Origin of the sequence: Streptomyces sp. R33, from assembly GCF_041200175.1 — a bacterium.
Lineage (GTDB): Bacteria > Actinomycetota > Actinomycetes > Streptomycetales > Streptomycetaceae > Streptomyces > Streptomyces katrae_B.
This window is the reverse complement of the sequence record NZ_CP165727.1, coordinates 6412994-6468274: the sequence shown is the minus strand read 5'-3', so window position 1 is coordinate 6468274 and position 55281 is coordinate 6412994. Positions and strand designations below refer to the sequence as shown.

53 protein-coding genes and 1 riboswitch (2 of these 54 only partly in view) are annotated in these 55281 nt (G+C 73.7%); of the genes, 27 read left to right on the top strand and 26 right to left on the bottom strand.

Going from position 1 to position 55281, the window contains the following annotated elements:
- Nucleotides 1-645 carry the 5' portion of an acetoacetate decarboxylase family protein gene (locus AB5J51_RS29770; RefSeq protein WP_053790250.1) on the bottom strand. It extends 153 nt beyond the left edge of the window, so the window shows 645 of its 798 coding nt (coding positions 1-645); its start codon is at nt 643-645; its stop codon lies beyond the left edge, outside the window.
- Nucleotides 646-765: 120 nt separating this feature from the next.
- On the opposite strand from AB5J51_RS29770, the gene AB5J51_RS29765 reads away from it, so the two are divergent.
- From AB5J51_RS29765 to AB5J51_RS29740, 6 genes are all read left to right on the top strand, one after another.
- On the top strand, nt 766-1401 hold the full coding sequence (locus AB5J51_RS29765) for a TetR/AcrR family transcriptional regulator (protein WP_369780336.1): 636 nt from the start codon (nt 766-768) through the stop codon (nt 1399-1401).
- 153 nt (nt 1402-1554) lie between these two features.
- A complete protein-coding gene (locus AB5J51_RS29760; RefSeq protein WP_369779064.1) occupies nt 1555-4143 on the top strand; it encodes an MXAN_6230/SCO0854 family RING domain-containing protein in 2589 nt (862 codons plus the stop codon).
- Between the two features lie 64 nt (nt 4144-4207).
- On the top strand, nt 4208-5185 hold the full coding sequence (locus tag AB5J51_RS29755; protein WP_053790248.1) for a DEDDh family exonuclease: 978 nt from the start codon (nt 4208-4210) through the stop codon (nt 5183-5185).
- A gap of 64 nt (nt 5186-5249) precedes the next feature.
- A complete protein-coding gene (locus tag AB5J51_RS29750) occupies nt 5250-5483 on the top strand; it encodes a hypothetical protein (protein ID WP_078613516.1) in 234 nt (77 codons plus the stop codon).
- Between the two features lie 104 nt (nt 5484-5587).
- A complete protein-coding gene (locus AB5J51_RS29745; RefSeq protein WP_369779063.1) occupies nt 5588-6382 on the top strand; it encodes an SURF1 family protein in 795 nt (264 codons plus the stop codon).
- 10 nt (nt 6383-6392) lie between these two features.
- On the top strand, nt 6393-7148 hold the full coding sequence (locus AB5J51_RS29740) for an SDR family oxidoreductase (RefSeq protein ID WP_053790258.1): 756 nt from the start codon (nt 6393-6395) through the stop codon (nt 7146-7148).
- Nucleotides 7149-7157: 9 nt separating this feature from the next.
- Here the strand turns inward: AB5J51_RS29740 and amaP are convergent, their stop codons facing one another.
- Genes amaP through AB5J51_RS29715 form a run of 5 tightly spaced genes read right to left on the bottom strand, consistent with a single transcriptional unit; the run spans nt 7158 to nt 9424 of the window.
- Entirely contained in the window at nt 7158-7733 is a 576-nt protein-coding gene (gene amaP, locus AB5J51_RS29735) for an alkaline shock response membrane anchor protein AmaP (RefSeq protein ID WP_369779062.1), read from the bottom strand.
- A 4-nt stretch (nt 7734-7737) separates the two neighbouring features.
- Entirely contained in the window at nt 7738-8364 is a 627-nt protein-coding gene (locus AB5J51_RS29730) for a DUF6286 domain-containing protein (protein ID WP_053790246.1), read from the bottom strand.
- Nucleotides 8361-8792 carry an Asp23/Gls24 family envelope stress response protein gene (locus AB5J51_RS29725; RefSeq protein ID WP_053790245.1) on the bottom strand — a complete coding sequence of 144 codons (432 nt, stop codon included), beginning with the start codon at nt 8790-8792 and terminating at the stop codon, nt 8361-8363. Before AB5J51_RS29725 ends, AB5J51_RS29730 begins: the two co-directional genes overlap by 4 nt.
- A gap of 7 nt (nt 8793-8799) precedes the next feature.
- On the bottom strand, nt 8800-8982 hold the full coding sequence (locus tag AB5J51_RS29720; RefSeq protein ID WP_053790244.1) for a hypothetical protein: 183 nt from the start codon (nt 8980-8982) through the stop codon (nt 8800-8802).
- A gap of 10 nt (nt 8983-8992) precedes the next feature.
- Nucleotides 8993-9424 (bottom strand): Asp23/Gls24 family envelope stress response protein, encoded by a 432-nt coding sequence (locus AB5J51_RS29715; RefSeq protein ID WP_078987965.1) that lies wholly within the window; start codon nt 9422-9424, stop codon nt 8993-8995.
- A gap of 221 nt (nt 9425-9645) precedes the next feature.
- Between AB5J51_RS29715 and AB5J51_RS29710 the strand changes: the two genes are divergently transcribed.
- A complete protein-coding gene (locus AB5J51_RS29710) occupies nt 9646-10599 on the top strand; it encodes a zinc-binding dehydrogenase (RefSeq protein ID WP_053790242.1) in 954 nt (317 codons plus the stop codon).
- 74 nt (nt 10600-10673) lie between these two features.
- On the opposite strand, the gene AB5J51_RS29705 is transcribed toward AB5J51_RS29710, so the two are convergent.
- The 3 genes from AB5J51_RS29705 to AB5J51_RS29695 form a co-directional block, all read right to left on the bottom strand.
- Nucleotides 10674-11453 carry an enoyl-CoA hydratase/isomerase family protein gene (locus AB5J51_RS29705; protein ID WP_136227105.1) on the bottom strand — a complete coding sequence of 260 codons (780 nt, stop codon included), beginning with the start codon at nt 11451-11453 and terminating at the stop codon, nt 10674-10676.
- Between the two features lie 162 nt (nt 11454-11615).
- Nucleotides 11616-11837, bottom strand: coding sequence for a helix-turn-helix domain-containing protein (locus AB5J51_RS29700; protein WP_005319113.1), 222 nt, complete (start codon nt 11835-11837; stop codon nt 11616-11618).
- A gap of 352 nt (nt 11838-12189) precedes the next feature.
- Nucleotides 12190-13788 carry an ABC-F family ATP-binding cassette domain-containing protein gene (locus tag AB5J51_RS29695; RefSeq protein WP_030300513.1) on the bottom strand — a complete coding sequence of 533 codons (1599 nt, stop codon included), beginning with the start codon at nt 13786-13788 and terminating at the stop codon, nt 12190-12192.
- 276 nt (nt 13789-14064) lie between these two features.
- Here AB5J51_RS29695 and AB5J51_RS29690 point away from each other — a divergent pair, with 276 nt between their 5' ends.
- Both AB5J51_RS29690 and AB5J51_RS29685 read left to right on the top strand, forming a co-directional pair.
- Complete coding sequence (locus AB5J51_RS29690) at nt 14065-14955, top strand: neutral zinc metallopeptidase (protein WP_136225986.1); 891 nt, start codon at nt 14065-14067, stop codon at nt 14953-14955.
- A gap of 60 nt (nt 14956-15015) precedes the next feature.
- On the top strand, nt 15016-15411 hold the full coding sequence (locus tag AB5J51_RS29685; protein ID WP_369779061.1) for a VOC family protein: 396 nt from the start codon (nt 15016-15018) through the stop codon (nt 15409-15411).
- A gap of 39 nt (nt 15412-15450) precedes the next feature.
- Here AB5J51_RS29685 and AB5J51_RS29680 read toward each other — a convergent pair whose 3' ends face one another.
- Nucleotides 15451-16980, bottom strand: a complete 1530-nt coding sequence (locus tag AB5J51_RS29680) for a hypothetical protein (RefSeq protein ID WP_078987963.1) — start codon at nt 16978-16980, stop codon at nt 15451-15453.
- A 117-nt stretch (nt 16981-17097) separates the two neighbouring features.
- Nucleotides 17098-18228, bottom strand: a complete 1131-nt coding sequence (locus AB5J51_RS29675; protein WP_136225984.1) for a S9 family peptidase — start codon at nt 18226-18228, stop codon at nt 17098-17100.
- A gap of 355 nt (nt 18229-18583) precedes the next feature.
- Here AB5J51_RS29675 and AB5J51_RS29670 point away from each other — a divergent pair, with 355 nt between their 5' ends.
- The 7 genes from AB5J51_RS29670 (at nt 18584) to AB5J51_RS29640 (ending at nt 27235) form a co-directional block, all read left to right on the top strand.
- Entirely contained in the window at nt 18584-19864 is a 1281-nt protein-coding gene (locus AB5J51_RS29670) for an inorganic phosphate transporter (protein WP_053790237.1), read from the top strand.
- A gap of 28 nt (nt 19865-19892) precedes the next feature.
- Nucleotides 19893-20114, top strand: a complete 222-nt coding sequence (locus tag AB5J51_RS29665; RefSeq protein ID WP_030300504.1) for a hypothetical protein — start codon at nt 19893-19895, stop codon at nt 20112-20114.
- A gap of 114 nt (nt 20115-20228) precedes the next feature.
- Nucleotides 20229-20380: riboswitch (cobalamin riboswitch) on the top strand.
- A gap of 38 nt (nt 20381-20418) precedes the next feature.
- A complete protein-coding gene (locus AB5J51_RS29660) occupies nt 20419-21378 on the top strand; it encodes a cobalamin biosynthesis protein (RefSeq protein WP_053790236.1) in 960 nt (319 codons plus the stop codon).
- An 11-nt stretch (nt 21379-21389) separates the two neighbouring features.
- Nucleotides 21390-22895: a cobyric acid synthase gene (locus AB5J51_RS29655; RefSeq protein ID WP_053790256.1), complete on the top strand. Its 1506-nt coding sequence runs from the start codon at nt 21390-21392 to the stop codon at nt 22893-22895.
- Between the two features lie 151 nt (nt 22896-23046).
- Nucleotides 23047-25164, top strand: a complete 2118-nt coding sequence (locus AB5J51_RS29650; RefSeq protein ID WP_369779060.1) for a putative cobaltochelatase — start codon at nt 23047-23049, stop codon at nt 25162-25164.
- Nucleotides 25164-25763: a cob(I)yrinic acid a,c-diamide adenosyltransferase gene (gene cobO, locus AB5J51_RS29645; RefSeq protein ID WP_030300494.1), complete on the top strand. Its 600-nt coding sequence runs from the start codon at nt 25164-25166 to the stop codon at nt 25761-25763. Before AB5J51_RS29650 ends, cobO begins: the two co-directional genes overlap by 1 nt.
- Nucleotides 25757-27235 carry a cobyrinate a,c-diamide synthase gene (locus AB5J51_RS29640; protein ID WP_369779059.1) on the top strand — a complete coding sequence of 493 codons (1479 nt, stop codon included), beginning with the start codon at nt 25757-25759 and terminating at the stop codon, nt 27233-27235. Before cobO ends, AB5J51_RS29640 begins: the two co-directional genes overlap by 7 nt.
- 2 nt (nt 27236-27237) lie before the next feature.
- On the opposite strand, the gene AB5J51_RS29635 is transcribed toward AB5J51_RS29640, so the two are convergent.
- Entirely contained in the window at nt 27238-27963 is a 726-nt protein-coding gene (locus AB5J51_RS29635) for a ZIP family metal transporter (protein ID WP_369779058.1), read from the bottom strand.
- Between the two features lie 86 nt (nt 27964-28049).
- On the opposite strand from AB5J51_RS29635, the gene cobC reads away from it, so the two are divergent.
- Both cobC and AB5J51_RS29625 read left to right on the top strand, forming a co-directional pair.
- Complete coding sequence (gene cobC, locus AB5J51_RS29630; protein ID WP_078987234.1) at nt 28050-29480, top strand: Rv2231c family pyridoxal phosphate-dependent protein CobC; 1431 nt, start codon at nt 28050-28052, stop codon at nt 29478-29480.
- Nucleotides 29481-29646: 166 nt separating this feature from the next.
- Entirely contained in the window at nt 29647-30903 is a 1257-nt protein-coding gene (locus AB5J51_RS29625; RefSeq protein WP_369779057.1) for a CapA family protein, read from the top strand.
- A 77-nt stretch (nt 30904-30980) separates the two neighbouring features.
- On the opposite strand, the gene AB5J51_RS29620 is transcribed toward AB5J51_RS29625, so the two are convergent.
- Both AB5J51_RS29620 and AB5J51_RS29615 read right to left on the bottom strand, forming a co-directional pair.
- Complete coding sequence (locus AB5J51_RS29620) at nt 30981-31901, bottom strand: SCO1860 family LAETG-anchored protein (RefSeq protein WP_369779056.1); 921 nt, start codon at nt 31899-31901, stop codon at nt 30981-30983.
- A gap of 294 nt (nt 31902-32195) precedes the next feature.
- Entirely contained in the window at nt 32196-33284 is a 1089-nt protein-coding gene (locus AB5J51_RS29615) for an amidohydrolase family protein (RefSeq protein WP_053785829.1), read from the bottom strand.
- 88 nt (nt 33285-33372) lie between these two features.
- Between AB5J51_RS29615 and AB5J51_RS29610 the strand changes: the two genes are divergently transcribed.
- A complete protein-coding gene (locus AB5J51_RS29610) occupies nt 33373-34455 on the top strand; it encodes an alanine--glyoxylate aminotransferase family protein (RefSeq protein ID WP_369779055.1) in 1083 nt (360 codons plus the stop codon).
- Between the two features lie 107 nt (nt 34456-34562).
- Here AB5J51_RS29610 and AB5J51_RS29605 read toward each other — a convergent pair whose 3' ends face one another.
- The 7 genes from AB5J51_RS29605 to AB5J51_RS29575 form a co-directional block, all read right to left on the bottom strand.
- A complete protein-coding gene (locus tag AB5J51_RS29605) occupies nt 34563-35270 on the bottom strand; it encodes a DsbA family oxidoreductase (protein WP_369779054.1) in 708 nt (235 codons plus the stop codon).
- A gap of 82 nt (nt 35271-35352) precedes the next feature.
- Nucleotides 35353-35853 (bottom strand): GNAT family N-acetyltransferase, encoded by a 501-nt coding sequence (locus tag AB5J51_RS29600; protein WP_053785826.1) that lies wholly within the window; start codon nt 35851-35853, stop codon nt 35353-35355.
- A gap of 62 nt (nt 35854-35915) precedes the next feature.
- Entirely contained in the window at nt 35916-37364 is a 1449-nt protein-coding gene (locus AB5J51_RS29595) for a penicillin-binding protein 2 (RefSeq protein WP_053785825.1), read from the bottom strand.
- 62 nt (nt 37365-37426) lie between these two features.
- Nucleotides 37427-38098 (bottom strand): response regulator, encoded by a 672-nt coding sequence (locus tag AB5J51_RS29590; RefSeq protein ID WP_369779053.1) that lies wholly within the window; start codon nt 38096-38098, stop codon nt 37427-37429.
- Nucleotides 38095-39390: a sensor histidine kinase gene (locus AB5J51_RS29585; RefSeq protein ID WP_369779052.1), complete on the bottom strand. Its 1296-nt coding sequence runs from the start codon at nt 39388-39390 to the stop codon at nt 38095-38097. The genes AB5J51_RS29590 and AB5J51_RS29585 overlap by 4 nt, the downstream gene beginning before the upstream one ends.
- A gap of 90 nt (nt 39391-39480) precedes the next feature.
- Nucleotides 39481-40473, bottom strand: coding sequence for a hypothetical protein (locus tag AB5J51_RS29580; protein WP_369779051.1), 993 nt, complete (start codon nt 40471-40473; stop codon nt 39481-39483).
- Nucleotides 40474-40566: 93 nt separating this feature from the next.
- Nucleotides 40567-41379, bottom strand: a complete 813-nt coding sequence (locus AB5J51_RS29575) for an IclR family transcriptional regulator (protein ID WP_369779050.1) — start codon at nt 41377-41379, stop codon at nt 40567-40569.
- 146 nt (nt 41380-41525) lie between these two features.
- On the opposite strand from AB5J51_RS29575, the gene AB5J51_RS29570 reads away from it, so the two are divergent.
- The 4 genes from AB5J51_RS29570 to AB5J51_RS29555 all read left to right on the top strand — a co-directional run bounded on the left by AB5J51_RS29570 (nt 41526) and on the right by AB5J51_RS29555 (nt 45005).
- Nucleotides 41526-43049, top strand: coding sequence for an aldehyde dehydrogenase (NADP(+)) (locus AB5J51_RS29570; RefSeq protein ID WP_136225976.1), 1524 nt, complete (start codon nt 41526-41528; stop codon nt 43047-43049).
- A 124-nt stretch (nt 43050-43173) separates the two neighbouring features.
- Entirely contained in the window at nt 43174-43395 is a 222-nt protein-coding gene (locus AB5J51_RS29565; protein ID WP_266630431.1) for a hypothetical protein, read from the top strand.
- Nucleotides 43396-43457: 62 nt separating this feature from the next.
- Nucleotides 43458-44714 (top strand): TerD family protein, encoded by a 1257-nt coding sequence (locus tag AB5J51_RS29560; protein WP_369779049.1) that lies wholly within the window; start codon nt 43458-43460, stop codon nt 44712-44714.
- Nucleotides 44715-44828: 114 nt separating this feature from the next.
- On the top strand, nt 44829-45005 hold the full coding sequence (locus tag AB5J51_RS29555; RefSeq protein WP_166663187.1) for a hypothetical protein: 177 nt from the start codon (nt 44829-44831) through the stop codon (nt 45003-45005).
- A 110-nt stretch (nt 45006-45115) separates the two neighbouring features.
- Here AB5J51_RS29555 and AB5J51_RS29550 read toward each other — a convergent pair whose 3' ends face one another.
- Nucleotides 45116-46555 carry an alkaline phosphatase PhoX gene (locus AB5J51_RS29550; RefSeq protein ID WP_133898381.1) on the bottom strand — a complete coding sequence of 480 codons (1440 nt, stop codon included), beginning with the start codon at nt 46553-46555 and terminating at the stop codon, nt 45116-45118.
- Between the two features lie 190 nt (nt 46556-46745).
- Nucleotides 46746-48221 carry a hypothetical protein gene (locus AB5J51_RS29545; protein ID WP_369779048.1) on the bottom strand — a complete coding sequence of 492 codons (1476 nt, stop codon included), beginning with the start codon at nt 48219-48221 and terminating at the stop codon, nt 46746-46748.
- 365 nt (nt 48222-48586) lie between these two features.
- Between AB5J51_RS29545 and AB5J51_RS29540 the strand changes: the two genes are divergently transcribed.
- The 3 genes from AB5J51_RS29540 (at nt 48587) to AB5J51_RS29530 (ending at nt 51384) form a co-directional block, all read left to right on the top strand.
- On the top strand, nt 48587-50428 hold the full coding sequence (locus tag AB5J51_RS29540; protein ID WP_369779047.1) for an endonuclease/exonuclease/phosphatase family protein: 1842 nt from the start codon (nt 48587-48589) through the stop codon (nt 50426-50428).
- Between the two features lie 71 nt (nt 50429-50499).
- Entirely contained in the window at nt 50500-50946 is a 447-nt protein-coding gene (locus tag AB5J51_RS29535) for a GNAT family N-acetyltransferase (RefSeq protein WP_133898379.1), read from the top strand.
- Between the two features lie 183 nt (nt 50947-51129).
- The gene (locus AB5J51_RS29530) at nt 51130-51384 is read left to right on the top strand and encodes a hypothetical protein (RefSeq protein ID WP_053785813.1); all 255 of its coding nucleotides are present in this window, start codon (nt 51130-51132) and stop codon (nt 51382-51384) included.
- Nucleotides 51385-51522: 138 nt separating this feature from the next.
- Here AB5J51_RS29530 and dapD read toward each other — a convergent pair whose 3' ends face one another.
- Nucleotides 51523-52503 (bottom strand): 2,3,4,5-tetrahydropyridine-2,6-dicarboxylate N-succinyltransferase, encoded by a 981-nt coding sequence (gene dapD / locus AB5J51_RS29525; RefSeq protein ID WP_030292261.1) that lies wholly within the window; start codon nt 52501-52503, stop codon nt 51523-51525.
- Between the two features lie 9 nt (nt 52504-52512).
- Nucleotides 52513-53742 (bottom strand): MFS transporter, encoded by a 1230-nt coding sequence (locus tag AB5J51_RS29520; protein ID WP_369780335.1) that lies wholly within the window; start codon nt 53740-53742, stop codon nt 52513-52515.
- A gap of 84 nt (nt 53743-53826) precedes the next feature.
- Between AB5J51_RS29520 and AB5J51_RS29515 the strand changes: the two genes are divergently transcribed.
- A complete protein-coding gene (locus AB5J51_RS29515) occupies nt 53827-54702 on the top strand; it encodes a winged helix-turn-helix transcriptional regulator (RefSeq protein WP_053785811.1) in 876 nt (291 codons plus the stop codon).
- Between the two features lie 123 nt (nt 54703-54825).
- On the opposite strand, the gene AB5J51_RS29510 is transcribed toward AB5J51_RS29515, so the two are convergent.
- Nucleotides 54826-55281, bottom strand: the 3' portion of a protein-coding gene (locus tag AB5J51_RS29510) for a TetR/AcrR family transcriptional regulator (protein ID WP_369779046.1). 99 nt of this gene lie beyond the right edge of the window; only the last 456 of its 555 coding nucleotides appear in the window; the start codon falls outside the window, past its right edge; the stop codon is at nt 54826-54828.

The following is a 55281-nucleotide window of genomic DNA, read 5'->3' as shown; positions in this document are numbered from 1 at the left end:
GCGTACGGGGAGATCGGCGACGGGGTCGAACATCGACTCGCGCAGGACCACGTCGCCGGTGATGTGCTCCAGCTTGCGGACCTTCTCGTTGCGGGTGACGTGGACGAGCACCGGCTCGGCGTCGAAGCCCGAACCGTCCACCGCCGGGAGGAACTTGAAGTAGAAGTCGGTCTTGGCGGCGGGCTCGGGCAGCGGCAGTTCGCGGTCCACCGCCCCGCGCACCTCCACGAAGGCGATCCCGTGCCGGGCCAGGGAGGCCCGTACGACGAGGCCCTCGCGCTCGACGTCGACCTCGCCCAGCTTCTTCGGCTCGCCGAAGACCTCGCGGCCGCCGATCAGCGCCCGCTCGTGGGTCATCGGCATGACCAGCGGGTACCAGCCCTCGACCCCGCCGTGCTGCGCGGCGACGGCCACCGAGCCGGCGCCGAGGGGGTAGCCGGGCAGGTCGACCTTGCTGATGTTGGCCCGTACGAGGGGCCGCTCGGCGGGCTTGAGGGGCGGGGGCAGGACCGCCGCCACCACGTCCGGGTCGCTCTCCCAGACCGCCACCACGCCGGTGGACCAGATGTCGGGGAGCCGGGAACTCTTCTCGCGCGACGCCGTGATCTCGGCCTCGGTGCGCGCTCCGTACCGTACGCGTGCCATCTCGCACCATCCCTCGTCTTGAGCGGATCGGTTCTGTAACACAGTTACACCGCCACCGATGAAGGGTAAAGACCCCTGCACGGACCAGAACTGACGATCCGACAGATTGGCGGGATGGCCATGGCCAGAACCACGCTCACCCGTGACGAGGTACTGGAGGCCGCCGCCTGCCTGGTCAAGCAGCACGGCCCGGGCGCCCTCACCATGCGCAAACTCGCCGCCGAGCTGGGTACCGCGGTCACCTCCATCTACTGGCACGTCGGCAACCGCGAATCACTGCTCGACGCCCTCGTGGAGCGGACCGTCCAGGACATGGGCGCGATCCGGCCGGCCGGCCGCACCCCCACCGAGCGGATCCTCTCCGTGGCCCGGACCCTGCGCCGCGAGCTGCGCGAGCGCCCGCACCTGATCGCGATGGTCCACGAACGCGGGCTCACCGAGCGGATGTTCCTGCCCGCCCAGCAGGCCCTGGTCCACGAGGTGCACGCGGCCGGACTGCGCGGCGCCCGGGCCGCCGACGCGGTGCGCGCGGTCCAGTTCCAGATCGTCGGCTACCTCCTCGTGGAGCGCAATCGTGAGCGCTCCCCCGCCCAGTCCCCCGCGGAGAGCGAACTCTGGGACCCTTCCGTGGCCCCCGACGACCCGGAGCTCGCCCGCGCCCTGGCCCGCCCGGCGGATCCGGAACGGCTGTTCCTGCTGTCCGTACGGGCCCTCGTCCGCTCCCTGCTGGCGTCCCCGGACCTGCCCCTGCGATAAACCGGTTTGCGGCCGCCCGGGCCCGTGGTTGTATCTGCTGCGCGGGGGCGGCTCCGCGACGTGCTTCCTTCTCATCCTTCTGACGACACCCGTAGCGCGTCCCCTCTCCGCCCCTGCCCCAAACCCCTTTCCGGTTCCGGAGGAATCCCCCTTTTGCCCGAGCTGTCGACCGTCCTGTTGCGCCGTCTGCACACCGTCTACGTCGACCAGGCCGGGCCGCGCCCGGGCGATCCGCCGACAGCCGGCGGCCTGACGGCCCTGGAGGCCGAACTCCTCGACCGGGGCTACGCCCTGACGGGCCCGCTGCGTTCGGCGCTCGCCTGGCTGGGGCCCACCGGACTCGCCGCCGCCGGAACCCAGTTGGTCCGGGACATCGACATCCTGTTGGGCGCCGACCGCACCCACATGCCGTTGTTCCGCTCGTTCCCCGCCTCGGTGCCCGACGACACCCACGCCCTGTGGATCGACCGCGTCCTCACCCTGCTCCTGCAATGGCCGGACCAGCCCTGCGTGCTGTGCGCGACCGTGGGCGCCGTCCACGCCGTCGCGCCGTGCGCCCACCTCGTCTGCCGCAGCTGCTGGGACGGCTCCGACTACGCGGGCTGCCCGATCTGCCACCGGCGCATCGACCCCGCCGACCCGTTCCTGCGGCCCTCGCCGCAGCCGGGCGCCGCTCCCTGCGGAGGCGGCCCGCTGCGGCTGCTGAACTTCGCCGTCGACCGCGCCGCCGACTGCGTCACCGCCCTCGGCAAACTGCTCGCCCGCCGTACCCCGCTGTCGGCCCAGGACACCGAGGAGACCCGGGTCCTGCTCGCGCATGCACCGGCCGGGCTCGACTGGCTGCCCGACGCCATACCCGTACGGGAGACCAAGGCCCTGGTGCTCGGCACCCTGCTGCGCGAGCGCCGCACCCGGGACGCCGTACGGGCCCTGCTGCCCGAGCGGCTCACCACCGCCACCGATGTGCTGCGGCTGCTCGCCGTCTGGTCCGGGGGCGAGGCGGACCTGCTGGCCCCGCCGCGCCTGCGCTCCCTGCCACGGCCGCTGCGGCGCGAGCTGCTCGCCGTACTGGACGCGCTGGATCCGGCTCTGCTCGTCGAGGACGTACTGCGCCACGACGATCTCTGGAAGCGCGCCGCCGAGATCCTGCACCCCTTCGAGCGGTACGAGCGCCACCCGCGGGCCGCGCTCGCCTTCGCCGTCCTGCGCGGGACCGACATCTGCGGCCCCGGGCTGGGCGCCGCGCTGCGGGCGACCGCCGCCGCGTACCCGCAGGCGGTCCGGGTCGACGGCGCCCGGCTGCGCGCGGCCACCTGGACCGGGCGCGCGGAGGAGGCGCTGCGCGGCGGGGACCCGGACCGGGCCCTGGCCGTACTCGCGGAGCGGCCCGGCGAACTCGTACGGCGCCTCGACCACCTGCTGCGGCTGTACGCGGCCGAGGCCCTGCCGGGGCGGGTGGCCGAGGTCCTGGCCGAGCGGCTGCCGAAGGCGGGTCCCGGGCCGGTGCTCTGCGCCCTCGGGCGGCTGCGGATCCGCCATCTGCCGGGTACCCGGCGGGTGTTCTTCCCGCGCGGGCAGGTCGCGCACTCGTACACCCGCGACGAGGACCGGGCCCCGCTGGCCGAGGCGGTGACCCGCTCGGTGTGCGAGCTGTTCGAGCGCGAGGTGCTGCGCCGGCTGGCCGCGGCCGAGCCGTACGACGTGGCGGTCCTCGACTCCCGGCTCGCCCACCTCCATGTGCCCTCCGCCGAACGGGCCGCGGCCAAGGCGCTGGTCACCGTACCCAAGGGCAGCTTCCAGGCGCTGCCCGACGGCGAGGTGCTGCGGATGTTCCTGCACTGGACGGAGCCGCCGAAGAAGCGGGTGGACCTCGACCTGTCGGTCGTGCTGTTCGACGCCGACTGGAACTACGCGGGCGTCTGCGACTACACGAACCTGGTGTACCGCGACCGGGCCGTCGTCCACTCCGGGGACCTGACCTCCGCACCCGCGCCCGACGGGGCGAGCGAGTACGTGGACATCGACCTGGACCGGCTCGCCGACACCGGGGTGCGCTTCGCCATGCCGGTGGTCTTCAGCTTCAACAACATCCCGTTCGAGCTGCTGCCCGACGCCTTCGCCGGGTTCATGGCCCTGCCCGGCCGCTCCGGGCGCACTTCGCGCTACGACCCGCGGACCGTACGGCAGCGCTACGACCTGGTCGGGAACTCGCGGATCCACGTACCGCTCCTCGTCGACCTGGAGCGGCGCGGGTTCCTGTGGACCGACGTGCACCTGCCGGACGACGAGGGCTACCACAGCGTGTGGGCGCACCAGGAGGACCTGGCCCGCATCGGCCGCGACCTGTTCCAGTACTTCTCGACGGGCCGCACCACCCTGTGGGAGCTGGCGGCCTGGCACGCGGCCGCGCGCTGCCCCGAGGTGGCCGTGCTGCGCCGCACCCCGCGGCCGGGCGACCCCGACGAGCTGTGGACCTACCGGCGCGGGGCGGACGAGGACACCGCGGCCTTCGCCGCCCGGCTCGTCGGGCTGCGTGATCCGGATGCGACGCGGTCCTCTGCGGAGGCCGACGTCCTCGCGGGCGCCGCGGCCTCGGGGCGGTCGGCGTTCCTCGCGCTGGTGGAGGGCGATGTGGCGCCGGCCGGGGCGAGCGGGTCCGTATACCGTCTGCTGCCGGGGCCCGTTGACGGCTGCGGGCTCGAACAGCTCGCGGCGGGCGACCTCGTCGCGGCGCTGGGCTGAGCGGCGGACGGCGACCGCTGACAGCCCATCGGGCCCCGGGTGTCAGTCGGTGCCGATATCCTCTGTGACCATGCTCGACGACCGTACGACCGCAGAGACGACGTGGCCGACCGCGTACCCCGAGGGGTACGCGGTCGTCGACGTGGAGACGACCGGGCTCGCTCGCGACGACCGGATAATCTCCGCCGCCGTCTACCGGCTCGACGCGCAGGGCAATGTGGAGGACCACTGGTACACCCTGGTGAACCCCCTGCGGGATCCGGGCCCGGTCTGGATCCACGGGCTCACGAGCGACATGCTCCAGGACGCGCCGCTCTTCAAGGACATCGCCGGGGAGTTCGCGGACCGGCTCGCGGACCGGGTGCTGGTCGCGCACAACGCCATCTTCGACTGGCAGATGATCGCCCGCGAGTACGCGCGGGCAGCCGAGACCGCGCCGGTCCGTCAGCGGCTGTGCACCATCGCCCTGTCGAAGGAACTGAACCTCCCGCTGCCCAACCACAAGCTGGAGTCGCTCGCCGCGCACTTCGGCGTGGTCCAGCAGCGCGCCCACCACGCGCTCGACGACGCCCGCGTGCTCGCCGAGGCGTTCCGTCCGTCGCTGCACGCCGCCGCGCGGGACGGCGTACGGCTGCCTCTGCTGGAATGCCGGCCGCTGACGGAGTGGTCGGACTCCCCCGTCACCCCGCGGATCGGGCAGCAGGCCTCGTACGGGAGCAGCAGCTGGCGGCCCTCGCGCAAGCGGCCGGCGTGCCCGCACCCGAACCCGGGGCGCTTCGAGGACGGCAAGCCGCTGAAGCAGGGCATGCGGGTCGCCTTCTCGGGTGACACCTCGGTGGACCGGGAGCTGCTGGAGGACCGGGCGATCGAGGCGGGCCTGCACGTCGCGACGAGTGTGTCGCGGCTCACGAGCCTGCTCGTGACGAACGACCCCGACTCGGCCACTTCCAAGACGGTCAAGGCGAAGTCCTTCGGTACGCCGGTGGTCGACGAGGCGGCCTTCACCCAACTGCTGCGGGACGTGGCTGCGGCAGACGGGTGAGCGTCGGGCGACTCGCCCGGCATCCGCTTCCGCGTTGCGCCCGTCCGGTCCCACCCTGTGGCGCATGGCACGTTGTGAGGTCTGCGGAAACGATTACGGCATGTCCTTCGAAGTGCACGCGCAGGGCAGCGTGCACGTCTTCGACTGCTTCTCCTGCGCCATCCACCGCATGGCGCCCATCTGCGAGCACTGCCGGGTGCAGATCATCGGGCAGGGCGTCGAGGTCGAGGGCCAGTGGTTCTGCGGGGCGCACTGCGCCCGCGCGGAAGGGAAGGTGGGCATCGTCGACCGCGTGTGACGCTCCTCCGCCTTCCCTTCCCGGGTCCCCTTCCCATTCCCTTCCCGACCCCGGACGGCCACCCGGCCACCGGGGTCTTCCCGGCTGGGGGTACCGTCGTGGGCGTGTACCGCTTTGTGCTGACCCGGCAATGGGTGTGCCTCACCCTCGTCGCCCTCGCCCTCATCCCCGCGATGATCAAGCTGGGGTTCTGGCAGTACCACCGCCATGAGCACCGGGTCGCCCAGAACGAGCTGATCGCGTCGAACCTGTCCGCGAAGCCGGTGCCGATGACCGAGGTGACCTCCCCCGGCCACCGGGTCCCGCGGGCCGACTACTGGCGCGCCGTCACCGCCACCGGGACGTACGACACCGCGCACGAGGTCGTCGTACGGATGCGCACCGACAACGACGACAAGGTCGGCTTCCACGTCCTGACTCCCCTGGTGCTGGCCGACGGCCGGGTGGTGCTGGTCAACCGCGGCTGGGTGGCGGGCGGCGACGACCCGCGTGCGTACCCGCCGGTGCCGGCAGTGCCCTCCGGCGAGGTGACGGTCACCGGGCGGCTGAAGGCCGACGAGACGAGCGGCGGCAGCGGCATCAAGGACCGCAAGGGCCTGCCGGACCGCCAGGTGATGCTGATCAACAGCGCGCAGCAGGCGGAGTACCTGGGCAAGCCCGTCCTCGGCGGCTACCTGGAACTCACCGCTCCGGCCCCGGCGGGCGGCAGCCCGGAGACGGTCGCCGATCCGGACCACGACTCGATCGGTCCGCACATGGCGTACGCCGTGCAGTGGTGGCTGTTCGCCGCGGCGGTGCCGGTGGGCTGGCTGGTCCTCGTACGGCGGGAGAAGCGCGACCGGGCGGCGGCCGCGGCGGCCGGCGCCACCCCCGAGCGGGAGCCGGCGCCGACGGCGTAGCGTGTCGGGCATGGATCTTGGACTGAAGGACCGTGTCTACGTCGTCACCGGAGCCACCCGGGGCCTGGGCTTCGCCTCGGCCCGCGAACTGGCGGCGGACGGCGCGAAGGTGATCGTGACGGGCCGCGACGCCGCGCGCGCCGCCGAGGCGGCGGCCTCGCTGGGCCCGAACGCGGTGGGGGTCGCCGCGGACAACGCGGACCCTCAGGCGGCGGCCGCGCTCGTCGCCACCGCGAAGGAACGCTTCGGCCGCTTGGACGGCATCCTCATCAGCGTCGGCGGTCCCGCCCCCGGTTCGGCGGCGAGCAACACCGACGAGCAGTGGGCCGCGGCGTTCGAAGCGGTCTTCCTGGGCGCCGTACGCCTGGCCCGCGCGGCGGCGGCCGAGCTGGGCGAGGGCGGGGTCATCGGCTTCGTCCTGTCGGGCTCGGTCCACGAGCCGATCCCGGGCCTGACCATCTCCAACGGCCTGCGGCCGGGGCTGGCGGGCTTCGCCAAGTCCCTGTCGGTGGAGCTCGGACCGCGCGGCATCCGCGTGGTCGGGCTGTTGCCGGCCCGGATCGACACCGACCGCGTCCGCGAGCTCGACGCGCTCTCGGGCGACGCCGAGGCGGCCCGTGCGGCCAACGAATCCGGCATTCCGCTGCGGCGCTACGGCACCCCGGAGGAGTTCGGCCGCTCGGCGGCGTTCCTGCTGTCGCCGGCGGCCTCGTACCTGACGGGCATCATGCTCCCGGTCGACGGCGGCTCCCGCCACGGCTTCTGACGCCCCTCACTAGGACACGCGGCGGGCCCGGTGCGAGGTGATCCGGAAGCGGGCTTCCGCGGGGAGTTCCGGGAAGCCCGCCGACCGGCGGGCGTGGTTCAGCACCGGCCCGGCCAGCCCGGCCAGCGCATCGGCCGGGACGGCATGCGGCTCCAGCTCCAGCTCCACCTGGAGCTTGGGCGCGCTGCGCCGGCCGCGTCTGCCCTGCCGCCCGCGCAGTGCGACCCTGCACCGGGCGACCCCGTCCAGCGCCCCCCCCTCGGCGGCCACCGCCTCCTCCAACGCCCGCCCCCGCAGCACGGCGAACGCCCCGTCCCCGGTGTCCACCACCAGCGCGGCCAGCCGCGAGCGCCGCAGCTGGGCCAGCAGCCACCACAGCGCGAGCACCACGCACACCCCGAGCCCGGCGAGCAGCGCCCACCACCACCAGCCCTCGGCATGCCAGTACCGCAGCCGGGTCGCCTCCGTGAGCAGCGGCTCGTGGCGGCCTCCGAGCGGCCGGAACGCCGTCAGCAGCGCCACCCCGGCCGCCAGCAGCACGAGGCCGATGATCCCGAGCAGGATCCGGTTCACCCTCCCGAGCATCCCCTCACCTCTTCCCGACGGGGGCCCGGGTGACCCGTACCCGCGGCTGCGGCGCGTGTGCGAGGCCCAGTTCCTCGATGCCGACCGCGAGCACCGCCTCCAGGTCGGCCCGTACGTCGTCCAGCTCGCGGAAGTGCGACGCGGCCCGGACCGCGACGTGGGACCGGCCCACCGCGACCCGCGCCGACTGCACCCCCGACACCTCCATGGCCCGGTCCCGCAGCACCAGCGCGGCCGCCTTCCGCGCGAGCCCGGCCCGTACTCCGGCGTCCGGGTCCGCCGTCCGCATCGGCAGGATCCCGCGGAGCCCGGGGGTCAGTGCGAGGAACAGGAGCACCGCCCCGGCCACGGCGAGGGCCCCGGCGCACACGAGCACCCACGGGTCCGCGGGGGTCTGCCGCTCCAGCTGGTGGGCGAGTTCGCGGCGCCACTCCATCCCGGGACGGCCGGCCCGTACCGCTGCGAGGTCGTAGAGGAACAGGCCCGCCACCCCGAGCACGGCCAGTGCGGTCAGCGCGGCCGGGACCCGCCGTGCCGACCGGAACCGGCGGGCGCGGACCGGGGGCCGTCCGCGGTCGGGGGCCGGATCGGGCTCCGGGGCCGGGGCACGGCCGGGGGCGGGCGCCGTCACCGCAGCTTCCGGTCCCGTACGGCGGAGCCGGGGGTGTGCGCGGAGTGCAGGTGCTCGATGTCGATGTCCACCTCGGGTACGGACATGCCGGCGCACTCCTCGATGCGGGAGACGACCCGGCGGCGTACGGCCGCGCACCGGGCGGCCAGGTCGGAGGGGTAGTCGAGCTCGAGGCTCACCCGTACCCGGGCGATGTCGTGGTGCACGGTGACGGTGGCGTGCGGGGCGGCCGGGCCGGCGCCGGCTGGGCCCGCGGACCCGACGGGCCCGACGAGTCCGACGGCTTGCGCGGCACCCCCGGCCGGTTGGGCGGCGAGCGCCTCCCGGGCGGCCTGGGCCGCGATCTTGGCGACGACCCGGTCGGCGATCCGGGTGGCCCCCCGGTCGGCCGGCGGCACCCGCGGCGGGGTCGTCCGTGGCGTGCTCATCGGGGCCTCACCTGTCGCGGTCACGGGGGCGGAAGAAGTCGCCGGGTTCCAGGTCCCCCTCCAGGAACCGGCCCACGACGAAGCCGATGGCACCGAGCGCCGCCACCAGCAGGAAGGCCCCGAAACCGCCGAAGTATCCGGCGAAGGCCAGCGCCATGCCGGCGAAGAGGCCGACGACCGCCATCCTCATGCGGGCTCCCTCACTGGAGTCGGGACTCCGGCTCTTCGTCGGGCTCGTCGGGGAGCTTGACGTCGCTGACCGCGATGTTGACCTCGACGACTTCCAGGCTCGTCATCCGCTCGACCGCCGAGATGACGTTCTCACGGACGGCCCGTGCCACGTCGCGGATCGACACGCCGTAGTCGACGACGATCTCCAGGTCCAGGGCCGTCTGCACCTCGCCGACCTCGGCCTTGACCCCACGGGTGACGGACGCCTTCGCCCCGCCGGGGACGCGGTCGCGGACGGCGCCGAAGGTACGGGAGAGGCCGCTGCCGCTGCCCATGGCATGGACTCCGACCACCTCGCGGGCGGCGAGTCCGGCGATCTTCTCGACCACCCCGTCGGAGATGGTGGTGCGGCCGCGGTCGGCCGGGTTGCGGGAGGCGCCCCCGGATGTGGATTCGGTCATCGCGTGTCCCTTCGCGCGGATGGACTCACTCCTCACCACGGTAAGCGGGCGGCCGCGCTGGCGCGCCGGGACTACGCCGGTCGGCCGGGACCGGATGCCTGCCGCCGCTTGACCTCAACCGCGGTCGAGGTCCGAGAGTGGTGCGAGTGATCAAGGCCGAAAGGCCGTGGCGCGTTCCGAATGCCGAATGTCGAATGTGAACGTCGAACGAGGGGGATGTCATGCGGGCGATACGGGTGGACGGGTACGGCGGTCCCGAGGTCCTGCTACCGGTCGAGCTGGCGGATCCGGTCCCGGGGCCGGGCGAGGTGGTGGTCCGGGCCGAGGCCGTGGACACGATCTACGTGGAGACCCAGATCCGCGGGGGCTGGGGCGCGTCCTTCGGCATCCACCCGCCGTACGTGCCGGGCGGCGCGGCCGCGGGGACGGTCGTCGCGGTGGGCGAGGGGGTGGACCCGGCCTGGCGGGGCCGCCGGGTGGTGGCCGCACCGGGTACGAAGGGCACGTACGCGGAACTGGTCCGGGTCCCGGCGGAGCTGCTGGTCCCGGTCCCGGACGGGCTGGAATCGGCGGAGGCGGCGGCGCTGGCGCACGACGGGGTGACCGGTTCGGGCATCGTCGAGGGCGTCGGGATCGAGCCGGGCGACCGGGTGCTGATCCTGGGCGCGGCCGGCGGGATGGGGACGCTGCTGGTGCAGATGGCGGTGGCGGCGGGGGCGTACGTCGTGGGGGCGGCGCGCGGTGGGCAGAAGCTGGCGCTGGTCCGGGAGCTGGGCGCGGACCGGGCGGTGGACTACACGGAACCAGGCTGGACCGAGGCGGTCGGCGGTCCGGTGGACGTCCTCCTCGACGGGGTCGGCGGTGAGCTGGGCCTGGCGGGCTTCGGGCTGGTCCGGGACGGCGGACGGGTCTCGGCGCACGGCGCCCCCAGCGGCGGCTTCACGGAGCTGGACCCCGCGGAGGTGGAGCGGCGCGGGATCGCTCTGCGGGGGATCGCGGAGGTCCAGTTCCCGCCGGAGGAGATCACCCGCCTGGCGGGCCGGGCGCTGGCCGAGGCGGCTGCGGGGCGGCTCCGCCCGGTGATCGCGCGAAGGTTCCCGCTGGCGGAGGCCGCGGACGCACACCGCGCCATCGAAGCCCGCGCCGTTGCGGGCAAGGCCCTTCTGATCCCCTGACGCATCGGCCCCGCCGGCGTTCGAGGCGCGCGGGTCCGCGGGCAGAGCCCCCGGACCCGCGCTGCACCCGTAAGTCAGTCCGCGAGGCCGGCCAGGTCGCGGAGGCGGCGGGCCTGGGCGGCGCGTTCCGCCGAGCGCTGGTCGTCGTACGGGCGGGACACCGCCTCGCGGAGCAGCGCCTTCGTCTCGATCACGGCATCCCGCGGCGGGGCGAGCAGCGCCGTCGTGAGGTCCTGCACCGCCGCGTCGAGCTCGTCGGCGGGGACGACCAGGTTGGCCAGTCCGACCCGCTCCGCCTCCTCGGCGTGCACGAAGCGGCCCGTCGCGCAGATCTCGAGCGCGCGGGCGTAGCCCACCAGGGAGGTCAGCGGCTGCGTGCCCGCCAGGTCCGGCACGAGACCCAGGCTGGTCTCGCGCATGGCGAACTGCACGTCGTCCGCGACCACCCGCAGGTCACACGCCAGCGCGAGCTGGAAGCCGGCGCCGATCGCATGCCCCTGCACGGCGGCGATGGAGACGATGTCATTGCGCCGCCACCAGGTGAAAGCCTCCTGGTACTCGGCAATGGTCGAGTCGAGCAGTTCGTCCGAACCGCGCGCCAGATCGAGGAAGGACGGCTCACCCTCGAAACCCTCGGGGGTGAACGCCTGCCGGTCGAGTCCGGCGGAGAAGGACTGGCCCTCACCGCGCAGCACCACGACCCGGACGGTGCCCGGCAACGACCTTCCGGCCTCCGTCAACGCCCGCCAGAGCGCGGGGGACTGAGCGTTTCGCTTGGCCGGATTGGTCAGTGTCACCGTGGCGACCGAGTCGTCCACGGTGAGCCGTACGCCGTCCTTGTCGAGCAGAGCCATCTGGTGCCTCCGGTGTGCAGTCGGCCGCAATCCCGGCCTAAGTGACTGCACAGTAACCACCCGGTCGGCCACACGGCCGACCGGGGGTCACCGAAAGAACCGCGGTGTGGGCAGGCAAGCGTCTTCCACCCCGGCCCCGGGCCTGACGGCCAGGGTTCCGGGTCAGGCCGAAGCCGCCTTCTTGCCGCGCGTCGCGCCACCGCGACCACGCAGCACGACTCCGGACTCGCTGAGCATCCGGTGGACGAATCCGTAGGACCGGCCGGTTTCCTCGGCCAGCGCCCGGATACTCGCACCGGAGTCGTACTTCTTCTTCAGGTCTGCCGCGAGCTTGTCGCGCGCGGCGCCGGTTACCCGGCTGCCCTTCTTCAGAGTCTCGGCCACCCGTGCCTCCTCATGGGAAGTGCGCTCTGGACTTCTCATGATCACCCCTCCCCGGCTTCCTGGCCACCCATTCAGCAAGGTCGGTACGACGGCATTTCTCGACCAGTGGACACGTCAGCAGAACGGAATCTTCTCTTCCGCTGCATGACGTCCGTCACACTTCTCGACCCTCGCCGGGAATCGCCAGGTCAGGGGCCGGACGACGAAAAACGACGGCCCCGGCCGCATGCCCGTGCGGGCACGGCCGGGGCCGTCGTACAGAGCGCAGAGGTACGAGACCGTCTCACTCAGATGATGGATCACGCCTGAGCCGAATGATCCATAAGGAACTGGATCACCGGGTCCGGGAGGATCAGGCGAGGGCGACGAGGTCCCGGTAGTCCGGGCCCCACAGGTCCTCGACTCCGTCCGGGAGCAGGATGATCCGCTCCGGCTCCAGCGCCTCGACCGCGCCCTCGTCGTGCGTGACGAGGATGACCGCGCCCTTGTACGTGCGCAGCGCGCCCAGGATCTCCTCACGGCTGGCCGGGTCGAGGTTGTTGGTGGGCTCGTCGAGCAGCAGCACGTTCGCCGAGGAGACGACCAGCGTGGCCAGGGCCAGACGGGTCTTCTCGCCGCCGGAGAGGACACCGGCCGGCTTGTCCACGTCGTCGCCGGAGAAGAGGAACGAGCCGAGGGTCTTGCGTACGGCGACCAGGTCCAGGTCGGGCGCGGCGGAGCGCATGTTCTCCAGGACCGTGCGGTCGGGGTCGAGCGTCTCGTGCTCCTGGGCGTAGTAGCCGAGCTTGAGGCCGTGGCCCGGGGTGACCTCGCCGGTGTCCGGCTTCTCGGTGCCCGCGAGCAGCCGCAGCAGGGTGGTCTTGCCGGCGCCGTTGAGGCCGAGGATGACGACGCGTGAGCCCTTGTCGATGGCCAGGTCGACGTCGGTGAAGATCTCCAGGGAGCCGTACGACTTCGACAGGCCCTCGGCGGTCAGCGGGGTCTTCCCGCAGGGCGCCGGGTCCGGGAAGCGCAGCTTGGCGACCTTGTCGGAGACGCGGACGGCCTCCAGGCCCGCGAGCAGCCGGTCGGCGCGCTTGGCCATGTTCTGCGCGGCGACGGTCTTGGTCGCCTTCGCGCGCATCTTGTCGGCCTGCGAGTTCAGGGCCGCGGCCTTCTTCTCGGCGTTCTGGCGCTCGCGCTTGCGGCGCTTCTCGTCGGCCTCGCGCTGCTGCTGGTAGAGCTTCCAGCCCATGTTGTAGACGTCGATCTGGGAGCGGTTGGCGTCCAGGTAGAAGACCTTGTTGACGACGGTCTCGACCAGGTCGACGTCGTGGGAGATCACGACGAAGCCGCCGCGGTAGTTCTTCAGGTAGTCGCGCAGCCAGACGATGGAGTCGGCGTCGAGGTGGTTCGTCGGCTCGTCGAGGAGCAGGGTGTCGGCGTCCGAGAAGAGGATCCGGGCGAGCTCGACGCGGCGGCGCTGGCCGCCGGAGAGGGTGTGCAGCGGCTGGCCGAGGACCCGGTCGGGGAGGCTGAGGGCGGCCGAGATGGTCGCGGCCTCGGACTCGGCGGCGTACCCGCCCTTGGTGAGGAACTCGGTCTCCTGGCGCTCGTACTGCCTGAGCGCCTTCTCGCGGGTGGCGCCGGCGCCGGTGGCGATGCGCTCCTCGTTCATCCGCATCTTCTTGATCAGGACGTCGAGGCCGCGGGCGGACAGGATCCGGTCGCGGGCCAGGACGTCCAGGTCGCCGGTGCGCGGGTCCTGCGGGAGGTAGCCGACCTCACCCGAGCGGGTGATGGAGCCGGCCGCGGGCTGGCCCTCGCCGGCGAGGCACTTGGTGAGGGTGGTCTTGCCCGCTCCGTTGCGGCCGACCAGGCCGATGCGGTCGCCCTTGGCGATGCGGAACGAGGCGGACTCGATGAGGACGCGGGCGCCGGCGCGCAGCTCGACGCCGGTGGCGGTGATCACGGAAATACTCCAGGGCGGGTGGACGGCGGAAGGGGGGCAGGACGCGATGCTTCGACGCCGCTAATCCGCGAGGAGATTTGCCATGGGATTCATTCTACCGGGGGTGTGCAACTGGTTATGGGGGCGTCCGGCCCTTGACGCACGCCCCGTCCGCCCCCGCGCCCGTCCCCCGTTCGGCCCACGGATCGCCTCGGCAGGCCGGGGCACGTATCAGGATGGACCGGGTGATACGCGCCGCTGGGCGGCCAGGCCACGTGGAATCGAGGGCGGTGCGGGATGCAGTTCGACGACGACGCCGATCTGGACACTTCCGAGGTCGAGGACGAACGGGGCAGCCGCATCCCGGGCGGGCGCGCGACGATCGGCGGCGGTATCGCGGGCCTCATCGCACTGGTCCTCGGGCTGCTCTTCGGCGTGGGCCCGGACGAGCTGGGGCTCTCCTCGGGCAACCCGGAGCCGCTGGCGACCTCGTCGTCCGTCAGTCAGGTGGAGCAGTCGTGCAGGAAGGGGCGGGACGCGAACGTGCGGGAGGACTGCCGGCTGGTCGCGGTCGTCAACAGCACCCAGGACTTCTGGCGGGAGGAGTTCACCCGCCGCGGCGGCCGGTACGCCCCGGCGCCGACGCGCTTCTTCACCGGCCGCGTGAACACCGCCTGCGGGGCCGCCACCTCGGCGGTCGGCCCCTTCTACTGCCCCGCCGACCGGCGGGTCTACCTGGACCTCGGCTTCTTCGACGACCTGAGGACGAAGTTCGGCGCCGGCGGCGGCCCCTTCGGCCAGGCCTATGTCGTCGCCCATGAGTACGGGCACCACATCCAGAACCTGACCGGCACCCTGCAGAAGGCCCAGGGCGGACAGCCGGGCGCGAACAGCGACGCGGTCAAGGTCGAGCTGCAGGCCGACTGCTACGCGGGGGTGTGGGCGCACCACGCGACCAGGACCCCGGACGAGTCCACGGGCCGGCCGCTGCTCAAAACCCTCACCGACCAGGACATCAGGGACGGCCTCGACGCGGCGGCCGCGGTCGGCGACGACCGGATCCAGGAGAAGTTCCAGGGCCGGGTGACCCCGGAGTCCTGGACGCACGGTTCGGCCCGGCAGCGCCAGCAGTGGTTCTACCAGGGCTACCGCACGGGCGACATGGCCCGGTGCGACACCTTCCGCTGACTGTCGGCGCCGCCTGCCATGCTGTGACGCAGGTCACCGTCACGAGAGGGAGTGGTCGTCATGGCAGGCGTTCCGTCCATCTGTCCCACGCTGCGATATCGCGACGCGAAGGCGGCCATCAAGCTGCTGACCGAGGCCTTCGGCTTCAGCCAGGTCGCGGTGTACGAGGGAGAGGACGGAGCCGTGATGCATGCGGAGCTGGCGTACGGCAACGGCCTGGTGATGCTGGGCAGCAAGGGCACCGGCAGCGTCTTCGACAAGGCCATGGAGGGCGGTGGGCCCGCGGGGGTCTACGTGGTGGTCGACGATGTGGACGCCCACCACCGGCGGGCCGCGGAGCACGGCGTGGAGGTCCTGATGGAGCCCACCGACCAGGACTACGGGTCCCGCGACTACACGGCCAGGGACGCCGAGGGCAACATCTGGAGCTTCGGGACGTACGCGCCGCAGGTCTGAGACCCGCGGCGCGTTCCCGCGTACGGACCCGTACGGGCGCTACGCGCCGCCGGTGTGGACCTGGAACGCGGCCCGGCGGACCGCCTTGGCCAGGGCCGGGTCCGGGTGGGCGGCGGCCAGCGCGACCAGGACCTGGACGGTGCGCGGATGGCCGACCGCGCGGACCTCGTCCAGCAGCCGCGGAACGGTGGTGCGGACGGCCGAGTCGAGGTGGCGGGCCAGCAGGTCGGCCTCGCCGTGGTCGGCGATGGCGGCCGCGGTGTCCACCCAGAGCCAGGTCGACTCCTCGGCGGTGAGCACGTCCTGGGCCTCGTCGGGATCCACCCCGTCGTGCTCGGCGAGCCAGAGCAGGGCGTACGGCCGCAGGGCTGCGTCGCGGACGGCGGCGCGCACCTCGGGTTCGGCCGGGGCGCCGACCACGCGCAGGGCCTCGAAGGCCAGGCCGCGCAGCAGGGCGTCCTCCCCGCGGGCGGCGTGCAGCAGCTCGCTGACGGCATGGCCGACGGGCCGGGCGGCGAGCCAGGCCTGGTACTCGGCGCGGGCCGGTCCCGGGGTGAGCCGGGCGCAGCCGTGCAGCATCGCGGCGGCGGACTGCTCGATGTTCCCGGCGGGGCTCTGCGCGGCGACGCAGATCTGTTCGAGCTTGACCCAGACGGCCCAGCTGCCGAGCGGGGTGAGGGCGGCCTGGGCGGGGCCGAGGGTGACGGCGTCGACGGCGGCGAGTCCGCCGAGCGCCCAGCGCAGCAGCCGGGCGAGCGGGACGGGCACCGCATGGGCCGTGGCCTCCGCGACCGCGACGGCCGCGTCGGAGCCGGCCGGCCCGGGGCGGGTCGTGCCGGCGCCGGTCGGGTCGGCGCCGACTGCCGTGGCTCCGGCGGTGGCTGCCGCCCCGTCAGAGGGCGAAGTCTCGCGCGCCGGGGCGTCATAGGGGACCTCGCACCGCTCGTCGCGCAGTTCGGTGACGCGCTGGCCGAGCAGGTCCAGCAGGTCCGGCACGGTCACGGGACCGGCGGACAGCTGGAGCAGGGAGAGCAGTTGGGGCATCGCCTCGACCACCTCGGCGACGACCGCGGGCGCGATGTCGGCCGGGGCCGGGTGGACCAGTGACCAGGCGTCGAACAGCGCGACCCAGCCGCGCAGCACTGCGGCGTCGTCGCGGTCCCAGGCGCGCAGCCGCCAGCCGGGCCGGGCGTGGCCGCCGTGCACCTCCACGAGGCCGGCGAGCCGGGCGCGGTCCCAGCCGACCCGGATCTGCCCGTGCGTCAGGTTCAGTTCGGCGGCGGCCCGTTCCACGTCGGAGGCGGGCAGTGCTCCCGCCGGGGCGGGTCGGCCTCCGTCGCCGGCGCCGAGGTTGAGCTCGGCCCAGCGGGCGAGCCGTACCGCGTCGGCGAGCGAGGCCCGGGCCCGGTTCGCGAGTTCGGCCGTGGCGGGGGTGCCCGCCGGGGGCCGGGAGGCGGTACGGGCGCGTCGGTCGGTCACCGCCTTGCGGGCCGCGGCGACGGAACGCGGGGAGACGAGTCGGAGTCTGGAGTCGCGAGCCAACTGCTCATCAGGCTTTCGGGACGTCACGGAAGCAGTCTCGCCCGTCACCGGCCGAAAGCCCAAACGGAACCAGCCATTATCGCCGGTTGCCGGAGGGACATACGGGGAGAATGCCCCCTCCCTGTCCCGTCCGGCACACGGCCTTCACATAAGAGGGGTGAGAAAGCGCCTCAGCGCCTCCTCGTATCCGGCCGGGTCCGCGTTCCACATCGCCCCGTGCGGAGCTTCGCGGACGGTCGTCAGGGTGACGAGGTCGGGACGTGCGGCGGCGAGTCGGCGGGAGGGCTCCCAGGGGGCGAGCGTGTCGTCCGGGCCGTGGAAGATCAGGACGGGGATGCGCAGCGCCGCGGGGTCCGCCCCGGCTCCCCGGCGGTCGGCGCGCAGTCCGGCGCTCCCCTCGGCGGCCCGCACCGCGAACGGCACCAGCGGGGCCGGGGTGCGGCGGGCGGCGACGAGCGCGCGCAGGGTGGTGTGCCAGTCGAGCACGGGCGAGTCCAGCACGAGGCCGGAGATCCGGTCGGCGAGGGCCGAACGCTCGGCGGCGTACAGGGCCATGGCGGCGCCGGTGGACCAGCCGTGCAGGACGACCCTCCGGGCGCCGTAGCGCAAGGCGTAGCGGATGGCGGCGTCCACGTCGCGCCATTCCGACTCGCCGAGGTGGCCGAGACCGTCCGGTGAGGCGGGGGCGCCGAGGTCGCCGCGGTACGCGAGGTCGAGGACGGGCAGCCGCTGGCGGTGCAGGAACGGCATGACCACCATCGGGTGCTCGCGGCCGGCGCCGAGCCCGTGCACGGTGATCACCCAGGTGTCGCGGGCGGCGGGCACGAACCACGCGGGCAGCCCGCCGAGCTCCCCGGGGATGTCCACGTCGGCGTGCTCGAGCCCGAGGGCGGTACGGGGGTTGCCCGCGTGGACCTGGGGGGTGAGGGTGACCCGGGTCCCGGGCTCCAGGCTGCCGTGGGTGACGTCGAGGAGCCGGCGCACGACGGTGTCCGGGCCGGGCGCGGCACCTTCGAGGACGGGCCCGACCACGGCGTGCACCCCGGGGGCCGTGAGCCCGTACGTACCGGGGCGCAGGGAGGCCAGCGAGCGGGTCAGCGTGATCCGCCCCGAGCCGGCGGAGTGGACGCTGAGCCGCGGCCCGCCGGGCAGGGGGCGGCCGGGGTCGTGCCGCAGGGCGGCGTCGGCGGCGTACCGGCCGGCCGCGACCGCGGCGACGCCGGCCCCGACGAGAGTGGTCGTGACGGCCGCGGCCGTCACTGTGGCGGAAGGCACGGCTCCAGTGTCGAGGCGGGAGGGCGAGCGGGCCACTGGAGCGGAATGCTCCGCTTGCCGCCGGGCGGGGAGGGGAAGAGTGGCCCGGGCGGTCCGGCGGGCCTGGCGGCGGGGAGTGATCTGCATCTCCCCCCGACCCCCCGCGGGGCGGGCGAAGAGGGCTCGGACCACTGGTGAAACCCCCCGGTCACCCGGCGTTGACGTGCACGAATCGCCGTATCCACGCCAAAATGGGGATGAAGGTCCCGATGGCACGACGGGCCGGTACACCGCTCCGCCGGAGTCAGTTCACCTTCCGTTCATCCAGGTTGCCTACGGTCGCCGAGCCACTGACGTCAAACAGAAGCCTGGGTAAATGGAGCACATAACGCTTCTCCTCGGGATCGTGATCATCACCGCTCTCGTGTTCGACTTCACGAACGGTTTCCACGACACAGCCAACGCGATGGCGACCACCATCTCGACCGGCGCCCTCAAGCCCAAGACGGCGGTGGCCATGTCCGCCGTGCTCAACCTCGTCGGCGCGTTCATGTCCGTGGAGGTCGCCAAGACGATCTCCAAGGGCCTGGTCAACGAAGAGGGCATCCAGCCAGAAGTGATCTTCGCGGCCCTGGTCGGCGCGATCCTCTGGAACCTCGTCACCTGGCTGGTCGGACTCCCCTCCAGCTCCTCCCACGCCCTGATGGGCGGCCTGGTCGGTGCGGCCGTCGCCTCCGCCGGCCTCGGCGCCGTCAACGGCGGCACGCTCGTCACCAAGGTGCTGCTCCCCGCGGTCGCCGCGCCGATCGTGGCCGGTGTGGCCGCGATGCTCGCCGCCAAGGTCACCTACAAGCTGGGCGGGAACGTCGGCAAGAAGACCTCCGCCAAGGGCTACAAGGCCGGTCAGATCGCCTCGGCGGGACTCGTCTCCCTCGCGCACGGCACCAACGACGCGCAGAAGACGATGGGCATCATCACCCTGGCCCTGGTCGCCGGCGGCGCGCTCGCGCCCGGCTCCAACCCGCCGGTCTGGGTCATCGTCTCCGCCGGCATGGCGATCGCGATGGGCACCTACCTGGGCGGCTGGCGCATCATCCGCACCCTGGGCAGCGGCCTGACCGACCTGCAGCCGCAGCAGGGCTTCGCCGCCCAGACCTCGGCCGCCAGCGTCATCCTGGCCTCCTCCAGCCTCGGCTTCTCCCTCTCCACCACCCACGCGTGCTCCGGCGCCGTCATGGGTGCGGGCCTGGGCCGCAAGGGCGGTGTGGTCCGCTGGTCCACCGCCACCCGCATGTTCATCGCCTGGGGCCTGACCCTGCCGGCCGCGGCCGTCGTCGCCTCCGGTGCCGAGCTGGTCATGCGCACGGGTGACGTCGGCGTCGCCGCCGTCGCGCTCTTCCTGGTCGCCTCGTGCGTCGCCATCTGGCTCATCTCCCGCCGCCAGGTCGTCGACCACAGCAACGTCAACGACGTGCAGCCGGCCGCGGCCGAGGAGCCGGGTGTCGTCACCACGGCCATGGCCGCCGTCACCGTCCCGCCGACCGTGGCCGCCGAGGCCGCCGCCGGTACGACCGCCGCGGTCACGGACGACGCCCTGAAGGCCACCATCCCGGCGGCCGCCCCGGCCACGCCGGCGGCTCCCGCCGCCGCGGTCTGACCCCGAGAACGACAGAGGAATCCGCAGTATGAAGATCGACTGGGCAGCACTCGGCTCCGTCTTCGGGGTCAGCCTCTCCGCCACCGTCGCGCTCGTGGCCCTGTTCACCCTGGGCCTGGTGGGCCTGTCCAAGCACGAGACCGCCACCGAGCAGGGCGGCACCGCCACCCTGGCCCGCAGCGGCGCGTACGCCTGCTTCGCGCTCGTCGCGTCGGCCGTGGCGTACGGGATCTACCTGATCGTCAGCTGACCGATTCGGGCACGGCGCACGAAAGCTCCCTACGGGTTTCCCGGAGGGAGCTTTCGCGTGCCTGCGGCCCATGGTGGCGAGCTGCCCCGCCGCAGGTCAACGGCGAGTTGACGGGCCTTCGCGGTGCGTGGTGGACTGCCCGAGCCAATACGGCGGCATGGAGAGGAAGTCCGGTGCGAATCCGGCGCGGTCCCGCCACTGTCACCGGGGAGCACGCGGCACGTGCGCCCCGGGAGCCAGGAACTCCCACCGCCGGACACGTCGAACCAGGGCGCGGACCCTGAGTGAGGACATACCTGCCACCATGCGTGCCGATCGCGTCTTCGCGTACGGCGCCACGGCGGGCCTGATCGGCGACCGGATCCTCGGTGATCCGCGCCGAGGGCACCCCGTGGCCGCCTTCGGACGAGCAGCCGCCGCCGTCGAAGGCGCCCTGTGGCGCGACGACCGCGCCCGGGGCCTCCTCCACACCCTCCTGTGCGCCGGGGGCGCGGCCGCCGTCGGCGCGCTGGGCGCCCGCGCCGTGCGCTCCCGGCCCGCGGCCGCCCGTATCGCCCTGACCGCAGCGGCCACCTGGGCCGTCGTCGGCGGCACCTCGCTGGGCCGCGAGGCCCGCGCCATCGGCGGCGCGCTCGCCGCCGGGGACGCCGAGGTGGCCCGGGAGCGGCTGCCGCACCTGTGCGGGCGCGACCCGCAGGCCCTGGACGAGCAGCAGATGGCCCGCGCCGTCGTGGAGTCCGTCGCCGAGAACACCTCCGACGCGGTGGTCGGGGCCCTCGTGTGGGGCGCCGCCGCCGGTGTCCCCGGGCTGCTGGCCTTCCGCGCCGTGAACACCCTGGACGCGATGGTGGGCCACAAGTCCCCGCGCTACCTTCGCTACGGCTGGGCCTCGGCCCGGCTCGACGACCTCGCGGGCTGGCCGGGCGCCCGGCTGACCGCCCTGGCCGCCGTGATCGCCGGACCCGACCGGCGGGGAGCCGTACGGGCCTGGCGGGCGGACGCGGCCGAGCACCCGAGCCCGAACGCCGGGCCCGTGGAGGCCTCGTTCGCCGGGGCGCTCGGCGTACGGCTGGGGGGCACCCTGGCGTACGGAGGGCGGGTCGAGCACCGGGCCGTACTGAACGGCGAGGCGGGGCGGCCGGTGCAGGTCGCGGACATCGAACGGGCGGTGCGGCTGTCACGGCAGGTGACGTGGCTGGCGCTGGGAGCGTGTGTGGCACTGCGCTGTGCGGTGTCACGTGTGGCGGGGAGGGGACGCGCGTGAGCGGCGGCAAGCTGGGCGGGGGACTCCTCGTCGCCGGTACGACATCGGACGCGGGCAAGAGCGTGGTCACGGCGGGCATCTGCCGCTGGCTGGCCCGGCAGGGCGTGAAGGTGGCGCCGTTCAAGGCGCAGAACATGTCGCTGAACTCGTTCGTCACGCGCGAGGGCGCCGAGATCGGGCGGGCGCAGGCGATGCAGGCGCAGGCGGCGTGCGTGGAGCCGACGGCGCTGATGAACCCGGTGCTGCTCAAGCCCGGCAGCGACCAGAGCAGCCAGGTGGTGCTGCTGGGCAAGCCGGTGGGCGAGATGAGTGCGCGCGGCTACCACGGGGGGCGCCAGGAACGGCTTCTGGGTGTGGTCACGGACTGCCTGGAGCAGCTGCGGGGCACGTATGACGCCGTGATCTGCGAGGGGGCGGGCAGTCCGGCCGAGATCAACCTGCGCCGGACCGACATCGTGAACATGGGCATCGCGCGGGCCGCGCGGTTCCCGGTGGTCGTGGTCGGGGACATCGACCGGGGCGGGGTCTTCGCCTCGTTCTTCGGGACGACGGCGCTGCTGTCGCCGCAGGACCAGGAGCTGATCGCGGGCTACATGGTGAACAAGTTCCGCGGCGACGTGTCGCTGCTGGAACCGGGCATGGAGATGCTGCGTTCCCTCACCGGCCGGGCGACGTACGGCGTGCTGCCGTTCCGGCACGGGCTGGGCATCGACGAGGAGGACGGGCTCCGGGTCTCGCTGCGGGGCGCGGTGCGCGAGTCGGTCGTGGCGCCGCCGGTCGGCGAGGACGTCCTGCGGGTCGCGGTGTGCGCGGTGCCGCTGATGTCGAACTTCACCGACGTCGACGCGCTCGCGGCGGAGCCGGGGGTCGTGGTGCGGTTCGTGGACCGGGCCGAGGAGCTGGCCGACGCGGACCTGGTGGTGGTCCCGGGCACCCGGGGCACGGTGAAGGCGCTGGAGTGGCTGCGCGAGCGCGGCCTCGCGGACGCGCTGGCGCGGCGGGCCGCGGAGGGCCGCCCGGTGCTGGGCATCTGCGGCGGCTTCCAGGTGCTCGGCGAGCACATCGAGGACGAGGTCGAGTCCAGGGCGGGCTCGGTGGACGGGCTCGGCCTGCTGCCGGTGCGGATCCGCTTCGAGCGGGAGAAGACCCTGGAGCGGCCTTCCGGGACCGCGCTCGGCGAGGAGGTCGCCGGGTACGAGATCCACCACGGGGTGGCCGAGGTCCTGGGCGGGGAGCCGTTCCTGGACGGCTGCCGGGTCGGGTCGGTGTGGGGGACCCACTGGCACGGCTCGCTGGAGTCGGACGGCTTCCGCCGGGCGTTCCTCCGCGAGGTGGCCGCGGCGTCGGGCCGCCGCTTCGTCCCGTCCCCGGACACCTCGTTCTCCTCCCTCCGGGAGGAACAACTGGACCTGCTGGGCGATCTGATCGCCGAGCACGCGGACACCGATGCCCTGCTCCGCCTGATCGAGACGGGTGCCCCCGCAGGCCTCCCGTTCCTCCCCCCGGGGGCCCCGTGAAGGCGCCGGCCCCGCGGGCGGCCTTCCCCGCCGCGGCGGGGCGGCGAGAGCTCCGCGCAGCCGCAGCCCCCGGCAGACCCGCACGCCGCACCCGCCCCGCGGCCACCGGCCCGCACCCGCGTACTCGTACCCGCACAAGGAGAGGCACCGCATGAGCACGCCCTACCCGTTCACCGCAGTCGTCGGCCAGACCGACCTGCGGCTGGCGCTCCTGCTCAACGCCGTGAGCCCAGCGGTCGGCGGCGTGCTGGTCCGCGGCGAGAAGGGGACCGCCAAGTCCACCGCCGTCCGCGCGCTGTCCGCGCTGCTGCCGCAGGTGGACGTCGTTCCCGGCTGCCGGTTCTCCTGCGCTCCCGCCGCCCCGGACCCGGCCTGCCCCGACGGCCCGCACGCGCCCGGCCCGGGCCAGGCCCGGCCCGCTCGCATGGTGGAGCTGCCCGTCGGCGCCTCCGAGGACCGCCTCGTCGGTGCCCTCGACATCGAACGCGCCCTCGCGGAGGGCGTGAAGGCCTTCGAGCCCGGCCTGCTGGCCGACGCGCACCGCGGGATCCTGTACGTCGACGAGGTCAACCTCCTCCACGACCACCTGATCGACCTGCTCCTCGACGCGGCCGCGATGGGCGCTTCCTACGTCGAGCGCGAGGGCGTTTCCGTACGCCACGCAGCCCGCTTCCTCCTCGTCGGCACCATGAACCCCGAGGAGGGCGAGCTCCGCCCGCAGCTCCTCGACCGGTTCGGGCTCACCGTCCAGGTGGCGGCCTCCCGCGAGCCCGCGCAGCGCGTCGAGGTGGTGCGCCGCCGGCTCGCGTACGAGGACGATCCCGCCGGGTTCGCGACCCGCTGGGCCGGGGACGAGCAGGACGTCCGCGCCCGCGTCGTGGCCGCCCGGGCCCTGCTCCCGCAGGTCCGCCTCGGCGACGCCTCGCTGCTGCAGATCGCGGCGACCTGCGCCGGCTTCGAGGTCGACGGCATGCGCGCCGACATCGTGATGGCCCGTACGGCGACCGCGCTGGCCGCCTGGGCCGGGCGGACCGACGTACGCAAGGAGGACGTACGCCAGGCCGCGCTGCTGGCGCTGCCCCACCGGCGGCGCCGCAACCCCTTCGACGCGCCCGGCCTCGACGAGGACAAGCTCGACGAGATCCTGGACCGCTTCCCCGACGAGGAGCCGGAGCCCGAGCCCGACCCGGCGCCCGAGGGTCCGGACGACGGCGGTCCGCAGGACGGCGGCCCCGACGGCGGAGGCGGCGGGGTCCCCCCGCAGAGCGGCCCCGACGCCCCCGGGCCCGAGGCCCGCCAGGCCCCCGAGGCGCAGGACGACGCGGCCCCGCCCGCCCCGGACGCCCCGGAGTCCCCCGAGCCCCAGCCCGCCTCCCAGGACGGCGCCGCGCCGGAACAAGCCGCCGTAGGGGCCGCCGAGCCGTTCCGGACCAAGATGCTGAGCGTGCCGGGCCTCGGCGAGGGCGCGTCCGGGCGGCGCTCCCGCGCCCGTACCGCGCACGGCCGCACCACCGGCGCCCAGCGCCCCCGCGGCCACCTGACGAAGCTGCACCTCGCGGCGACGGTCCAGGCCGCCGCCCCGCACCAGAAGGCGCGCGGGCGCAGCGGGCGCGGGCTGGTCGTCCGCAAGGACGATCTGCGCCAGGCCACCCGGGAGGGCCGCGAGGGCAACCTCGTCCTCTTCGTCGTCGACGCCTCCGGCTCGATGGCCGCCCGGCAGCGCATGAGCGCGGTCAAGGGCGCGGTGCTCTCGCTGCTGCTGGACGCCTACCAGCGGCGGGACAAGGTCGGTCTGATCACCTTCCGCGGCGCCGCCGCCGAGCTGGCTCTGCCGCCCACCTCCTCGGTGGACGCGGCCGCGGCCCGGCTCGAGCAGCTGCCGACGGGCGGGCGCACCCCGCTCGCCGCGGGCCTGCTCAAGGCCCACGAGGTGCTGCGCATCGAGCGGTTGCGGGATCCGAGCCGCCGTCCGCTGCTCGTGGTCGTCACCGACGGGCGGGCCACCTCGGCCGGTTCCGTCGGCGGTGACCCGCGCGAACTCTCGGGCCGCAGCGCCCGGCTGCTCCAGGCCGAGGGCGTCGCGTCGGTGGTCGTGGACTGCGAGTCGGGGCCGGTCCGGCTGGGGCTGGCCGGCGTACTGGCCGCCGACCTCGGCGGGCCCGCCGTCACGCTCGACGGGCTGCGGGCCGACTCGCTGGCCGGGCTCGTGAAGAACGTACGCACCGCAGTGACTTCCCCGTCTCACCACACCACCAGGAGGGCCGCGTAATGCCGCAGGGACAGCCGACCGTCGTTCCGGACGACGGACTCACGACGCGCCAGCGCCGCAACCGCCCGCTCGTCTTCGTCCACACCGGCCCGGGCAAGGGCAAGTCGACGGCAGCCTTCGGGCTGGCGCTGCGCGCCTGGAACCAGGGCTGGTCGATCGGGGTGTTCCAGTTCGTCAAGTCGGCGAAGTGGAAGGTCGGCGAGGAGAACGCGCTCAAGGTGCTCGGCGCCTCCGGCGAGGGCGGCCCGGTCGTCTGGCACAAGATGGGCGAGGGCTGGTCCTGGGTCCAGCGGGACGCGCAGCTCGACAACGAGCAGGCGGCCAAGGAGGGCTGGGAGCAGGTCAAGCGCGACCTGGCCGCCGAGACGCACAGGCTGTACGTGCTGGACGAGTTCGCGTACCCGATGCACTGGGGCTGGATCGACGTCGACGAGGTCATCGAGGTGCTGCGCAACCGGCCCGGTACGCAGCACGTGGTGATCACGGGGCGCAACGCACCGGAGAAGCTGCTGGAGTTCGCGGACCTGGTCACGGAGATGACCAAGGTCAAGCACCCGATGGACGCCGGCCAGAAGGGCCAGAAGGGCATCGAGTGGTGACGTCTGTGCACGTTCCGCGCCTGGTCATCGCCGCGCCGTCGTCCGGCAGCGGCAAGACCACGGTCGCGACGGGTCTGATGGCGGCGTTCTCGGAGCGCGGCCTCGCCGTGTCCCCGCACAAGGCCGGGCCCGACTACATAGACCCCGGCTACCACGCGCTGGCCACGGGCCGGCCGGGGCGCAACCTGGACGCTTTCATGTGCGGGCCGGAGCTGGTCGCTCCACTGTTCGCCCACGGGGCCGCAGGGTGCGATCTCGCCATCGTCGAGGGCGTGATGGGGCTGTACGACGGGGCCGCGGGGCGGGGTGAGCTGGCGTCGACGGCGCAGGTCGCGAAGCTGCTGCGGGCGCCGGTGGTGCTGGTGGTCGACGCGTCGTCGCAGTCGCGGTCGGTGGCGGCGCTGGTGCACGGCTTCGCGTCGTTCGACCCCCAGGTGCGCGTGGGGGGCGTGATCCTGAACAAGGTCGGGTCCGACCGGCACGAGCTGATGCTGCGGGAGGCGCTGGAGGAGGCCGGGATGCCGGTGCTCGGCGTGCTGCGGCGGGCCCCGCAGGTGGCTGCGCCGTCGCGGCACCTGGGCCTGGTCCCGGTCGCCGAGCGGCGGTCGGACGCGCTGTCCTCGGTGGCGGCGCTGGCCGACCAGGTCCGGGCAGGCTGCGACCTCGAGGCCCTCATGGCCCTGGCCCGCACGGCCCCGCCGCTGGCCTGCGAGGCCTGGTCTCCCGCCGCTGTGCCGGAGGGTGTCCGGGGCGCTGCCCCGCGCCCCGCCGGGGACGGATCGGCCCCACCGGCATCCGAGGCGCTGGGGGTACCCCCAGCGGTAGCTGGGGGAGAGTTCGGGGGCGGCGCCCCCGACCACGGCCCGGCGCCCGTCATCGCCGTGGCAGGCGGGCCGGCCTTCACGTTCTCCTACGCCGAGCACGCGGAACTGCTCACCGCCGCCGGGGCGGACGTCGTCACCTTCGACCCGCTCCGGGACGAGGCCCTGCCCGAGGGGACCACCGGCCTGGTGATCGGCGGCGGTTTCCCCGAGGTGTACGCCCCCGAGCTCGCCGCCAACGAGCCGCTGCGCAAGGCCGTCGCGGCCTTCGCCGCGGACGGCGGGCCCGTGGCCGCCGAGTGCGCCGGGCTGCTGTACCTCGCCCGCTCCCTGGACGGCAAGCCCATGTGCGGGGTCCTGGACGCCGACGCGCGGATGTCGGAGCGGCTGACCCTCGGCTACCGCGAGGCCGTCGCGGTGTCGGACAGCGCTCTGGCCGCCGCCGGAACCCGGCTGCGCGGCCACGAGTTCCACCGCACGGTGATCGAACCCGGCGCCGGCGTCGCCCCCGCCTGGGGGTTCACGCACCCCGAACGCCGGGTCGAGGGCTTCGTACAGCAGGGCGTGCACGCCAGCTACCTGCACACGCACTGGGCGGCGGAGCCCTCCGTGGCCCTGCGGTTCACGCAAGCCGCGGCGCGGGCCAGGTGAGTTCAGTCCGCGAGGCCCACCACCAGCCAGATCCCGGCCACCCCGCCCACCGTGCACATCAGCGTGGACAGGGCGGGGTGCTTGTGGTGCGCCTCCGGCAGGATCTCGGCGGCCGCCAGGTACAGCAGGGCTCCGCCGAAGAAGCCGAGGTACGCCCCGAGCGGTTCCTCCGGAAGGGTGAACAGCAAAGTGGACGCCGCGCCCAGCACCGGGGCCACCGCGTCCGCGAACAGCATCATCACGGCCTTGCGGCGGGCGTTCCCGTACAGCCGGGTGAGCGTGTACGTGTTGAACCCGTCGGCGAAGTCGTGCGTGACGACGGCCAGCGACACGGCCACGCCCATCCCGCCGCCGACCTGGAAGGCCGCGCCCAGGGCCACCCCGTCGGCGAAGCTGTGGCCGACCATCGCCGCGGCCGCCGTCAGCCCGACCTCGGGGGCGCGGCCCCCGTTCTCGGCTCCGTGCGCGGCCTGCCGCACCGCCAGCAGGCGTTCCACGACGTGGGCGGTCAGGAACCCGGCCACGAAGAGCAGCAGCGCGAGCGGGACGCCGAACACCTCGCTGCCCGCCGCGCGCAGCGACTCCGGCAGCAGGTCGAGGCCCACGACGCCGAGCATCAGCCCGCCGGCCAGGCCCAGCACGAGGTGGCGGCGGTCGGTGACGCGCTGCGCCGTCCATCCGCCCGCCAAGGTCATCAGGAACGCGCCCAACGCCACGATCACGGCCATGTGCCCCTGAATACCGACTCCTCGCCCCGCGCGCACGTGTGCGCGCGGGCTGCGGGGCACGCACCATTGACGACTACGGAGGGGGCATGAGCCCGGTGGGCGAGTACGCGACGCAGCTGGTGGTCGGGGTCGGCGGACGGGCGGGGGTGTCCGTGGCGGAGGTCTGCGCCCTGGTCGAGGAGACGCTGCGGGGTGCCGGGCTGGCCGCCGGTGCGGTGAAGGCGCTGGCCACGGTGGAGTCGAAGGCGGGCGAGGCGGGGATCACGGGCGCGGCGGAACGTTTCGGCGTACCGCTGCTCAGTTATCCCGCCGAGGAGCTGGCGGGCATCTGCGTACCGCACCCCTCCGACACGGTGCAGGGCGCCGCCGGGACCCCCTCGGTGGCGGAGGCCGCGGCGCTCGCGGGCGGCGGGGAGCTGCTCGTACCGAAGCGCCGCTCGGTCGCGGCGACCTGCGCCGTGGCCACCGCGCAGGCCCATGACCTGCGCCATCACGGGGACGCGGAGGTGCGCGGCGACGGCGGCGCGCTGGTGGACCTCGCAGTGAACGTACGGGCGCACACCCCGCCGGAGTGGCTCAAGCAGCGCATCGCGGCTTCGCTCGACGATCTCGCCGCATACCCCGACGGGCAGTCGGCCCGCGCGGCGGTGGCGGCTCGGCACGGGCTGCCGGCCGAGCGGGTGCTGTTGACGGCAGGGGCCGCAGAGGCGTTCGTGCTGATCGCGCGGGCCCTGGGCGCGCAGCGACCGGTGGTCGTGCACCCCCAGTTCACGGAGCCGGAGGCGGCCCTGCGCGACGCGGGGCACACGGTGGAGCGGGTGGTGCTGCGGGCGGCGGACGGGTTCCGGCTGGACCCGGCGGCGGTGCCGCAGGACGCGGACCTGGTGGTGGTGGGCAACCCGACGAACCCGACGTCCGTACTGCACCCGGCGGCGGCGCTGGCCGCGCTGGCCCGGCCGGGCCGGATCCTTGTCGTGGACGAGGCGTTCATGGACGCGGTCCCGGGTGAGCGGGAGGCGCTGGCCGGGCGGACGGACGTGCCGGGCCTGGTGGTGCTGCGGAGCCTGACCAAGACGTGGGGGCTGGCGGGGCTGCGGATCGGCTACGTGCTGGCCGAGCCGGAGGTGATCGCGAAGTTGGCGGCGGCGCAGCCGCTGTGGCCCGTGTCCTCGCCGGCGCTGGTGGCGGCGGAGGCCTGCATGGCTCCGGCGGCGCTGGCCGAGGCGGAGGCCGCGGCCCGGCAGATCGCGGTGGACCGGGCCCATCTGCTGGCGGGGCTCACGGAGTTCGAGGAGATAACGGTGTCGGGGGTGGCGCAGGGGCCGTTCGTCCTGATCCAGGTGGCGGGGGCCATGGAGATCCGCACCCGGCTGCGCGCCCTGGGCTTCGCGGTCCGCCGCGGGGACACCTTCCCCGGCCTGGACCACTCCTGGCTCCGGCTGGCGGTCCGGGACCGCGCCACGACGGGCCGCCTCCTCCAGGCCCTCGACCACGCCCTGGCGCTGACCGCCCGCTGACCTGCGCCCTCCCGGCCACGGGGCCGGTCACCCGGGCGCCCCGCACGGCGCGGTCGGCGGCTCTGACCTGCAGCGCCGCGGTGATCCGGACGATCCGGCTCCGTTGGCGGGGCGGGCGGCGGTAGGCGATGATCTCGGCATCAGCAGGGAACCCCGGGGGGCCGGAATGAAGACGCATACGAAAACGGGCTTGACGCTGACCGCGGTGGCGGCCGTGGCCGGCGGGATCCTCGCCCTGCCGAGCCTGCTCGACCACCTCGACGCCGCCGGGGGACGGGGAGGCGCCGGCGAGCAGCGGCTCGGGACCAAGCCCGGCCAGAGCAAGGCGAGCCCGGGCAAGGCGAGTCCGGCGACGCCCGCCGGCGCCAAACCGTTCACGCTGGTCGCGACGGGCGACATCATCCCGTACCCGTCGATCGTCCAGCGGGCCGCGGACGACGCGCAGGGCAGCGGCCAGAGCCACGACTTCCGGAAGATACTCGCGGGGGTCAAGCCCCTGGTGGCCGCCGCTGACCTGGCGATATGCCACCACGAGATACCGTACGGCCGGCCCGGCGGCCCCTACACCGGATATCCCGCGTTCAAGGCCCCGCACCAGTTGGCCGACGCCCTGAAGGACGCCGGGTACGACAGCTGCTCGACCGGCTCGAACCACACCCTGGACGACGGCTACGACGGTCTCGTCCGCACCCTGGAGCACCTGGACCGGGTCGGCATCAAGCACGTCGGCTCGGCCCGCAGCGCCGACGAGGCCAAAGCCCCGGCGGTCCTCTCCGCCGGCGGCGCCAAGGTCGCCCAGCTGGACTACACGTACGGGACGAACGGCATCCCGGTCCCGGCCGGCAAGCCCTGGTCCGTCAACCTGCTCGACCAGAACCGGATCGTCGCCGACGCCCGCGCGGCCCGGGCGGCCGGCGCGAACGTCGTCGTCCTCAGCGTCCACTGGGGCACCGAGTGGCAGACGGCACCCGACCAGCAGCAGCGCGATCTGGCACAGGCACTGACCGCCTCGCGCGGCCCGGACGGACTCCCCGACATCGATCTCATCCTCGGCACGCACAACCACGTGCCACAGCCTTACGAGAAGATCAACGGCACCTGGGTCGTCTTCGGCATGGGCGACCAGGTCGCCAGCTTCTACGAGGCCGACAAGGCGCGCGGCAACATGTCCTCGATACCGCGCTTCACCTTCGCCCCGGCGGCCGCCCACCCCGGCCGCTGGGAGGTGACCAAGGCCGAGTACCTGACGCAGTACTCGGACATGAACCCGCCGTTCCGCGTCGTCTGCACCTCCTGCGCCCCCTCCGACTCCGGGCTCGCAGCCGCCAAGCAGTCCGCGTACGCCGCCGTCGACAAGCAGGTCAGCGAGGCCGTGCTGTCACGCGGAGCCGACAAGCAGGGGCTGGTGCACGCCACCCGCTGAGCCGGGGACTCCGTCACGGAGTCATGGAGTCACGAAGCGACGGGGTCACGAGGCCGCGGGGTCACGAGGCCGCCGGGTCACGAGCTGCGGCCGCGCCGGGTCACGACCAGTGCCGTCGCGCCGATGCCGAGCAGCGCCAGTGCGCCGCCCGCTACGTACGGGGTCGCCGAACCCCCGCCGGTCTCGGCCAGGTTGGCGTCGGTGGTGAGGGCGGCCCCGGTCCCGGAGGCAGCAGTCTGCGGTTTGACGTCGGGCTTCGCGGACGGCTCCGGGGCCGGACCGGCCGGGGCTTCGCAGTGCGCCTCGGCGAGCACGACCTCACCCTCGACCTGCGCCACGTTGAGGTCCAGCGGGTTCACGGACACCTTCAGCCGGAGCGCGGCCGCGGCGGCCGTGGTGGAGGTGGTCTCGGTGCCAGAGAGCTCCAGGCTGACCAGGCCCACCTTGGGGACCTCGATCTTGGTCGGGCCGCCCGCCGAGAGGGTGACCTTCTTGCCGAGCACGGTCACCGTGCCCAGCACGTTCGAGCCCGCCACGGGCTTCTTGCCGGCCTCGCACACGGCCTTGGAGGTGACCTTCTCCACCTTGATGAGGGAGAGCAGGGGCAGCCCCGGCACATGGACCTCGGCGTTGGCCAGGTTGGCCTCCGCCTCGGCGCGGGTCTTGTCCGCGGTGGCCTTGGAGGTGGCCACGTCTGCACGCAACACGCTCACCGGCTGTCCTCCCTCCACCCCGTCCAGGGTCACGGAGAGGGCGGTCTTCTGGGCCGTCGCGGAGGCGCTGACCTCGTTGAGGGTGGTCTTCAGCGGCACGTGGACGGTCTTGTTGAGCAGGCCCACGTCCAGTCCGGCACGCAGGACGACCGCGCCGGCCTTGCCCTCGCCGCCGCCCGGGGAGCCGCTGCCTGCGGTGGCGGAGGCGGGCGGGGCGGTGAGCAGGGCGACCGCTCCCGTGGCGAGCAGGACGGCTGCGGGCATGCGGAAGGTGTTGCTGTTCACGGTGGTGGAACCCCCGGGGAGATGGGAGCCGTCGCGCCGCCAATGGGGGACATCGCGCGCCGACGGCCTCTGACCCTCGGAATCTTTACGCACGGAGAGTGAACGGGCGGCAACCTTAGGTGAGTTCACCCCAATGGGTGGTTTCCATGCAGGTATTCGATTCACTGCGCATCACGAGGAACGGGAGTTCTTTTCCGCCACAGCACGGAGGGGAATGCCCCGACGCCGGCACCCCGGGCGGCCGTTTACAACGATCGCCGGGGCGCCGGCGTCACGCATGCGTCAACCGTCCGCTCAGGCCCGGACCTTGCCGCCCACGACCACGCGCCGCGGCTGCGCCAGCGCCCGTACGTCGGCCCGCGGGTCGGCGTCGTAGACCACGAGGTCCGCCGGCGCCCCCTCGGTCAGGCCCGGCCTGCCGAGCCACTCGCGTGCCGCCCAGGTCGTCGCCGAGAGGGCCTCCAGGGCCGGGATCCCGGCCCGCACCAGCTCCGAGACCTCCGCCGCGACCAGGCCGTGCGGCAGGGAACCCCCCGCGTCGGTGCCGACGTACACGCCGATGCCCGCGTCGTACGCGGCCCGCACGGTGTCGTACCGGCGCTCGTGCAACCGCCTCATGTGCGCCGACCAGCGCGGGAACTTGGCCTCGCCGCCCGCCGCCATCTTCGGGAACGTCGCGATGTTCACGAGCGTCGGGACGATCGCCACCCCGCGCTCCGCGAACAGCGGAATGGTGTCCTCCGTGAGCCCGGTGGCGTGCTCGATGCAGTCGATGCCCGCCTCGACCAGGTCGCGCAGCGAGTCCTCCGCGAAGCAGTGCGCGGTGACCCGGGCGCCCAGCCGGTGCGCCTCGGCGATGGCCGCCTCGACCTCGGCGCGCGGCCAGCAGGGCGCCAGGTCCCCGACCTCGCGGTCGATCCAGTCCCCCACCAGCTTCACCCAGCCGTCACCGCGCTGCGCCTCGCGGCCCACGTACGCGACGAGGTCGGCCGGCTCGATCTCGTGGGCGAAGTTGCGGATGTAGCGGCGCGGGCGGGCGATGTGCCGGCCGGCCCGGATGATCTTCGGCAGGTCCTCGCGGTCGTCGATCCAGCGGGTGTCGGAGGGGGATCCGGCGTCGCGGATGAGCAGCGTGCCGGCGTCGCGGTCGGTCAGGGCCTGCCGCTCGGCGGTCTCCGCGTCGACCGGGCCGTGGGCGTCCAGCCCCACGTGGCAGTGGGCGTCGACCAGGCCGGGCAGGGCCCAGCCGGACACCGTGGTGATCTCGCGGGCCCCGTGCGGGCGTTCGTAGGAGATCCGGCCGCCGACCACCCAGAGCTCGTCGCGCGCGTCGTCGGGCCCGACGAGCACACGCCCCTTCACATGCAGCACGTCATCGGTCATGTCCCGCACTGTACGTGCGTGCTGGGTAGGCTCATGCGGTCACCCCGAACGCCCCGGACGAGACGCCCCGGACGAAGAGAGCACCGCCGTGAAGCACCCCCTCCTGGACCTTCCGCCGCTCACCGCGGAGCGCTTCGCGCAGATCGAGCAGGGGGTCGCGGACCTGCTCGGCACCCGCGAGGACGTGGTGATCACCCAGGGCGAGGCGCTGCTGCCGCTGGAGGGGTGCATCCGCTCGGGGGCGCGGCCCGGTTCGACGGCGCTGAACGTCGTGACCGGTCCGTACGGGACCACCTTCGGCAACTGGCTGCGCGACTGCGGGGCGAACGTGGTGGACCTGGCGGTCCCCTTCGACACGGCGGTGACGGCCGGCCAGGTGGCGCGTGCCCTGGCCGAGCACCCGGAGATCGACTTCGTGTCCCTGGTCCACGCGGAGGCGGCGACCGGCAACACCAACCCGGTCGCGGAGATCGGCGAGGCCGTACGGGCCCACGGAGCGCTGTTCATGCTGGACGCGGTGGCGTCGGTGGGCGCGGAGGCGCTGCTCCCGGACGCGTGGGGCGTGGACCTGTGCGTGATCGGCGCCCAGAAGGCGATGGGCGGCCCGGCGGGCGTCTCGGCGGTGTCGGTCTCGGAGCGGGCCTGGGCCCGTTTCGCGCAGAACCCGGCCGCTCCGAGGCGCTCGTACCTCTCCCTCCTGGACTGGAAGGAGCGCTGGATCGACGCGGACCGCAGGGCCCTCCCCCACGCCCCGGCGCAGCTGGAGATGCTGGGGCTGGAGGCCTGCCTGGACCGGATCGCGGCCGAGGGCCTGCCGGCGGTGACGGCCCGCCACGCCGCCGCCGCGGCGGCGACCCGGGCGGGCGCGGTGGCGCTGGGCCTCGCCCCGTACGTCGGCCGGGCCTCGGAGGCGGCCCCGGTGGCCACCACGCTGCGGGTGCCGGACGCCTCGCTGGTGGTGGCCAAGGCCCTCGCCGCCGACCCGGCGGCTCCGCTCGCGGCGGGCGGCGGCGCGCTGGCCGACAAGATGGTCCGGGTGAACCACTACGGCCGGGCCGCATCGCTGGAGACGGTCCTGACCTCCCTGACGGCCCTGTCCACGGCCCTCGCGGCAGACCCGTCCGGGGCCGCAGCCGCCGCAGAAGCGGCCTGGGCGGAAACCCTGCACTGACCGCGCCCTGTGGCCGACCGGCCCGCAGGCCGACCGGAGGCCCGGGCCGGGTCGCCGGGCCGCTCTCGCCGGGCCGGGTCTCGCCGGGCCGGCCGGGCCGGGGGCGGTCAGGCCTGGGGGACGGCGCAGGTGCCTTCCGGGTCGCAGGCGTCGGGCGTGGCGGCGGGGGCGGTGAGCTCGCGGCCGGCCCAGGCCTGTTCCAGGGCCTGCGTGAAGACCTCCGCGGGCTGCCCGCCGGAGATCCCGTAGCGGCGGTCGAGGACGAAGAACGGCACGGCGTTGGCGCCGAGTTCCGCCGCCTCGCGCTCGTCCGCCCGCACCTCGGCCGCGTATGCGGTGTCGTCCGCGAGGACCGTAAGGGTCTCCGCCTCGTCCAGGCCCGCCTCGACCGCGAGAGCGACCAGCACCTCGGGGTCGAAGACCGACCGCTCCTCCGCGAAGTTCGCCCGGTAGGCGAGGTCGAGCAGCTCCTCCTGGCGGCCGCGGGCGGCGGCCAGGTGCAGCAGGCGGTGGATGTCGAACGTGTTGCCGTGGTCGCGGCCCTCGGTGCGGTACGTCAGCCCCTCGCCGCGGGCGCTGGCTGCGACGTGCTCCTCCATGCCGCGCGCCTCGTCGAGGGTGCGGCCGTACTTCTTGGCGAGCATCTCCAGGACCGGCGCCGTGCTGCCCTTCGGGCTGCTCGGGTCGAGCTCGAAGGACCGGAAGACGACCTCCACCTCGTCGCGGTGCGCGAACTCGGCCAGGCCCTTGGTGAAACGGGCCTTGCCGATGTAGCACCAGGGGCAGGCGATGTCGCTCCAGATCTCGACGCGCATGATCCTTCTTCTCTCCGGGGTCGGTGGGACGCCACGGCTGCGCGCCGCGGCGGTTTCCCGTTCAACCATCTGGCGGAGCGTCTCATTCCCCGGACGGGTCCTGCGGACCGACTCTGAGCCAGAGCGTGAGGTGGGAGCCGGACCGCCCGGCCCCGGCCGGATCGGTGCGCCAGCCGTGGCGGGCGTAGAAGGCCTGGGCCCGGAGGTTGTGCTCGTAGACCTCCAGCCGGGCCCGCTCGACACCGGCCCGCCGCCAGGCGTCCAGGCAGGCGGCGTGCAGGGCGGCCCCGGTGCCCCGGCGCCAGTGGGCCGGGTCGACGTGGAGCTGGGTGAGGGTGGTCTCGCCGTCCGTGGTGCGGAAGGCGGCGACCCCGGTGAGCTCGCCGTCCTGCTCCGCGCAGAGCACCCCGCCGTCGGCGGCGGCCCGCGCGACGGCCCGGGACCAGCCCTCGCGGGTCCGCGCGAGTTCGGCTGCGCCCGCATAGGCCTGCTCGGCGACGCGGCCGCGGTAGTAGGTGGCCCGGGCCCGGCTGTGGAGGGCGGCTATGGCGTCGAGGTCTGCGGGTTGCGCGGTCCTGATCATGGGAAAGGAAACGCGCCGGGAACCGTGTCGGTTCCCGGCGCGCCCCGCGGCCACCGGCGCGGCTACTTCTTCAGCCACGCCGCCATCATCTTCTGGGCGATGGGCGCGGCGAGCTTGCCGCCGCCGATCTCGGAGCGGTCGGTGTCCGAGTTCTCGATCACCACGGCAACCGCGATCTGCTTGCCGCCCTGCTTGCCGTACGAGGTGAACCAGGCCAGCGGCGGCAGGCTGTTGTTCACGCCGCGCTGCGCGGTGCCGGTCTTGCCGCCCACCTCGGCGCCCGCCACCTGGGCGGGCTTGCCGCCGCCCTCGGTCGCGACCGTCCGCATGGCGTCCTGCAGCATCGACGCGGTCCTGGCGCTCACGACCTGCTCGGACTTCGGGTCCTTGAAGCTCTCCAGCACGTTGCCGTTCGCGTCGGTGACCTCGGAGACCGAGTGCGGGGCGACGAGCTTGCCGCCGTTCTCGATCGCGGCGGTCACCATCGCCATCTGGAGCGGGGTGGCCTGCACGTCGAACTGGCCGATACCCGTCTGCGCGACCTGGTCGACCGACATCTTCTTCGTCGGGTACTTGCTCCCCGGCCGGGCGGTGACGGGGGTCGCGATCTCCGTGTTGAAGCCGAACTTCTCGGCCGTCGCCCGCATCTTGTCCTGGCCGAGCTTGTGCGCCAGCTCGGCGAACACGTTGTTGCAGGACAGCCGCAGCGCGGTGCGCGCGGAGACGTTGTTGCAGGCCGCGGATCCCGCTTCGCTGGGCAGCAGGGTCCGGGTTCCGGGGATCGTGTACGGGTCCGGGGTGCCGGTCGGCGCGTCGAGGTTGGTGACCAGCCCGTTCTCGATGGCCGCCGCCAGGGTGACCAGCTTGAAGGTGGAGCCGGGCGCCTGCGGCTTGCGCAGGGCCACGTTCTCCATCGCCTTGCCCTTGTCCTCGATCAGCTTCTCCCAGGCCGCCGTGTCGTTGGCGCCCGCGATGCTGCCCGGGTCGAAGGAGGGGTTGTTCACGATGGCGAGGATCTCGCCGGTCGCCGGGTCGATGGCGACGGCGGCGCCCTGCTTGCCCTGGAGCGCGTCGTACGCGGCCTTCTGCACGTCCTTGTCGACCGTGGTCAGCACGTTGCCCGGCGCGGCCCGCTTGTTGGTGAGCATGTCCATCACGGTCTTGAGCCGGTCGTCGGAACCGTTCAGGACCTTCTTGTAGACGCCCTCCAGCATGCTCGTGCCGAAGGCCTGGGAGCTGTAGCCGGTGAGCGGCGCGTAGAGCGGACCGTCGACGTACGTCCGCTTGTACCCGAAGTCCTTTCCGTCCGTCTTCACCGAGCCGGTGATCGCCTCCCCGCCCACGATGATGTTGCCCAGCGGGTTCTCGTACTGCCCGATGAGGTTCCGCCGGTTGTTCTCGTTGTCTGCGAGGGCCCGGCCTTGGTAGGCCTGCACCCAGGTGACCCGCACCAAAAGGGCCAGCACCAGGAGCAGACAGAAGACCGACGCACGCCTGATCGTCTTGTTCATCCTCCAGAAGGACGCACCAAGGCTCCCAGTCGTTCCGCTCTGCCCCGATTGTGTCCGGGTTCTCAGCTTTTCTTCATGAAGCCGCCCTCGTAGGCCGCGATGACGGCCTGGGTGCGGTCGCGGGAGCCGGTCTTGGAAAGGACCGCGGCGACATGGGTCTTGATCGTCTGAGGGCCGACGCCCAGGCGTTCGCTCATCTCGTGGTTGGACAGTCCGCCGGCCATCAGGCGCAGTACGTCGGCCTCCCGGCCGGTGAGCCGGGCCACCCAGGGAGCGGCGGGGCCGGGGACCCCGGGGGCGTACGACGCGGCGAGCGAGCGGACGGCCGCCGGGAAGAGCAGGCAGTCGCCACGGGCGACGAGGCGGACCGCGCCGATCAGCTCGTCGGGGTCGGCCCGCTTGAGGAGGAACCCGCAGGCGCCCGCGCGCAGCGCGTCGTAGACGTACGCGTCGTTCTCGAACGTGGTGACGACCACGATCCGGGGCGGCTCGGCCATGCCGGCGATGATCTGCTCGGTGGCCCGGATCCCGTCGATCTCGGGCATCCGGACGTCCATCAGCACCACATCGGGGGCCAGCGAGCGGACCAGCGGGACGGCTTCGGCGCCGGAGGCCGCCTCGCCGACCACCTCCAGGTCGGACTCGGCCTCGAGGATCACCCGCAGGGCGGTACGGACCATGCGCTCGTCGTCGGCGAGCACGATGCGCAGCGGCGGCCGCCGCGCCGCGGTCATCGTGCGCCTCCGCCGAGCGGGAGGACCACCCGCAGCCGCCACAGCCCCTGGTGAGGGCCTGCTTCGACCCGGCCGCCCAGCAGGGTGGCGCGCTCGGCGGCGCCGTGCAGCCCGCGGCCCCCGGTGGTGCGGGGCTGCGGCCCGGCGGCGGTGCCCGGCGGATTGGTCATGGTGATCTCCAGTTCACGGTTGCCGCTGCCGGTGCCGTCTTCCCTGCCCTGTACGGCGATCCGCAGCTCGACGGGTCCCGCGCCGTGGCGCAGGGCGTTGCTCAGGCCCTCCTGGACGATCCGGTACGCCTCGCGGGAGGCGATCGCCGGAAGCTGCGCCCAGTCCCCGGCCGGTCCGGGGTGTTGGTGGACGGTGACGGTGGTGCCGGCGGCCCGGGTGCGGGCCAGCAGGCCGTCGAGGTCGGCGTCGAGGGTCGGCGCGGGTGCGGCGCCGGGCCGGGCCGGGTCGCCGTCCCGCAGCAGGCCCAGCACGGCGTCCAGCTCGGCCACCGTCCGCCGGGTGGTCTCCTCGATCGCAGCCAGTGCCTCCCGTACGAACCCGGGGTCGCTGGCGAGCACCCGCCGGGCGGCGACCGCCTGGAGGGTGACGGCACTCAGGGCGTGCCCGACCGCGTCGTGCAGCTCCCGGGCCAGCCGGTTGCGCACGGCCAGGTCGGCGGCCCGCTCCTCGGCCGCGGCCAGCCGGTCCGCCCCCGTCGGCCCGAGCAGTACGGGTGCCAGCCGCGCCAGCAGCGCCCCGGCCCCGGCGGCGCACAGGACGAGCCCGCACAGCAGCCCGGCCCCGAGCAGGGGCGCGACGTACGGATCGGCCTGGGTGTTGAACCAGCCCAGTCCGAGCCGGGTCTTCCGCAGCCCGCTCACGAACGGCAGTGTGATCAGCACCACCGCCATGGGCGGCACCGCGAGGGTGAGCCCGCTGACCACCGCCCCGACCCCCAGATGCAGGGTCCACCAGGCGGAGGTCCGCCCCCGCGCGGCCCAGGACCGGGCCGGCCCCTCGGCCAGCCGCTCGCCCGGCACCCCGCACAGGGCCCGTATGGCGCCCACCGACATCGGCCGGACGAGCCCGAACACGGCGGTCACCGCGGCCATGGGCAGCGAGAGCCCGTAGGAGGCGAAGGTCAGCGGGGTGGAGCCGAAGATGTTGCCCCCGCCGGTCGCGACGCTGACCACCACCTGGGCGAGGAGGAAGTACGGCATCAGCAGGGCCCCGCCCAGGATCAGGTGCACCCAGCGCAGCCGGGCCCGCGCCCCCAGCACCAGGCCCAGACCGGCCCGCATCCCCGTCCCCATCCCGTCGCCCCCCGGCATCCCCCGACCTGCCACTGCCCGCCACCCCCCTCGGCCCTCTCCCGCTCGCGCCGCTCCCCGTCACTCGGGGCGGCGGCGTGAGGCGAGGAACCGGACCAGGACGGCTGCGGCGAGCAGGCCGGTGATCATTTGACCAGCGTAGGTCAGGACCATCTCGGTGGTGACCGCCTTCGCGGGATCGGTGGTGCCCGCGCAGGAGATCAGGAGCCACAGCCCCCAACTCGCCGCGGCCGCCGCCCCGGTCCATGCGACGGCCAGCGCCCACCAGGCCTGCCGGGCCCCGCCCCGGGCCAGGTTCACGGCTCCCGCCCCGGCCACCAGCGTGCACATCCCGTAGGTGGCGAACACCACGCCCGTTTCGGGGTTGAACTGTGCGATCTGCGAGGCGCTGAGGCCGGCCGTACCTCCGAAGGCCCAGGTGAACTCCACCGCCGCCACGACCACGGCCAGCGCCGCCGCGGCTCCCGCCACCACCCCCGTGGGTGACGGGAGCCGCTCCCCCTGGACGCCCTGCCACAGGCCGCCCCAGCGCTCCCGCGCATAGGGGACGAACAGCGCGGCCAGGGCTATGGCCTGCACGATGAAACCGCCGTACACGACGTTGAACACCCAGGGGTCGAGGAAGGGCTCCCTGGCCGCCTGCGCGGCCGCGTCCGGCCCCAGCCCCACCGCTCTCACGAGGAGTTGGCCCGGGAACGCCACGACGATCGGCACGAGCAGTCCGGTGGCGACGAACACCGGGAGGGTCAGCAGCCATGCCGGTACCCGTCTGCCCCAGGGCCGGGTGAACACCAGGACGAGCACGATGACGGCCGCGTCCATGACCAGGGTGACGGCGTTCGCCGCTTTGAAGAACATCCCGGGCCCCAGCAGCACGCTGCCGTCCGGTATTCCGATGTGGCTCCCCGCCAGCCAGGCGCCCTTGAGGCACAGGTACGGCACGGTGGCGGCCACGGCCGCCGCCTGCAGGACCCTGCGCCAGGTCCCCGGGCCGGGGGCCGACGGCCGGGCCGCGTACGTCGTCTCGTCGGTGTTCACCGCTCGTGTGTTCATGACTCAACGGTCCCGTGCCCGCCGCCCCGCCACCTCCCCCGTGAAGGGGAACCGCCTCCCCCGCCCGGGGGAGGAACCTCCCCGTCCACCGCCTCACATGCGGCGGGTCGCCACCGACAGCCGGTCCCGCGCCTCGAACAGCGCCGCCTTGATCTTCTGCTCGTGGCCCGCCGTCAGCCGGGCCACCGGCACCGAGCAGCTCACCGCGTCGCGCGCCGGCGTCCGGTACGGCACCGCCACCCCGAAACAGCGCAGCCCGAGCGTGTTCTCCTCGCGGTCCACCGCGTAGCCCTGCTCCCGGACCAGCGCCAACTCGTCGACGAGCCGCTCCCGGTCGGTGATCGTGTGCTCGGTGACCGCCTCGAGCCGCCGCGGCAGGAGCGCCCGTACCTCCTCGTCGGAGTGGGTCGCCAGCAGGGCCTTGCCCAGGGCCGTCGAGTGCACGGGCAGCCGCCGCCCGACGCGGGTGAACGGCCGCAGGTAGTGCTGGGACTGGCGGGTGGCCAGGTAGACGACGCTCGTGCCGTCCATCCGGGCCAGGTGGATGGTCTCGGTGGTGTCGTCGGAGAGCCGGTCCAGGGTCGGCCGGGCCGCGGCGACGACCTCGTCCCCGTCGATGTACGAGCTGCCGACGAGCAGGGCCCGTACTCCGATGCCGTACCGCGTGCCCGTCGCGTCCGTCTCCACCCACCCCAGGTTCACCAGCGTGCGCAGCAGCATGTAGAGGCTCGACTTGGGCAGCGAGAGGTCGTGCTGGATGTCGGCCAGGCTGTGCAGTCCGGGGCGCGCCGCGAAGTGCTCCAGCAACAGCACCGTGCGGACGGCCGATTTGACGGCCGCCGGTGCTCCCGCGCCGCCCGGCCCCTCCGGTTCCGCGGCGGACCGGTCCGGCTCAGTCGTGGTCATTCGCCTTCTTGCCCCTCTTGTCTCTTGTCAACGCGGAAGGCCCGGAAATAGAGTCCGGAGCGGATGTGATCATTCATCCATCGGAACGGCGTTCAGAATACTGAACGCCACCGCGCGGGTCAGCGAGATCCAGGAGGCAGTGCGCCATGGCAGCAACACCAGTCTGGAGTGTGGACCCCCGTACCGGGAAGCAGCGCGAACAGGTTGCGGTGGAAGCCACATCCGGCGAGGTGGACGAGGCCGTACGCGCCGCCCACGCGGCCCGCGGCGCGCTCGCCGACCGCACCGCCCGCGCGGCCTTCCTGCGCGCGGCCGCCGAGCTGCTCGACGAGGCCGCCGACCATGTGATCGAGGCCGCCGACGCCGAGACCGCCCTCGGGCCGGGCCGGCTCACCGGCGAGCTCGCCCGCACCACCGGCCAGCTGCGGGCCTTCGCCGACGCCGTGGACGAGGGCTCCTACCTCGACATCCGCATCGACCGCGCCGACGCCGCCGCCGTCCCGCCGCGCCCCGAACTGCGCCGCTACAAGGTGCCGCTGGGCGTGGTCGCGGTCTACGCCGCCTCCAACTTCCCCCTCGCGTTCTCCGTCCCCGGCGGGGACACCGCGAGTGCGCTGGCCGCCGGCTGCCCGGTGGTCGTCAAGGCGCACCCCGACCACCCGGCCACCTCCGAGCTGTGCGCCTCGCTGCTGCGCCGGGCGGCGGTGGCGACGGGGCTGCCGGCCGACGTGGTCCGCGTCGTCCACGGGTTCGACGCGGGCCTGGAGCTGATCCGCCACCCCCTCGTCTCCGCCGCCGGATTCACCGGTTCCATCCGGGGCGGGCGGGCGCTGTTCGACGCGGCCGCCGCCCGTCCCGTCCCCATCCCGTTCCACGGCGAACTGGGCTCCCTCAATCCCGTCGTGGTCACCCCCGCGGCCGCCGCCGAGCGCGCCGAGGAGATCGCCGCCGGGCTCGCGGGCTCGGTCACGCTCGGGGTCGGCCAGTTCTGCGTCAAGCCGGGCCTGGTCCTGGTCCCCGAGGGCGCGGACGGCGACCGGTTCACCAGCGCGCTTACGAAGGCCCTCGGCGAGACCGAGCCGGGCGTCCTGCTCGACCACCGGATGCGGGAGAACTTCGTCTCGGGCGTGCGCGAGCGGGCCGCACTGCCCGGCGTCGGCGCGCCCGTCACCCCGGGTTCCGGCGGCGAGCACACCGTGGGCGCGGGCTACCTCACCGTGCCGGCCGGGGCCCTCCTCGAGGGCGGCGCCTACGAGGTGCTGCTCGAGGAGTGCTTCGGCCCGGTGACCGTGGTCGTCCGGTACGCCGACCAGGGCGAGGCGGGGTCGGTGCTCGGCCTGCTCCCCGGCAACCTGAGCGCCACGCTCCAGCTGTCCGCGGCCGAGGCCGACGGCGGTCCGGGCCCGGCGGCGGAGCTGATCGCACAGGTCACGGCGCTGGCCGGGCGGATCGTGGTCAACGGCTGGCCGACCGGGGTCGCGGTGGCCCCGGCCCAGCACCACGGCGGCCCGTACCCGGCGGCGACCTCGCACTCCACCTCGGTCGGCGGGACCGCCATCGAGCGCTGGCTGCGGCCGGTGGCCTACCAGTCGGTGCCGGACCCGCTGCTTCCGGCGGAGCTGCGCGAGGCGAACCCGCTGGGGCTGCCGCGCCGCGTCACCGGCGCCTGAGGCGGGCCGCGGCGGGCCCGGCCCGCCTGGCCCGGCCCGCCCACGGGCCGGGCCGCCCGCCCCCCGGGCCGTAGACCTGGAAACCCGTTGCCCGCCCTGCCCGCCTCGGGGCAGGCTGCCGGTCATGCCGAGACCTCACGGATTCACGTACGAACAGCGCAGCGACAACAGCGTGGTCATCACGCACCAGGGGCGGGCCGCGAGCACCCTGCGGGGCGGGCGGGCCGAGAAGTTCCTCGCCGAGGTGGAGTCGGGCGACGCGCAGCTCGTGATGGCCCGCTGGACGGGTGCGTACAAGTTCGGCAACGAGCGCACGGCCAAGAACCACCCCCGCAACCGTCGCTGAAATCCGCGGCGAGGGTAAGGGAACGGCAAAGGCCCTCCGGTCGTTCTCCCGGCATGACCGCTATGACCCCAGGTTCCAACCTGCCGCTCAACACCGTCCGTGTGACGGTGGACGTGGCTGCCCCGGTGCGGCTCGACGTGTCGGGACTCCTCCTCGCGGCGGACGGCAAGGTGCGTTCCGACGCCGACTTCATCTTCTACAACCAGCCGTCCGGGCCCGGCGTCAGCCACCGGTCCGGCGGTGGGGCGGCGCCGGACTCGATCACGGTGGACACGGGCGCGCTGCCGCCGGGCATCGAGCGGATCGTGGTCACGGCCAGTCCCGACGCCGCAGGTCAGACCTTCCAGGGCATCGAGCCCACCGCCACCGTGCGCCATGCGGACAGCGGCGCGGTGATCGCCACGTTCACCCCGCCGCAGCTGGGCACCGAGACCGCGCTCGTGGTCGTCGAGGTCTACCAGCGCGGCGGCGTGTGGAAGGTGCGCGCGGTCGGCCAGGGGTACGCCAACGGCCTCGCCGGGATCGCGACCGACTTCGGGGTCTCCGTGGACGAGGAGCCCACCCCGCCGCCCGCGGCCGCCCCGCAGGCCCCTGCCGCCCCGGTCACCCCTTCGGCCCCGGTCTGGGGCCAGACCCCGTCGCCGCCGTCCGCCCCGTCCACGTCCTCCTGGCCGAGCGCTCCCACGGCCCCCGCGGCCCCGCCCGCGCCGCCGACCGCGGCCCCTGCCGCCTCCGGCACCGGGAAGGTCAACCTCGACAAGGGCCGGGTCAGCCTCCAGAAGAACCAGACCGTCTCCCTGGTCAAGAACGGCCGCCCGCTGCTCTCCCAGGTGAAGATGGGCCTGGGCTGGGAGCCGGCGTTCCGCGGCCGGGACATCGACCTCGACGCCTCCGTCATCGCGTACGGCCCGCAGCGCAACCACATCGACAGCTGCTACTTCGGCAAGCTGTCCATCCTGGGCGGCGCCATCAAGCACTCGGGCGACAACCTCACCGGCGAGGGCGCCGGGGACGACGAGGTGATCGTGGTGGACCTCGGCCGGCTGCCCGCCGAGGCCACGGGCCTGGTCTTCACGGTCAACTCCTTCTCCGGCCAGAAGTTCACCGAGGTCGCCAAGGCCTACTGCCGCCTGATCGACGCGGCGAGCGGGGAGGAGCTCGTGCGCTTCGACCTCACCGGGGCCGAGCCGCAGACCGGGGTCATGATGGCCAAGCTGGTCCGCCAGTTCTCGGGCGAATGGGAGATGACGGCGATCGGAGACTTTGTGAAGTCGCGCACAGTACGCGGCATGGTCCAGCCGGGCTCGAAGGCACTCTGAGCAGGTGGGCGGGCACGCGGAGCTACCGTGACCGATCCGGCCCGAGGGCCGAGGTGATGGATTCCACCCTAAATCCGGAGGTGCCCGTCAGTGCCCGCCCGTAGCCTTGAAAGCATGTACAGCACACTCCGGCCCGCGGGACCCGCCCGTCCGTCCGCCGCTGAGGCGAACGAGGCGATACGGCACCTCGTCGAGACCCGGGTGGACGAGGAGTGGCCCTCCGAGGCGTACGAGTTCCTGCTCGAGGAATGGGCCGCAGCCAGCCGCGCCGAGGTCGCCGCCGCTCAGTGAACGACCGAAGGCTGCGCCGCCGCCCGGTGAACGGGCGGCGGCGCAGCCTTCGATCATGAGCACCGGCCGCCGGAATTCCGGCCTCCGGTCCGTCGGCCGCCGCCGCAGCGTCAGTGCGCGCGCCGCCACGGTCCGGTGATGGCCAGCATGATGCCGGGGTCCTGGATGTTGGCGTAGAGCGTGCGCCCGTCCGGGGAGAAGCAGACCCCCGTGAACTCGGAGTACTCCGGCTCCTCCGCCGTCCCGATGTTCAGCTCGTTGCGCGCCAGCGGGTAGGTGCGTCCCGACTCGGTCGCGCCGAACAGGTGCTGCAGGCCGCTGCCGTCCTCCGCGATGACCAGGCCGCCGTACGGGGAGACCGTGATGTTGTCGGGGCCGTCGAAGGAGCCGTCCTTGGCCGGGTCGGCGTTCACCCCGAGCACCACCATCAGCCGGACCGTGCGCCGCTTCGGGTCGTAGAACCACACCTGGCCGTCGTGCGCCGCGCCCGGGCTCTCCTCACGGGCGTACGAGGAGACGAAGTAGGCGCCGCCGTCGGCCCACCACATGCCCTCCAGCTTGCGGGCGCGGGTCACCGCGCCGTCCGCGAACTGCTTGCGCACCGGCACCGTCCGCGCGTCGCGGTCCGCGACGGTCACCCAGTCGACCCCGTAGACGGTGCCGGTCTTCGTCGCGCGCGAGAGGTCGTCGACGAAGCGGCCGGCGCTGTCGAAGCACTTGGCCGCGGCCAGCACGCCGGCGTCGTCGGCGAGGGTACGGAGCTTGCCGCGCCCGTGGCGGAAGCCGCTCGGCGGGGTCCAGCGGTAGAGCAGGCCGTTGGGCCCGGAGGCGTCCTCGGTCAGGTAGGCGTGGCCCTGGCGCGGGTCGATGACCACGGCCTCGTGGGCGTACCGGCCGAAGGCCTTGATCGGCTTCGGGTCGCGGTTGGCGCGGCGGTCGTGCGGGTCGACCTCGAAGGCGTACCCGTGGTCCTTGGTCATCCCGTTCTTGCCGGCGAGGTCCTCGGTCTCCTCGCAGGTCAGCCAGGTGCCCCAGGGGGTGGCACCGCCCGCGCAGTTGGTCGACGTACCGGCGACGCCCACCCATTCGGCGACCTCGCCGCCGCGCCGGACCTCGACGACCGTGCAGCCGCCGGCCGCGGCCGGGTCGTAGACGAGGCCCTCGGCGAGTGGGACGGGGTGGGCCCAGTTCGCCCGCTTGCCCTTGAGCTCGTGGTTGTTGACGAGCAGGGTGACCCCGCGGTGGCCCTCGAAGGCGGCCGTGCCGTCGTGGTTGGACGGCGTGGACTCGCCGGACTCGAGCGTGGTGACACCGCTGTGGGTGATCACGCGGTAGCTGAAACCGGCGGGGAGGGCGAGCAGCCCTGCCGGGTCCGCGACGAGCGGGCCGTAGCCGGGCTCGCAGGGCCGGCCCTGCTCGTCGCGCCGGGTGCTGTCGTCGGCCGCCAGCGCTCCCGGGGCGGTGGCGAGTGCGCCGACCGTTCCGGTGAGCGCGACTCCCGCGCCGGCGATGACGGTACGGGCGGTGAAGTCTCTACGGCTGAGCGGCATCGGGTCTCCAGGGGTGGGGAGGTGGGTGCGCCTGTCGTGCGGTCGTCGGCGCACACGCTCCCGCCCGCACGTGAACGGCGGCTGAACTACCCACGAAGGGAATCCAACCCCTTGCCGGTGGCCCGAATGGCCAACTCCGGCTCAGGAACGGCGCGTTCCGGCACCCGCTCCGGCTCTCGTTCCCCGCGCGTCAGGACTGCCGCGAGCGGGCCTTGAAGGCGGCCTTGCGGGCCTCCTTGGCGGCCTTCTTGTTCGGGTGCAGCCGGCCCATCGCCTCCAGCACGTACGCCGTCGCCGGGTGCTCCACCCGCCAGACCTGGTCGAAGAACCCGGTGTGGTGCGCGGTCAGCGACTCCATCAGCAGCGGCAGTTCCGCGGTCTCGCCGTCCGCCGCGAGCTGCGCCGCGATCGTGTCGACGGTCAGCCAGAACACCATCGCCCCGTCCGGCGCCGGTACGTCGGCCGCCCCGCGCTCGGACAGCCAGACCCGGGCGAGCCCGCCGAGCTCCGGGTCGTCCAGCACGGCGCGGACCGCCGGTTCGGCCTCCGGACCGGCCGGGGCGAGGGCCTGCTGGCAGCGCAGCCGGCGCAGCGGGCCGCCCTCGTCGGCGCCCCGGGCGGCGGCCAGCAGTTCGGCGACCGCAGCGGGCAGTTCGCGGCCGGTGAGCCACTGCTCGATCTCGGCCTGGGCCGCGCCCTCGGGGTAGCCGGAGACGGCGTCGAGGAGGGCGTCCGCGCCCTTGTCGGCCAGTTCTCCGACAGCGGGGGCGGTGACCCCGGCCTCCAGCATGCGGGCGCGGATCCCGTACAGGCCGAGCGAGGTCAGCCGCACCATCCCGTACCGGGAGACGTCCTCGTCGTCGGCCGCGCCGGCCGCCGAACCGGCGGCGAGCTCCTCGTCGTCCGTCGCCGCCATCAGCGCCTCGTCAACGGGCCGGAACTCCACGAGCCCGATCGGCTCCAGCTGCCGGAACTGGTCGTCGAGGCGCATCATCGCGTCCGAGACCTGCTCCAGCACGGCGTCGGTCGGCTCGCTCATGTCCTGCGGGATGACCATCGAGGCGGCGAGCACGGGCAGCGGAACCGGGCCGTCCGGGGCGCCGCGCTCGGCGACGGTGAGCAGGTAGAGGTTGGCGAGGACCCCGTCGAGGAAGTCCGCCTCGCGGCGCGGGTTCCAGTCGAGCTGGTCGAAGTCGATCTCGCCGCCCGCGTCCAAGGCGTCGACGAGGCCGTCCAGATCGGGCACGGAGGCGTCCGCGAGCACGGTGTCCAGGGCGGCCAGCCACAGGTCGAGCACCTCGCCGGGGGCGCCGCCGGTCACCAGGGCCAGGTCCTCGCCGGGCACGGCGGTGCCGGACTCCTCTTCGCCGTCGTCGTCATCGGGTTCGGTCACGTCGACCAGGCCGGTGTCCACGGCCACCCGCCAGGCCTGGCTCGCGAGGACCGCGCCTTCCTCGTCGGCGGCGTCGAAGCCCAGCGCGGCGGCGGCCTCGGGCAGCTGTGCGGCGACGAGTTCGCCGCCGATGTCGACGCGGGTGTCCGGGCCGGCCCAGCGGGCCAGCCGTACGGCGCGGGCGAACAGCGGGGCGCCGAGGGCGTCGCGGGCCAGTTCCGCATCGGAGGGCAGCCGTACGGGCGGCAGCGTGGCGTGCGGCTCTGCGGACATGGGGCGGTCTCCTCGCGGACGCGGTGGGGCGGTGGGCACGGCCGCCGTGGGGCTGCGGCCGGGCCGCCCCCGGGGCAGTGGGCACGGCCGCCGCGGGCGGCCGTCCGGCGCACAAGCGTAGACGCATATCGGGCGCCTCCGGCGGGTCATCTCCTTTGGTTCATCCCACAGTCAGCTTCCGTATCCCTTGGAGGCCTTGACAACTTCCCCGGTCACACAGGAAATTGACGCGCGTAGATCTATGGGGAACCACCGGGATTCCTGCGGATCGCCTGCGGCCCGGCCGCACACCCGCCGCACGTATCCCGCCAAAACCACGCACCACCCCCTTCGCTCGTCTCTTCCACACACCGGAGTTCCTGACCATGCGCTCCTCGCATCCCCGTTCCGCCGCCGTCTCGGCACTCGTCGCCACCGCCCTGGCCACCGGCCTGCTGGCGGGCACCGCCGACGCCGCCGAAGGCGCCGTGTCCGCCGATCCGATACGCATCCACGACATCCAGGGCACCACCCGGATATCGCCGCTCAACGGCAAGCAGGTCGCCGACGTCGCGGGCATCGTGACGGGCGTGCGCACGTACGGCTCGCGCGGTTTCTGGATGCAGGACCCGGAAGCCGACGACAACGACGCGACCAGCGAGGGCGTCTTCGTCTTCACCAGCTCCGTCCCGACCGTCACCGTCGGCGACGCGGTCAAGGTCTCCGGCCTGGTCGGCGAGTACATCCCCGGTGGCGTCTCCTCCGGCAACCAGTCGGTCACCCAGATCTCCAAGCCGGCCGTGACCGTCGTCTCCTCGGGCAACGCGCTGCCCGAGGCCGCCGCGATCAACGAGTACAACGTGCCCGCCGAGTACGCCCCGGCGGGCGACCCGGCCGCCGCCGGCAGCATCAACGGCCTGACCCTGGACCCCTCGCGCTACGCCCTGGACTTCTACGAGTCCCTCGAGGGCATGAACGTGAAGATCGGCACCTCGCGCGTGGTCGGCGCCACCGACCCGCACGCGGAGCTGTGGGTCACGGTCAAGGGCTGGGAGAACACCGCCAAGCGCGGCGGCACGATCTACGGCTCGTACGAGTCCCAGAACACCGGCCGGCTCCAGGTCCAGCAGCTCGCGCCGCTGGCGCAGCAGCCCTTCCCGGTGGCCAACGTCGGCGACAAGCTGACCGGCACCACCGAAGGCCCGCTGGACTTCAACCAGTTCGGCGGCTACACCCTGGTGGCCCGCACCCTCGGCACGGTCACGGCGGGCACCCTCGCCCCCGAGAAGACCAAGGCGCAGTCTCCCGGCGAGCTCGCGGTGGCCACGTACAACGTGGAGAACCTCGACCCGAGCGACCCGCAGGAGAAGTTCGACAACCTGGCCAAGGCGGTCGTCGAGAACCTGGCCTCCCCCGACATCGTGGCCCTGGAGGAGATCCAGGACGACAACGGCGCCAAGAACGACGGCGCCGTCTCGGCCGAGGCGACCCTGACGAAGTTCACCGCGGCCATCGCGGCGGCGGGCGGCCCGGCCTACCAGTGGCGGACCATCAACCCGGAGAACAACAAGGACGGCGGCGAGCCCGGCGGCAACATCCGCCAGGTGTTCCTCTTCAACCCGGCCCGCGTCTCCTTCACCGACCGCGCGGCGGGCGACGCGCTGACCGCGACCGGCGTGTCCAAGGAGAACGGCAAGGCCGCCCTGACCCACTCCCCCGGCCGCATCGACCCGGCGAACCCGGCGTGGGCCGACAGCCGCAAGCCGCTGGCGGGCGAGTTCGTCTTCCGTGGCCGCACGGTCTTCGTGATCGCCAACCACTTCGGCTCCAAGGGCGGCGACGAGGGCCTGACCTCGCACCACCAGCCGCCGGTGCGCAAGTCGGAGGAGAAGCGGCTGCTTCAGGCGCAGGCCGTGAACGCCTTCGTCAAGGAGATCCTCGCGGCGGACAAGAACGCGAACGTCCTCGCCCTCGGCGACATCAACGACTTCGAGTTCTCCGGGACGGCGAAGGCGCTGGAGGACGGCGGGGCGCTGTACGCCGCGGTCAAGTCGCTGCCGAAGGCGGAGCGCTACTCGTACGTCTTCCAGGGCAACGCCCAGGTGCTGGACCAGATCCTGACCAGCCCGGCGATCAAGTCCTTCACGTACGACAGCGTGCACATCAACGCGGAGTTCGCGGCGCAGAACAGCGACCACGACCCGCAGGTGCTCCGCTTCCGCCCGTAACCGCGGTGCGGACCTGAGCCGCAGGGGGCCCGGGCGCCGTCCCGTCCGGGCCCCCTGCCACACTTCCGGTCATGATCTTCCGTACTGCCACCCGTGAGGACCTGCCCGCCGTACTGGCCCTGCTGGCGGACGCCGGCGAGGAGGAGCGGGCCGAGGTCACCGAGGCGCACGAGCGGGCGTTCGCCGCGATCGAGGCGGACGCCCGCAACGAGATGCTGGTCCTGTGCGAGGGCGGGACGGGGACGGTGCTCGGCTGCCTCCAGCTGACGTACGTCCCGGGCCTCGGCCAGGGCGGGCGGGAGCGGGCGCTCCTCGAGGCGGTACGGATCCGCGCGGACCGGCGCGGCGGGGGGCTGGGCGCGGAGCTCATGCGACGGGCGGTGGCGCGGGCGCGCGAGCGCGGCTGCGGCCTGGTCCAGCTGACCAGCAACAAGCAGCGGTCGGACGCCCACCGCTTCTACGAGCGGCTGGGCTTCGCGCGCAGCCACGAGGGCTTCAAGCTGCGCCTGGCGGACTGAGCGGGGAGGCTTCCGGGCCGGTTCGGTTCGGTTCTGCGGACAAGTCGGGACTTTCGCCCCTGGCGTGACGCTCGCCACATCATCACCCATTCGACCCGGGTTGTGGTGTTGAGTGTCCCCACGCTCGACGCTCGACAGTGTCACCACGCTCGGCCATGTCCGCCCGTATCCCCGGAGGACCGCGTGTTCCCCTCCATCTCCCTCGCCCAGGAAATCGGCCTTGCCGTCCTGCTCGTGGCCGCCCTCGTCTGGGTGCTCGGCTTTGGCCACATGCTGTGGGACACCCGCTTCCACCGCCCGGAGCCCGGCGCGTTCGAGGGCATCGCGGTGATCCCGGCGCAGCGCACCGCTGCCGCGCACCCGATGGAGTCGGTCGAACTGACCGAGGCGGAGGAAGAGGCCTTCGCAGGCCTCATCCGCACCCTCCCCCACTCCTGACCGACCCGTCCCGCCCTTGGCCGCCCTCCCCCGCTCGGGGAGGGAGGGCGGCCCGGGCACCGGGAGACGCCGAACGCCCTCCCCACCCCTTGCCGGGGTGAGGAGGGCGTTTTGGCTGCTGCCGCCGGTGCGGGAGCGTCAGTTGTGGCTGTGGAGGACCTCGTTCAGGCCGCCCCAGACCGCGTTGTTCGGGCGGGCCTCGACCGTGCCGGTGACCGAGTTGCGGCGGAAGAGGATGTTGCTGGCGCCCGAGAGCTCCAGGGCCTTGACGATCTGGCCGTCCGGGAGGGTGACGCGGGTGCCCGCGGTCACGTACAGGCCGGCCTCGACGATGCACTCGTCGCCCAGCGCGATGCCGACGCCCGCCTCGGCGCCGATCAGGCAGCGCTCGCCGATCGAGATGATCTGCTTGCCGCCGCCCGAGAGGGTGCCCATCGTGGACGCGCCGCCGCCGATGTCGGAGCCGTCGCCGACCACGACGCCCGCCGAGATGCGGCCCTCGATCATGGAGGTGCCGAGGGTGCCGGCGTTGAAGTTGACGAAGCCCTCGTGCATGACGGTGGTGCCCTCGGCGAGGTGCGCGCCCAGGCGGACCCGGTCCGCGTCGGCGATGCGCACGCCCTTGGGGGCGACGTAGTCCGTCATCCGCGGGAACTTGTCGATCGAGGTGACCTGGAGGTACAGGCCCTCGGCGCGCGCGTTCAGCCGTACGGCCTCCACCTGGTCCACGGCGACCGGGCCCAGCGAGGTCCAGGCGACGTTGGCCAGCAGTCCGAAGACGCCGTCCAGGCTCTGGCCGTGCGGCTTGACCAGGCGGTGGCTGAGCAGGTGCAGGCGCAGGTACGCGTCGTGCGCGTCCAGCGGCTTGTCCTCGAGGGAGGAGATCACGGTGCGGACGGCTACGACCTCGACGTCGCGGACCGCGTCCAGACGGATCGCCTTGGCCGCGGCGGCGCCCAGCAGCTCCACGGCCTGGTCGGCGGTGAGGCGCTCGGTGCCGGCCGGGCCGGGCTCGGCGACCAGCTCGGGGGCGGGGAACCAGGTGTCGAGGACGGTGCCGTCGGAGGCGATGGTGGCAAGTCCGGCGGCGACGGCGCCGGTGGTACGCGTAGCAGTCATGCCCGAAACCTAACCGGCGACGGCCTGCGGTTGCGAACCGGTCTCATGTGCCGGTCGGCCCGCGTGTCGCCGCTGCCGCGCCGACACCCACAGGACCGCCCCGCCCGCGCCCGCCGCCAGCGCCGCACACAGCGGCCACAGCAGCCCGGGCGCGGCCGCGTACAGGGCTCCGCCCAGCGGCGGCCCGAGGACGACACCGCTGACCGAGACCCCTGCGTAGAGGCTCTGGAACCGCCCGATGGCGTGCTCGGGCGCCTGGTCGGCGACGTACGCGGTGGCGGTGGTCTTGTACAGGATCTCGCCGAGGCTCAGCAGCACCATCATCGCCACGGCGCTCGCGACCCCCACCCCGGGCAGCAGCGCCGCGTACCCGGCCCCGACCAGCACCAGGCCGGTGCCGATGACCGGGAGCGGCGGCCGGGCGCGCAGCGCGACGGCGGCCGGGAGCTCCAGCAGCAGGATGACCGCGCCGTTGAGGGCGATCACGAGGCCGAAGGCCCGGGTGCCCTGCCCGTGGTCGGCGAGGAACACGGGGAACGTGCCGTACTGCTGGCGGTAGACGAGGTCGGTCACCAGGATCGCGCCGAGGAGGACGAGTACGGCGGGCCGGGCGCGCAGCTCCGTCCACAAGCCGCGGCCCCGACCCCCGTCCGGGGCCGCGGCGGCATTGCGGGAGGCCCCGTGGGCGGGGACGACCCGCGCGGTCCAGAGGGCGAAGAACAGGGTCCCGAGGCCGTCGCAGACGAAGAGCCAGTCGTACGAGAGTCCGGTCGCGATCAGGGCTCCGAGGGGCGGGCCGAGGGTGAAGCCGCCGTTGGAGACGCAGCGGACCACGGCGAAGGCCTGCCGGCGGGCCCCCTCGGGGACGGTGACGGCGACCAGCGCGGAGTTCGCGGCCCGGACCACGCCGGAGGCGTACTGGGCCAGCGGCAGGGCCGCGTAGAGCCCGGCGGTGGGCAGGAGCGGGAAGGACATCAGGGCGAGGCCGCCGGCGGTGGAGGCGGCGAGCAGCACCCGGCGGTGGCCGAAGCGGTCCCCGTACCAGCCGCCGGTGAAGTTCCCGGCGACGAGGCCGACGCCGCCGACGCCGGTGACCAGGCCCGCCTGGGCGGCCCCGAGGCCGCGCGGGCCGGTCAGGTACAGGAAGACGAAGACGAAGGTGAAGCTGACGACGGCGTTGACGAACACGCCCGCCGCCAGCAGCCACACCGCTCTCGGCACGTCCTTGAAGCCTTGCACCACGCCCCCGCCCGTTGGTTAGTTCCTTTTGGGAACGGACTATGTCAGCATGACAGCCTTGGGTCAACGGACAAAGGAGTGCCCATGGCCCAGCGCACACACCTCGACGACGCGGACTGCGCCATCGCCCAGGCCCTCGACGTGGTGGGCGACTGGTGGACGCTGCTGATCGTGCGCGACGCCGCGCGCGGCGTGCACCGCTTCGACGCGTTCCAGCGCGAGCTGGGGATGTCCCGCAAGGTCCTCGCCGAGCGGCTGAAGCTGCTGGTCGAAGCCGGGGTGCTGACGCGCGAGCCGTACCAGGAACGCCCGGTGCGGCACGAATACCGGCTGACCCCGCGCGGGCGGGGGCTGCTGCCTGTCCTGGTGGCCCTCCAGGACTGGGGAGACGCCTGGGTCCTGGGAGAGGGAGAGATGACGGCGACGACGGAGGAGTTCTCGCGGGAGGCGGAACGGGTGCATGCGCTGCGCGGCACGCGACTGCCGGAGCTGGCGCTGCCGGACCGGTTCGGGGAGGTCCGGGATCCGGTGGCGGACACGCCGTTCACGGTCCTGTACTGCTTCCCCGGCGCGTATGCGCGGGCCGAGTCCTACCCGCCGGGTTGGGCGGGGATCCCGGGGGCGAAGGGCTGCACGCTGGAGTCGTGCACGTACCGGGACCAGCTGGCGGAGTTCACTGCGGCGGGGGCGACGGTCCACGGGGTGTCGACCCAGCGGCCCGATGAGCAGCGGGAGTTCGCGGAGGCGGAGGGGCTGCGGTTTGCGCTGCTCTCGGATGCGGAGCTTTCGCTGACGGCGGCGTTGCGGTTGCCGACGTTCCGGGCGGCGGGGGTGAGCCGGCTGAAGCGGTTGACGCTGGTGGTGGATCGGGGGCGGGTGGTGCGGGAGGTGTTCTATCCCGTTCGGGACATCGAGGGCAGCGTTGCTGCGGCGTTGGCCGCGGTGCGGGCTGCCGGGTAGCGTCGCCGCCGGGTGCGGGGTCCCGCTGCGCGGGCGCCCCTCCCCGCCCCGCCCCTTCTCCGCTTCCCGGGCTCTGCCCGGACCCGTGAGGGGCCCCGCCCCCGGGCCCCGGGCCCCGGCGCCTCAAACGCCGGCCGGACCGGAGCTCAGGATGCGCGCCAGGATGTCCCGTACGTACGGCTCGTCGTACTCCGTGTCCGTCAGCAGGACCTGGAGGCTGATGCCGTCCATCACCGCCACCAGGGCCCGGGCCGTTGGCGGGTCCACGCGGCGGGTCAGGGCCGCCGTGACCGACTCCGTCCACTCCGCCGCCACCGGGCGCAGCGCCGGGCGGCGCAGTGCCTCCAGGTACAGCTCGTACTCCAGCTCCGCCCGCGGCCGGTCCGCCGTCAGGAACTCCCCCAGCAGCCGCGCGAGCGCCCCCGCCAGATCCGGGTCATCGGCGTCCGGCACCGGTACGAAGCCTGCGTTCGCCTGGCGCAGCGCCGCGACCAGCAGGTCGTCCAGCGTCTTGAAGTGGTACGTGGTCGAGCCCAGCGGAACATCCGCCTCCGCCGCCACGCTGCGGTGGCTCAGCCC

Bases quoted from the DNA above. Each gene is read 5' to 3' on its own strand.
- AB5J51_RS29720 (WP_053790244.1), bottom strand. From the start codon at position 8,982: ATGAGGATGGCGGTCGTCGGCCTCTTCGCCGGCATGGCGCTGGCCTTC.
- AB5J51_RS29670 (WP_053790237.1), top strand. From the start codon at position 18,584: ATGGAGCACATAACGCTTCTCCTCGGGATCGTGATCATCACCGCTCTC.
- AB5J51_RS29600 (WP_053785826.1), bottom strand. From the start codon at position 35,853: ATGATCAGGACCGCGCAACCCGCAGACCTCGACGCCATAGCCGCCCTC.
- cobO (WP_030300494.1), top strand. From the start codon at position 25,164: ATGCCGCAGGGACAGCCGACCGTCGTTCCGGACGACGGACTCACGACG.
- cobC (WP_078987234.1), top strand. From the start codon at position 28,050: ATGAGCCCGGTGGGCGAGTACGCGACGCAGCTGGTGGTCGGGGTCGGC.
- AB5J51_RS29705 (WP_136227105.1), bottom strand. From the start codon at position 11,453: ATGGCTCTGCTCGACAAGGACGGCGTACGGCTCACCGTGGACGACTCG.
- AB5J51_RS29560 (WP_369779049.1), top strand. From the start codon at position 43,458: ATGACCCCAGGTTCCAACCTGCCGCTCAACACCGTCCGTGTGACGGTG.
- AB5J51_RS29515 (WP_053785811.1), top strand. From the start codon at position 53,827: ATGGCCCAGCGCACACACCTCGACGACGCGGACTGCGCCATCGCCCAG.
- AB5J51_RS29550 (WP_133898381.1), bottom strand. From the start codon at position 46,555: ATGCCGCTCAGCCGTAGAGACTTCACCGCCCGTACCGTCATCGCCGGC.
- AB5J51_RS29570 (WP_136225976.1), top strand. From the start codon at position 41,526: ATGGCAGCAACACCAGTCTGGAGTGTGGACCCCCGTACCGGGAAGCAG.
- AB5J51_RS29580 (WP_369779051.1), bottom strand. From the start codon at position 40,473: ATGAACACACGAGCGGTGAACACCGACGAGACGACGTACGCGGCCCGG.
- AB5J51_RS29615 (WP_053785829.1), bottom strand. From the start codon at position 33,284: ATGACCGATGACGTGCTGCATGTGAAGGGGCGTGTGCTCGTCGGGCCC.
- AB5J51_RS29625 (WP_369779057.1), top strand. From the start codon at position 29,647: ATGAAGACGCATACGAAAACGGGCTTGACGCTGACCGCGGTGGCGGCC.
- AB5J51_RS29665 (WP_030300504.1), top strand. From the start codon at position 19,893: ATGAAGATCGACTGGGCAGCACTCGGCTCCGTCTTCGGGGTCAGCCTC.
- AB5J51_RS29585 (WP_369779052.1), bottom strand. From the start codon at position 39,390: ATGCGGGCCGGTCTGGGCCTGGTGCTGGGGGCGCGGGCCCGGCTGCGC.
- AB5J51_RS29545 (WP_369779048.1), bottom strand. From the start codon at position 48,221: ATGTCCGCAGAGCCGCACGCCACGCTGCCGCCCGTACGGCTGCCCTCC.
- AB5J51_RS29715 (WP_078987965.1), bottom strand. From the start codon at position 9,424: ATGACCGAATCCACATCCGGGGGCGCCTCCCGCAACCCGGCCGACCGC.
- AB5J51_RS29535 (WP_133898379.1), top strand. From the start codon at position 50,500: ATGATCTTCCGTACTGCCACCCGTGAGGACCTGCCCGCCGTACTGGCC.
- AB5J51_RS29605 (WP_369779054.1), bottom strand. From the start codon at position 35,270: ATGCGCGTCGAGATCTGGAGCGACATCGCCTGCCCCTGGTGCTACATC.
- AB5J51_RS29650 (WP_369779060.1), top strand. From the start codon at position 23,047: ATGAGCACGCCCTACCCGTTCACCGCAGTCGTCGGCCAGACCGACCTG.
- AB5J51_RS29710 (WP_053790242.1), top strand. From the start codon at position 9,646: ATGCGGGCGATACGGGTGGACGGGTACGGCGGTCCCGAGGTCCTGCTA.
- AB5J51_RS29635 (WP_369779058.1), bottom strand. From the start codon at position 27,963: ATGGCCGTGATCGTGGCGTTGGGCGCGTTCCTGATGACCTTGGCGGGC.
- amaP (WP_369779062.1), bottom strand. From the start codon at position 7,733: ATGCTCGGGAGGGTGAACCGGATCCTGCTCGGGATCATCGGCCTCGTG.
- AB5J51_RS29690 (WP_136225986.1), top strand. From the start codon at position 14,065: ATGCAGTTCGACGACGACGCCGATCTGGACACTTCCGAGGTCGAGGAC.
- AB5J51_RS29685 (WP_369779061.1), top strand. From the start codon at position 15,016: ATGGCAGGCGTTCCGTCCATCTGTCCCACGCTGCGATATCGCGACGCG.
- AB5J51_RS29590 (WP_369779053.1), bottom strand. From the start codon at position 38,098: ATGACCGCGGCGCGGCGGCCGCCGCTGCGCATCGTGCTCGCCGACGAC.
- AB5J51_RS29765 (WP_369780336.1), top strand. From the start codon at position 766: ATGGCCAGAACCACGCTCACCCGTGACGAGGTACTGGAGGCCGCCGCC.
- AB5J51_RS29725 (WP_053790245.1), bottom strand. From the start codon at position 8,792: ATGAGCACGCCACGGACGACCCCGCCGCGGGTGCCGCCGGCCGACCGG.
- AB5J51_RS29660 (WP_053790236.1), top strand. From the start codon at position 20,419: ATGCGTGCCGATCGCGTCTTCGCGTACGGCGCCACGGCGGGCCTGATC.
- AB5J51_RS29565 (WP_266630431.1), top strand. From the start codon at position 43,174: ATGCCGAGACCTCACGGATTCACGTACGAACAGCGCAGCGACAACAGC.
- AB5J51_RS29750 (WP_078613516.1), top strand. From the start codon at position 5,250: ATGGCACGTTGTGAGGTCTGCGGAAACGATTACGGCATGTCCTTCGAA.
- AB5J51_RS29575 (WP_369779050.1), bottom strand. From the start codon at position 41,379: ATGACCACGACTGAGCCGGACCGGTCCGCCGCGGAACCGGAGGGGCCG.
- dapD (WP_030292261.1), bottom strand. From the start codon at position 52,503: ATGACTGCTACGCGTACCACCGGCGCCGTCGCCGCCGGACTTGCCACC.
- AB5J51_RS29740 (WP_053790258.1), top strand. From the start codon at position 6,393: ATGGATCTTGGACTGAAGGACCGTGTCTACGTCGTCACCGGAGCCACC.
- AB5J51_RS29540 (WP_369779047.1), top strand. From the start codon at position 48,587: ATGCGCTCCTCGCATCCCCGTTCCGCCGCCGTCTCGGCACTCGTCGCC.
- AB5J51_RS29555 (WP_166663187.1), top strand. From the start codon at position 44,829: ATGTACAGCACACTCCGGCCCGCGGGACCCGCCCGTCCGTCCGCCGCT.
- AB5J51_RS29595 (WP_053785825.1), bottom strand. From the start codon at position 37,364: ATGAACAAGACGATCAGGCGTGCGTCGGTCTTCTGTCTGCTCCTGGTG.